Annotated in this window: 53 protein-coding genes and 1 pseudogene (1 of these 54 running past the window's edge); 33 read left to right on the forward strand and 21 right to left on the reverse strand. The window is 61.5% G+C overall.

The features are described from left to right. The first annotated feature begins 163 nt into the window (after window positions 1-163). From GTP27_RS21280 to GTP27_RS21290, 3 genes are all read left to right on the forward strand, one after another. Window positions 164-865 (forward strand): glycoside hydrolase family 19 protein, encoded by a 702-nt coding sequence (locus GTP27_RS21280; protein WP_161041110.1) that lies wholly within the window; start codon window positions 164-166, stop codon window positions 863-865. 152 nt (window positions 866-1,017) lie between these two features. Next, the gene (locus GTP27_RS21285; RefSeq protein WP_161041111.1) at window positions 1,018-2,097 is read left to right on the forward strand and encodes a sensor histidine kinase; all 1,080 of its coding nucleotides are present in this window, start codon (window positions 1,018-1,020) and stop codon (window positions 2,095-2,097) included. Further along, a complete protein-coding gene (locus GTP27_RS21290) occupies window positions 2,094-2,891 on the forward strand; it encodes a LytR/AlgR family response regulator transcription factor (RefSeq protein WP_161041112.1) in 798 nt (265 codons plus the stop codon). The genes GTP27_RS21285 and GTP27_RS21290 overlap by 4 nt, the downstream gene beginning before the upstream one ends. Window positions 2,892-2,921: 30 nt before the next feature. On the opposite strand, the gene GTP27_RS21295 is transcribed toward GTP27_RS21290, so the two are convergent. From GTP27_RS21295 to GTP27_RS21320, 6 genes are all read right to left on the reverse strand, one after another. After that, window positions 2,922-3,947, reverse strand: a complete 1,026-nt coding sequence (locus GTP27_RS21295) for a hypothetical protein (RefSeq protein ID WP_161041113.1) — start codon at window positions 3,945-3,947, stop codon at window positions 2,922-2,924. Further along, on the reverse strand, window positions 3,944-4,681 hold the full coding sequence (locus GTP27_RS21300; RefSeq protein ID WP_161041114.1) for an outer membrane lipoprotein-sorting protein: 738 nt from the start codon (window positions 4,679-4,681) through the stop codon (window positions 3,944-3,946). The genes GTP27_RS21295 and GTP27_RS21300 overlap by 4 nt, the downstream gene beginning before the upstream one ends. Further along, window positions 4,674-5,906: an ABC transporter permease gene (locus tag GTP27_RS21305; protein WP_161041115.1), complete on the reverse strand. Its 1,233-nt coding sequence runs from the start codon at window positions 5,904-5,906 to the stop codon at window positions 4,674-4,676. The genes GTP27_RS21300 and GTP27_RS21305 overlap by 8 nt, the downstream gene beginning before the upstream one ends. Continuing rightward, entirely contained in the window at window positions 5,896-6,594 is a 699-nt protein-coding gene (locus GTP27_RS23900; protein ID WP_371865975.1) for an ABC transporter ATP-binding protein, read from the reverse strand. The genes GTP27_RS21305 and GTP27_RS23900 overlap by 11 nt, the downstream gene beginning before the upstream one ends. Then, window positions 6,591-7,235, reverse strand: coding sequence for a hypothetical protein (locus tag GTP27_RS23905; protein WP_161041116.1), 645 nt, complete (start codon window positions 7,233-7,235; stop codon window positions 6,591-6,593). The genes GTP27_RS23900 and GTP27_RS23905 overlap by 4 nt, the downstream gene beginning before the upstream one ends. Window positions 7,236-7,575: 340 nt before the next feature. Continuing rightward, window positions 7,576-8,343 carry a hypothetical protein gene (locus GTP27_RS21320; RefSeq protein WP_161041117.1) on the reverse strand — a complete coding sequence of 256 codons (768 nt, stop codon included), beginning with the start codon at window positions 8,341-8,343 and terminating at the stop codon, window positions 7,576-7,578. An 85-nt stretch (window positions 8,344-8,428) separates the two neighbouring features. Here GTP27_RS21320 and GTP27_RS21325 point away from each other — a divergent pair, with 85 nt between their 5' ends. From GTP27_RS21325 to GTP27_RS21340, 4 genes are all read left to right on the forward strand, one after another. Continuing rightward, window positions 8,429-9,268 (forward strand): M15 family metallopeptidase, encoded by an 840-nt coding sequence (locus tag GTP27_RS21325; RefSeq protein WP_161041118.1) that lies wholly within the window; start codon window positions 8,429-8,431, stop codon window positions 9,266-9,268. A 108-nt stretch (window positions 9,269-9,376) separates the two neighbouring features. Continuing rightward, on the forward strand, window positions 9,377-13,054 hold the full coding sequence (tssM, locus tag GTP27_RS21330) for a type VI secretion system membrane subunit TssM (protein ID WP_161041119.1): 3,678 nt from the start codon (window positions 9,377-9,379) through the stop codon (window positions 13,052-13,054). Then, complete coding sequence (tagF, locus tag GTP27_RS21335) at window positions 13,051-14,028, forward strand: type VI secretion system-associated protein TagF (RefSeq protein ID WP_161041120.1); 978 nt, start codon at window positions 13,051-13,053, stop codon at window positions 14,026-14,028. Before tssM ends, tagF begins: the two co-directional genes overlap by 4 nt. A gap of 13 nt (window positions 14,029-14,041) precedes the next feature. Further along, window positions 14,042-14,851: an OmpA family protein gene (locus GTP27_RS21340; RefSeq protein ID WP_161041121.1), complete on the forward strand. Its 810-nt coding sequence runs from the start codon at window positions 14,042-14,044 to the stop codon at window positions 14,849-14,851. Between the two features lie 8 nt (window positions 14,852-14,859). Here GTP27_RS21340 and icmH read toward each other — a convergent pair whose 3' ends face one another. Continuing rightward, entirely contained in the window at window positions 14,860-15,642 is a 783-nt protein-coding gene (gene icmH / locus GTP27_RS21345) for a type IVB secretion system protein IcmH/DotU (protein ID WP_161041122.1), read from the reverse strand. A gap of 198 nt (window positions 15,643-15,840) precedes the next feature. Between icmH and GTP27_RS21350 the strand changes: the two genes are divergently transcribed. The 8 genes and pseudogenes from GTP27_RS21350 to GTP27_RS21385 all read left to right on the forward strand — a co-directional run bounded on the left by GTP27_RS21350 (window position 15,841) and on the right by GTP27_RS21385 (window position 24,975). After that, a complete protein-coding gene (locus tag GTP27_RS21350) occupies window positions 15,841-16,443 on the forward strand; it encodes a hypothetical protein (RefSeq protein ID WP_161041123.1) in 603 nt (200 codons plus the stop codon). A gap of 35 nt (window positions 16,444-16,478) precedes the next feature. Beyond that, a complete protein-coding gene (gene tssB / locus GTP27_RS21355; protein ID WP_161041124.1) occupies window positions 16,479-16,979 on the forward strand; it encodes a type VI secretion system contractile sheath small subunit in 501 nt (166 codons plus the stop codon). A gap of 10 nt (window positions 16,980-16,989) precedes the next feature. Continuing rightward, window positions 16,990-18,474, forward strand: a complete 1,485-nt coding sequence (gene tssC / locus GTP27_RS21360; protein WP_202416987.1) for a type VI secretion system contractile sheath large subunit — start codon at window positions 16,990-16,992, stop codon at window positions 18,472-18,474. Window positions 18,475-18,505: 31 nt separating this feature from the next. After that, window positions 18,506-18,997, forward strand: a complete 492-nt coding sequence (locus GTP27_RS21365; RefSeq protein ID WP_161041126.1) for an Hcp family type VI secretion system effector — start codon at window positions 18,506-18,508, stop codon at window positions 18,995-18,997. Window positions 18,998-19,099: 102 nt separating this feature from the next. Then, a pseudogene (gene tssH / locus GTP27_RS21370) lies at window positions 19,100-21,737 on the forward strand (type VI secretion system ATPase TssH). 12 nt (window positions 21,738-21,749) lie between these two features. Beyond that, entirely contained in the window at window positions 21,750-22,613 is an 864-nt protein-coding gene (gene tssA / locus GTP27_RS21375) for a type VI secretion system protein TssA (protein WP_161041127.1), read from the forward strand. Between the two features lie 68 nt (window positions 22,614-22,681). After that, window positions 22,682-24,271 (forward strand): methyl-accepting chemotaxis protein, encoded by a 1,590-nt coding sequence (locus GTP27_RS21380; protein ID WP_161041128.1) that lies wholly within the window; start codon window positions 22,682-22,684, stop codon window positions 24,269-24,271. Window positions 24,272-24,282: 11 nt separating this feature from the next. Then, window positions 24,283-24,975 carry a tRNA-uridine aminocarboxypropyltransferase gene (locus GTP27_RS21385; RefSeq protein WP_161041129.1) on the forward strand — a complete coding sequence of 231 codons (693 nt, stop codon included), beginning with the start codon at window positions 24,283-24,285 and terminating at the stop codon, window positions 24,973-24,975. Here the strand turns inward: GTP27_RS21385 and GTP27_RS21390 are convergent. Genes GTP27_RS21390 through GTP27_RS21400 form a run of 3 tightly spaced genes read right to left on the reverse strand, consistent with a single transcriptional unit; the run spans window position 24,958 to window position 30,304 of the window. Continuing rightward, the gene (locus tag GTP27_RS21390) at window positions 24,958-27,843 is read right to left on the reverse strand and encodes an Hsp70 family protein (RefSeq protein WP_161041130.1); all 2,886 of its coding nucleotides are present in this window, start codon (window positions 27,841-27,843) and stop codon (window positions 24,958-24,960) included. The genes GTP27_RS21385 and GTP27_RS21390 overlap by 18 nt on opposite strands. Beyond that, window positions 27,840-29,699, reverse strand: a complete 1,860-nt coding sequence (locus tag GTP27_RS21395) for an Hsp70 family protein (RefSeq protein WP_161041161.1) — start codon at window positions 29,697-29,699, stop codon at window positions 27,840-27,842. Before GTP27_RS21395 ends, GTP27_RS21390 begins: the two co-directional genes overlap by 4 nt. A gap of 5 nt (window positions 29,700-29,704) precedes the next feature. Further along, window positions 29,705-30,304 carry a DUF2760 domain-containing protein gene (locus GTP27_RS21400; protein WP_161041131.1) on the reverse strand — a complete coding sequence of 200 codons (600 nt, stop codon included), beginning with the start codon at window positions 30,302-30,304 and terminating at the stop codon, window positions 29,705-29,707. Between the two features lie 249 nt (window positions 30,305-30,553). Here GTP27_RS21400 and GTP27_RS21405 point away from each other — a divergent pair, with 249 nt between their 5' ends. Then, a complete protein-coding gene (locus tag GTP27_RS21405) occupies window positions 30,554-31,714 on the forward strand; it encodes a PA0069 family radical SAM protein (RefSeq protein ID WP_161041132.1) in 1,161 nt (386 codons plus the stop codon). Window positions 31,715-31,767: 53 nt separating this feature from the next. Here GTP27_RS21405 and GTP27_RS21410 read toward each other — a convergent pair whose 3' ends face one another. Together GTP27_RS21410 and GTP27_RS21415 are read right to left on the reverse strand one after the other, a co-directional pair. Beyond that, entirely contained in the window at window positions 31,768-32,340 is a 573-nt protein-coding gene (locus GTP27_RS21410; RefSeq protein ID WP_161041133.1) for a gamma-glutamylcyclotransferase, read from the reverse strand. A 7-nt stretch (window positions 32,341-32,347) separates the two neighbouring features. Continuing rightward, on the reverse strand, window positions 32,348-33,262 hold the full coding sequence (locus GTP27_RS21415) for a LysR family transcriptional regulator (protein ID WP_161041134.1): 915 nt from the start codon (window positions 33,260-33,262) through the stop codon (window positions 32,348-32,350). 89 nt (window positions 33,263-33,351) lie between these two features. On the opposite strand from GTP27_RS21415, the gene GTP27_RS21420 reads away from it, so the two are divergent. The 4 genes from GTP27_RS21420 to maiA are packed head-to-tail and all read left to right on the forward strand — an operon-like array spanning window position 33,352 to window position 36,945. Beyond that, on the forward strand, window positions 33,352-33,888 hold the full coding sequence (locus GTP27_RS21420; RefSeq protein ID WP_161041135.1) for a VOC family protein: 537 nt from the start codon (window positions 33,352-33,354) through the stop codon (window positions 33,886-33,888). Further along, on the forward strand, window positions 33,885-34,904 hold the full coding sequence (locus GTP27_RS21425; protein WP_161041136.1) for a fumarylacetoacetate hydrolase family protein: 1,020 nt from the start codon (window positions 33,885-33,887) through the stop codon (window positions 34,902-34,904). The genes GTP27_RS21420 and GTP27_RS21425 overlap by 4 nt, the downstream gene beginning before the upstream one ends. A 50-nt stretch (window positions 34,905-34,954) precedes the next feature. Continuing rightward, on the forward strand, window positions 34,955-36,274 hold the full coding sequence (locus GTP27_RS21430; RefSeq protein WP_161041137.1) for an MFS transporter: 1,320 nt from the start codon (window positions 34,955-34,957) through the stop codon (window positions 36,272-36,274). A 26-nt stretch (window positions 36,275-36,300) separates the two neighbouring features. Next, window positions 36,301-36,945: a maleylacetoacetate isomerase gene (maiA, locus tag GTP27_RS21435; protein ID WP_161041138.1), complete on the forward strand. Its 645-nt coding sequence runs from the start codon at window positions 36,301-36,303 to the stop codon at window positions 36,943-36,945. A 42-nt stretch (window positions 36,946-36,987) separates the two neighbouring features. On the opposite strand, the gene GTP27_RS21440 is transcribed toward maiA, so the two are convergent. From GTP27_RS21440 to GTP27_RS21460, 5 genes are all read right to left on the reverse strand, one after another. Further along, complete coding sequence (locus tag GTP27_RS21440; protein ID WP_229634277.1) at window positions 36,988-37,959, reverse strand: GGDEF domain-containing protein; 972 nt, start codon at window positions 37,957-37,959, stop codon at window positions 36,988-36,990. Between the two features lie 187 nt (window positions 37,960-38,146). Beyond that, window positions 38,147-39,313, reverse strand: coding sequence for an ABC transporter permease (locus GTP27_RS21445; RefSeq protein ID WP_161041140.1), 1,167 nt, complete (start codon window positions 39,311-39,313; stop codon window positions 38,147-38,149). Continuing rightward, window positions 39,310-40,467 (reverse strand): ABC transporter permease, encoded by a 1,158-nt coding sequence (locus GTP27_RS21450; RefSeq protein ID WP_161041141.1) that lies wholly within the window; start codon window positions 40,465-40,467, stop codon window positions 39,310-39,312. The genes GTP27_RS21445 and GTP27_RS21450 overlap by 4 nt, the downstream gene beginning before the upstream one ends. A gap of 4 nt (window positions 40,468-40,471) precedes the next feature. Beyond that, window positions 40,472-41,161: an ABC transporter ATP-binding protein gene (locus GTP27_RS21455; protein WP_161041142.1), complete on the reverse strand. Its 690-nt coding sequence runs from the start codon at window positions 41,159-41,161 to the stop codon at window positions 40,472-40,474. 6 nt (window positions 41,162-41,167) lie between these two features. Continuing rightward, window positions 41,168-42,388: an efflux RND transporter periplasmic adaptor subunit gene (locus tag GTP27_RS21460; protein WP_371865976.1), complete on the reverse strand. Its 1,221-nt coding sequence runs from the start codon at window positions 42,386-42,388 to the stop codon at window positions 41,168-41,170. Between the two features lie 215 nt (window positions 42,389-42,603). Between GTP27_RS21460 and GTP27_RS21465 the strand changes: the two genes are divergently transcribed. The 12 genes from GTP27_RS21465 (at window position 42,604) to GTP27_RS21520 (ending at window position 51,854) form a co-directional block, all read left to right on the forward strand. Further along, window positions 42,604-43,443 (forward strand): uracil-DNA glycosylase family protein, encoded by an 840-nt coding sequence (locus GTP27_RS21465; protein ID WP_161041144.1) that lies wholly within the window; start codon window positions 42,604-42,606, stop codon window positions 43,441-43,443. 67 nt (window positions 43,444-43,510) lie between these two features. After that, entirely contained in the window at window positions 43,511-43,987 is a 477-nt protein-coding gene (iscR, locus tag GTP27_RS21470) for a Fe-S cluster assembly transcriptional regulator IscR (RefSeq protein WP_161041145.1), read from the forward strand. 25 nt (window positions 43,988-44,012) lie between these two features. Beyond that, window positions 44,013-45,269 (forward strand): IscS subfamily cysteine desulfurase, encoded by a 1,257-nt coding sequence (locus tag GTP27_RS21475; RefSeq protein WP_161041146.1) that lies wholly within the window; start codon window positions 44,013-44,015, stop codon window positions 45,267-45,269. A 33-nt stretch (window positions 45,270-45,302) separates the two neighbouring features. Beyond that, window positions 45,303-45,692, forward strand: a complete 390-nt coding sequence (gene iscU, locus GTP27_RS21480; RefSeq protein ID WP_155434940.1) for a Fe-S cluster assembly scaffold IscU — start codon at window positions 45,303-45,305, stop codon at window positions 45,690-45,692. Between the two features lie 70 nt (window positions 45,693-45,762). After that, window positions 45,763-46,086: an iron-sulfur cluster assembly protein IscA gene (iscA, locus tag GTP27_RS21485; protein WP_155434941.1), complete on the forward strand. Its 324-nt coding sequence runs from the start codon at window positions 45,763-45,765 to the stop codon at window positions 46,084-46,086. 6 nt (window positions 46,087-46,092) lie between these two features. Beyond that, window positions 46,093-46,611, forward strand: coding sequence for a Fe-S protein assembly co-chaperone HscB (hscB, locus tag GTP27_RS21490; protein ID WP_161041147.1), 519 nt, complete (start codon window positions 46,093-46,095; stop codon window positions 46,609-46,611). 134 nt (window positions 46,612-46,745) lie between these two features. After that, window positions 46,746-48,626, forward strand: a complete 1,881-nt coding sequence (hscA, locus tag GTP27_RS21495; protein WP_161041148.1) for a Fe-S protein assembly chaperone HscA — start codon at window positions 46,746-46,748, stop codon at window positions 48,624-48,626. A gap of 19 nt (window positions 48,627-48,645) precedes the next feature. Further along, window positions 48,646-48,987: an ISC system 2Fe-2S type ferredoxin gene (gene fdx, locus GTP27_RS21500; RefSeq protein WP_161041149.1), complete on the forward strand. Its 342-nt coding sequence runs from the start codon at window positions 48,646-48,648 to the stop codon at window positions 48,985-48,987. A 1-nt stretch (window position 48,988) separates the two neighbouring features. Continuing rightward, entirely contained in the window at window positions 48,989-49,183 is a 195-nt protein-coding gene (gene iscX, locus GTP27_RS21505) for a Fe-S cluster assembly protein IscX (protein WP_161034827.1), read from the forward strand. Next, a complete protein-coding gene (locus GTP27_RS21510) occupies window positions 49,170-50,075 on the forward strand; it encodes a class I SAM-dependent methyltransferase (protein ID WP_161041150.1) in 906 nt (301 codons plus the stop codon). The genes iscX and GTP27_RS21510 overlap by 14 nt, the downstream gene beginning before the upstream one ends. A gap of 16 nt (window positions 50,076-50,091) precedes the next feature. After that, entirely contained in the window at window positions 50,092-51,114 is a 1,023-nt protein-coding gene (ltaE, locus tag GTP27_RS21515) for a low-specificity L-threonine aldolase (RefSeq protein ID WP_161041151.1), read from the forward strand. Then, window positions 51,111-51,854 (forward strand): rRNA pseudouridine synthase, encoded by a 744-nt coding sequence (locus GTP27_RS21520; RefSeq protein ID WP_161041152.1) that lies wholly within the window; start codon window positions 51,111-51,113, stop codon window positions 51,852-51,854. The genes ltaE and GTP27_RS21520 overlap by 4 nt, the downstream gene beginning before the upstream one ends. 28 nt (window positions 51,855-51,882) lie before the next feature. Here the strand turns inward: GTP27_RS21520 and GTP27_RS21525 are convergent, their stop codons facing one another. Genes GTP27_RS21525 through GTP27_RS21540 form a run of 4 tightly spaced genes read right to left on the reverse strand, consistent with a single transcriptional unit; the run spans window position 51,883 to window position 54,224 of the window. Then, window positions 51,883-52,437, reverse strand: coding sequence for an RDD family protein (locus tag GTP27_RS21525; RefSeq protein ID WP_161041153.1), 555 nt, complete (start codon window positions 52,435-52,437; stop codon window positions 51,883-51,885). Further along, window positions 52,427-53,251 (reverse strand): DUF3106 domain-containing protein, encoded by an 825-nt coding sequence (locus GTP27_RS21530; protein ID WP_161041154.1) that lies wholly within the window; start codon window positions 53,249-53,251, stop codon window positions 52,427-52,429. Before GTP27_RS21530 ends, GTP27_RS21525 begins: the two co-directional genes overlap by 11 nt. 2 nt (window positions 53,252-53,253) lie before the next feature. After that, window positions 53,254-53,658, reverse strand: a complete 405-nt coding sequence (locus tag GTP27_RS21535; RefSeq protein WP_161041155.1) for a DUF3619 family protein — start codon at window positions 53,656-53,658, stop codon at window positions 53,254-53,256. Continuing rightward, window positions 53,655-54,224: an RNA polymerase sigma factor gene (locus tag GTP27_RS21540; protein ID WP_155434951.1), complete on the reverse strand. Its 570-nt coding sequence runs from the start codon at window positions 54,222-54,224 to the stop codon at window positions 53,655-53,657. Before GTP27_RS21540 ends, GTP27_RS21535 begins: the two co-directional genes overlap by 4 nt. Before the next feature lie 503 nt (window positions 54,225-54,727). Between GTP27_RS21540 and GTP27_RS21545 the strand changes: the two genes are divergently transcribed. Then, window positions 54,728-56,399, forward strand: partial view of an acetolactate synthase 3 catalytic subunit gene (locus GTP27_RS21545; protein ID WP_161041156.1) — the 5' portion only. 65 nt of this gene lie beyond the right edge of the window; the window shows 1,672 of its 1,737 coding nt (coding positions 1-1,672); the start codon lies at window positions 54,728-54,730; its stop codon lies beyond the right edge, outside the window.

A 56,399-nucleotide genomic window follows, 5' to 3' on the forward strand; every position in this document is an offset into this window, starting at 1 on the left:
CAGTTCAACGGGAAACGGGTACTGCTTCTTGGTTTTTGGCTTCTTAGTGGTCATTACGTCGGTCATGGAAAATCCCTTTCGGTATTATTTCATGACCCCGGATTCACACTAAAATTCTGACAGGCTCAGTGAAACCTACCTGACTTCACGCGGGAGCAAAGTCGTGCGTAAACTGATGCTGTTCATGGCACTGTTGCCTGTGTTAACCAGTGCATGGGCGCAGGCGGGCTCGCACAAAATAAGTCGCAATACCTTCTATTCCGAATGCTCCAAGTCCTTTCCTAACTATCTGTTTACCGGTGAGGCACGCAATTCCTTCGACGGAATTTTCGACTACTGGGAATCAAAACGATATGAGGATAAGCGCTGGCTTGCCTATATTCTGGCGACCGCATATCGGGAAACCGCCGGAACCATGCTGCCGGTACGGGAAGGACTTTGTTCAAACGATCAATGTTCAATAGATGCGGTAACGGCATTATTTAAGAAGAACAATCGTCCGGACTCTGAAAATTATGCCCAAGATGTGAATGGAAAGTCCTATTTTGGACGCGGCTTTGTGCAAATCACACACAAGCGCAATTATGCGCGGGTCGGTCAGAGGCTAGGGTGGGGTAACGACTTGGTGGATCACCCAGAACTCGCGCTGCAAAGAGAAAAAGCCATTCCTATTCTTGTAGAGGGGGTGGTGCAGGGCCTGTTTTCCAGAGATCCCAAGACGGGCGAGTGGCGTAAATTGTCCACTTATCTCAATGAGCGCGAGTCCGACTGGCTGGGCTCCCGCCGTATCATTAATCCCGGCTCCAAACGGGCACAAATACCGGCGGAGTATGCGAAGAAATTCTACGCATGCCTGAGTAAATAGACAGGTCAATGCGGTTGGAAGGGCCTGGGCATGTATATTTCGGGGCAGAGGGTAGCCGTTTCGCGCCGCCCCCGGCTAGGTTCGTCGCATGCTGGTTGCCAGCAGTGGTGAGGCTCGGTGACAATAGGGCTAGCCCAACTGGAAAGTCCTGCATGCCATCCGAGATACGCCCGCCGTTCCCCTGGCGCCGCTTCGGCGCCGATACTTTGTATATGCTGGGGTTTAATCTGGTCCTGGCGGTAGTGCTGACGTATTTTTTCAGCCATGGCCGCTATTTCTGGCTGACGCTGGTGGCCACCAATTGCATCGGTCTGTGTTCGTTTTTCTACATCGATGGCTTGCGCCTGCTGTTGTGCCGGGGGCATACCGACAAACTCAACTGGCTGGTGTTCCTGCCGGTGGTGCTGACGGGGGTGCCGTTCGGTACGCTGGTCGGTTCACGTCTATCCAACTGGCTGGTCGGGACAGACGCGGTGTCGCTGGACGCTTTTGGCAGCGGCCGATTTAACGGCATGCTGCTCATCACGCTGGTGGCCACCATCATCGCTAGCACCCTGTTCAATAACCGCGACCGCGCCCGTCGCGCCGAAATGGCGGCCGCACTGGAAAAGGCACGGGCCGAGTCCATCCAGCGCCAGGCCCTGCAGGCCGAACTGCAGCTGCTGCGCGCCCAGATCGAACCGCACATGCTGTTCAATACGCTGGCCAACCTGCAGGGCCTGATCGCCATCGATCCGCAGCGTGCCCAGCAGATGCTGGACCAGCTGATCCAGCTCCTGCGCGCCACGCTCAGTTCCTCGCGCACGAAGAGCACCACGCTGGCCGAAGAATTCGCGCTGCTCGATGCCTATCTGGGTCTGATGGCGGTGCGCATGGGGGAACGTCTGCGCTACGCTTTTGAACTGCCGCCCGAACTGCGCGGTGCGCGGGTGCCGCCCATGCTGCTGCAACCGCTGGTGGAAAATGCTATTGCCCACGGCATCGAGCCGAATATCGATGGCGGCACCATTACCATCAGCGCGGCACAAGACGATGCCATGCTGGCGCTGACTGTCAGCGATACGGGGCGCGGCCCGCATGCCGGTGCCGGCAAGCCCGGAACAGGACTAGGCCTGCACAATACACGCGAACGCATCAAGGCGCTGTATGGCGAGCAGGCTAGTGTGACGCTGGCTGCTGCCAGCCATGGCGGCGCTGTCGCCCGCCTCACCTTACCACTTACAACGCCATGACGACTGCACTGATCGCCGAAGACGAACCGATACTCGCCGCTACGCTGGCGCATACGTTGCAAACCCTATGGCCTGAATTGCAGATCCTTGCCACTTGCCCGAATGGCGTGAGTGCGCTGGAGCAGGCGCTGGTACTGCGTCCCGAGGTGCTATTCCTCGACATTAAAATGCCGGGCAAGACAGGGCTGGAGGCTGCCGAGGAACTGGCCGAGCAGTGGAGCGGTCCGCAGCCATTTCCGCAGATCGTGTTCGTTACGGCCTATGACGAATATGCCGTTCAGGCCTTTGACCGTTCTGCGGCGGACTACGTACTGAAGCCGGTAAGCGCGCAGCGGCTTGGCCGTACCGTGCAGCGGCTCAGGGAGCGCATTAACCAGCAGGCGGCACAAGGCACGCAGAGTGGCATGGACGCGCTGATCGCCCAGTTGCGCGCACTGGCACCGGCCATGCCGCCTGCGGCGCCGGTGGAGCGCCTGAACATTATCCGCGCTGCCGTCGGCAACACAGTACGCATGATACCGGTGTCCGATGTGGTGTACATGGAAGCCATGGATAAATACGTCAACGTGGTGACGGCCGATAGCGAAGCACTGATCCGTATGAGTCTGCGCGAACTGCTGCCACAACTCGACGACAAGATATTCTGGCAGGTGCATCGCGGTACCATCGTCAATTCGACTTGTGTGCAGAGTGCCATGCGCGATGAGGCGGGCAAGATTTCGCTTAATCTGAAACACCGTAGTGAAAAAGTGCGCGTCAGCCCTCTGTACGCGCACCTGTTCCGCCAGATGTAAGGCAGGCTGGCGGCCTCGCTGGTCGCGGAACTAAAAGCTGCGCTGCAAGGAGGCAATGGCAAGGCGGTGCGTGAGCAGGCCGGCCATGCCGTTGTACTGGCGCAGGCTGGCGGCCAACAGCCATGGACCGGATTTCCATGATGCCGAAATGGTGCTTACCTTGCTCTGGCTTTGCGGCTGCCACAATATATCTGCCGAGAGATCGAAAGTATCCCAGTTCTGTGCGGCGCGTACAAAGACGTTGCGCTGCTGTTGTGCAGTCGCGCTACGGTCCAGCCATGCTTCGCCGATCACGGAGAACTGGCGCTCCGTGGTCCAGGTAAAGCCTGCCAGCGCTTTGCCGCCGCGTCCGGCCTCTACCCAGCGCTGCTGGCGCCATTCGTCGTGCTTCTGCTGCCACAGCATGGAGGCATGCAGTTCCGTGCCTTCGTCGAGTACATGCGAAAATGACGCTCCAGCTTCCAGTCCGTTGCGCTGCGACAGGCGGAACACGGCATATTCGTCACGCTCGCCACGATGGCGATAGAGCCGCGCGGCCAGCGCCTCGTCATCGCGTGGCTGGGCTGCTTTACCATGGCCCGGATTAGCCAGTACCATGGTCAGCGCATGGTCTTCATCAAACGCTTCCTGTGCCAGCAGGGGGATGCCTTGCAGCGTGATGGGATTGAGTGCGCGCCGGTCTTCCTGCTGCACCACATCGAGCGGGCGAAAGGCATATCCCACATCCCAGCTCATGATTTTTTTACCGGCTGTCAGGAAACCGCCTGCTAGCGGGCTTTCTACCGCCAGCTCGTTCACCTGCAGTGCGCTGCTGCCATCCTGCTCGTGGTGCGCACTCAGGTTGCCGCGCAGGGTCTGTTCCCATGGGCTATCGAGCTGCCAGCGCAGTTCTCCCTGCTGGAAGAAACGGTGGCTGTCGGCGAGGCTGAGCGGATTGTTGCGCGTGGCCTGATGAAATTCGCTCTGCGCCAGCACGCTGGCGGAGATTTCGTTACTGGCCACGGCCTGTCCGCCAACAGCGGACAGGATGGCCAATGCTAGCAAAGAGCGCTTCATAACTTGATATCGTTACGGCTAAGGTACATGGCATTGAACAGCTCATCGCCGAACTGGCGCGGTTTGCTGCTCAGGGTCGTCACCACAGTTTCGCGTGCAGTCTGGACATCGTCGCGCAGGGTGATGCGGGTGACAGTGGGGCGGCCGTCGCGCTGCTCGATGAAGTAGGAAGCCTGCTTGAGCCGGCGCCCCGAACTGGCATACAGGTCAGCGTGCAGTGGTCGGTAGTCCTGCCGTGCCACCTGCAGCACCACGCGCTGGTAGCTCAGTGTCTTGCGGGTGGCTGTCAGCTCCAGTTCCAGACAGGGCTGACCATCGCAAGTGCTCTCTCCCTTGATGCCGCCGTCGTAGTCGCCCGACCAGGTCATGGTAGCGATGTCGCCGGTGGAAGCATCGCCCAGCAGTTTCTGTAACGGCGTGATGCGCATCGGGCGGGCGCTGCCCGGTAACAGCATCCAGAAATCATCGCCCGACATCAGTACTTTCTGGCCCACTTCGCCGGGGGAGCGGAACAGGATCAGGCTTTTGCCACCGGGGCGTATCAGTACCTGATAGCGTTTTTCCTTATCCGGCTCGCCGTTCTTGTAAGTCTGGACCAGCGTTTCGATCTGGGCCGAACTGTCCGTCAGGCGGAAGGCATCGGCTTTTTTCAGTATGGTGGCAACGTCGCTGGCCTGAGCCAGTGTGCACAGGGATATCAGTAGCGCGCCAGCACCAGTAAGGAATTTAGACATGGGATAAAGCCTCCACAACGGATTGCTGCGCCGCCTTGCGGCTGACCAGCAGGGATGCCAGTGCCGACAATGCAGTGACGGCGATACCGGCGACGAGGAATAACTGCGGCGACAGTTCGATCACCAGCGGATAGCCGGAGCTGCGGCCCGGTGGTGGTGGCATCTGCACTTTCAGCACCAGTAGCAGGTAGGCGATCAGCGCGGCCAGCAGCATGCCGCTGACGGCACCTGCTGCACCGAGCGACATACCCTCCAGCGTAAAGACGCGGGTGACTTCGGCCGGCGTGGCACCCATGGCGCGCAGGGTGCCGATTTCGCGGGTACGCTCCATCACTGCCATGGCTAGCGTATTCCCCACTGCGAACAGCACGATCACCAGCACGATGATGCCGAGGAAGCCGAAGATGCGGTTGTACAGATCTTTGACGCTCTGGTAGAACTGCGCCATCTGCAGCCAGTCGCGCACTTCCAGTTTGCCTGCGGTTTCCTGCCTGAGCTGCGCCGTGACGCCAGCGGTATCGTCCATTGCGTTCAGGTAGACGTGCAGCGAGCTGACTTTACTGGTTGCCAGCAGCGTCTGAGCGGTACTGATGTCGACCATGACCAGCCGTTTGTCGAGGTCGGCGATGCCGGTAGAGACTATGCCAGTCACGGTGACATCGACGGCACTCAGTGCGCCGGTGACGGTCGATGACATCAGCGTCAGGCCGCTGCCGGGACGCGCATTCAGCGTGCGCGCCAGTATTTTGCCTAGCACGATGCCCGGGCCTTTGTCGGCAGGCCGGGCATCGAGCATTTCGCCAGTCACAGTTTGCATGAATGGCCCTTTGACGAGAAATTCCTGCTGCGGGTCGACGCCCGTGCCGATGAAGATTTCGCTGCGCTCGCCGTTGCCTATCAGGCCGGAGAACTGCAGCCTAGGCAGCACCCGCTTCACTTCGGGCCGCGCCAGCAGGTTTTGCGCCAGACCGGTGCTGTTCTCGAGGCCGAATTCCAGCGGGCTGTTTTCGGCGCCGTCGAAGTAGTGGGGCGCCGCTACGATGACATGGCCGGTATCGCGCGCCGATGCTTCGGCCAGCGACTGGTAGGTGTAAAGTGCAAAGCCGCCTCCCAGCAGGGCGGCCGCAGTGCCGGTGGCGGCTATGGCCAGCGTTACCAGCGAACGGCGGCGGTTACGCATGGCGTTTTTAAGGGCCAAGCCCAGCCAGGGAAATTCAATGCGCATACGAGCCTCCTGCCAGTACACCGTCGTCCAGATTGAGGGCTCGGTCACAATGGGCCAGCAGCCGTTCGTCGTGGGTGGCGACGAGGAAGGTGGTGCCTTGTTCGTGCGCCAGCTGCTGCATCAGTGCCACGATCTGGGCTGCTGTCACGGCATCGAGATTGGCGCTCGGTTCATCGGCGATCACAAGGCGGGGATTTTTGACGATGGCGCGGGCGATTGCTACACGCTGGCGCTGGCCGCCCGAGAGCTGGTCTGGCCGGTGCTGGCCGAACGCGCCCAGACCAACGGCGTCCAGTGCTGCGGCCACGCGACGCTGCCGTTCGCTGCTACTGATGCCCAGCAGGTAGAGCGGAAAGTCGACATTGTCGTGGGCGCTCATGACGGGCACCAGATTAAAGCTCTGGAACACAAAGCCTATGGTCTGGCGCCGCAAGGCTGTGCGTTCCTGTTCGTTGTGCGCAGCCACGGTGGCGCCGTCGTAGCGCACTTCGCCGGCATCGGCGCTGTCGAGCAGGCCGCATAGATTGAGCAGTGTGCTTTTGCCACTGCCGGAAGGGCCGGTAATGGCGGCGATTTCGCCACGGGCGATGTCCAGGTCGATACCACGCAAGGCGTGGATGGTATCGCTGCCCAGCGTGTAGCTTTTGCGCACGCCACGCAGCGCTAGCAAGGCGGTGGTGTGGTTCACAGGCCCAGCTCCTTCAGGCGCGCTACGGCACTGGCCTGCTGGCTGGTGCCGGGCAGGGCGGCGACCTTCTGCAGCCAGCTGATCTCGTCCTTGCTGCGCTGCTCCTTGCTGGCCAGGCGGGCAGCGGCTGCATACAGATTGGCGCGGAACTGGTCGCTCGCCTGTGCCAGTGCAGGCGAAGCCAGCGCGGCCTCCAGTGCGCGCTTGCCCTGGCTGCGGCGGTTCATGAAGTCGGGCAGCGCCATCAGCGTATTGGCAGCGACCAGCCGTACTTCCAGACTTTCCGGTGTGCCGTTGAAGAGAGCAACATCGTTGGCAGGCGTGAGCAGCGCTACTGCTTTTTCCAGCATGTCGGCGCCTTTTTCCGTGTACTTCATTTTGTCCCAGGGCATACTGGCATCGCGGCCCTTGAGCGCATACGCCGCGCCTTCGTAAGCCATAGGCAGGGGATGGCCGGGGAGGCTGGCCGCCATGGCATGGAAAGCTTCGATGGCGCTGTCGGCAGAGCCGCTCCTGCCTTCGGCTGCCGCCATGAACTGCTGGCGGGCCTGATTGAAGCTGGCCGGTGCGACTTCCTGCGGGGCGGCGCCAGCGCCGGCGCATAACAGGCAGATGAACAGGGCGAGAGCAGTTTGTTTCATGGTTTCCTCCGTTGGGTGATCGATAGCCTGCAGACTATCGAGGCACGTGGCAGAGCACCATGACAGTGCGATGAAACCGGCTTTACGGGCGGCGAAACTAGCTCGCTACGGCGCGAAATAAGGCCTGCAATCGGGCAGGGAGAAGTTGAGCAGACATGCGATGATGCGTTGGGTTGTGTGGTGTTTTTGATATCATTAGGCGAGGCACTATGATACGGCGCGAGCGACTGACAGCACAGATGGACAGCTGGCGGCAAAGCGGCCGCACTGACTCGCTCTGTTCTGTCAGCGTTGCACAGCGGGGCTGCCTGTCTGGTGTCGCGGGTTCCGGGCCATGTGCTCAGGGGGAGCTGGCTGGGTTGAAGGGCTGGCGGCAGGCCTGATCGCTTTCCCAGCGGCCCGCGCAGATCCGGCTGCGGCATAGCATGCCCTCTATCATTCCGAGCTGCTGGCAGCGTTGCAGAAGGTGGCCGGTATTATCGTTTGCCTGCCGTTCGACGATATCCCGGTTGCCTGTGCCTGTAGCGGACAGGTTGGTATTCCCATGTGCCACCAAGGCTGCCAGCAAAGCGGCATCGCGATCCATGCTGGCGTCGGCGGGGGGATTGCGCGGCGCTTTGTCAGGCAGCGTGGCAGGCTGGTTGGCGGGCAGGCTGGTTTTATGTGCGGGTGTTCTTTCATGGCGTGGTGCTGCATAGCTTGCCGTATGCCTTGCAGGCGGCTCGTCGATAACCGCGGTACTGACTATGTGCGCCGCTGCGCTTTCCGGACTGGGCGCAGCTTGTGCGGGGCGCGCAAGCAGGTCCGCTACTTCGGGCTTGCCTGCAGGGCCAGACATCGCTACTGCCATCGCCGGTTCGCTCCGGCGTGGCTGCAGATACCATGCGCTAGTGCAGATAATCGCGATCAGTATGCCCAGGCCGATGATCCACTGTTCGATGTTCCAGTGAGCTTGCGCCATGCGTGCAGGCCCCGTCTGCGCGCCGTGTTCCAGCTGCTGCAGTATGCGCCAGTTGTAGTTGCCCGCTTCCTGCACACTACTTTTCAGGTAGGGACGGAGACTGGCTTCCTGCGGCCTATTTTCAATAATATTGATCTGCTCTTTCATGCGTTTTCCTTCAAGGATTAGTCTGTGCTGCTGACGTTCAGCAGTGTCCGGCGACTTCGGCCTGTTAGCTTTGATGGAGCGCACCATGTTGCTTTTCTTTGTGCTGATGGCTTTTCTTGCTGCCTGTTTTAGCTGTTCGGTGCTGCTGTTTGCCCCTGTGCGTGAGGCCGTGCATGCGTGCCTGCGGACGATATGGCGAGGTGTTCGCCAGCCGTACTGGAATGGCGGACAGTCTCTGTCGGTGAGCATCAGCCGGATGCTGGCGGGTACCGGTAGCCACCTGCGCGGGATGCATGCGTTTATTTGCCGGCGCTGGCTGCTGGCGCTGGCCGTGCTGGTGCTGCTGACAGTACCGGTGCTATTGGCGTTTCAGCTATCAGGTAAAGCCATGCTCGATGGCTTTCAAGGCAGCGGGCGCGATAGCAACGAACAGGTGCTGGCGCTACTGCAAGGCGAACAGCTGACTGCACCGGTTGCTTTACCACCGCTGACCTTTACGACCGCAGAAGTGGTGCAACTACGTCCCATGCTCGATAGTGCCAATCGCAACTGGCAATTGCTGGAACCGGGTTTCTCCCAGCGTCTGCTGCGGGTGTTTCGCGTGATGCGCGAACAGTACGGCTACGAGATGGCGATACTGGAAGGCTATCGCAGTCCGGAACGGCAGAACCAGCTGGCTCAGGCGGGCAGTAACGTCACCAATGCCCGTGCATTCCAGAGTTACCACCAGTTCGGCCTCGCCGCCGACTGCGCATTTCTGCGCGATGGCAAACTGCAGATATCGGAAAAAGACCCGTGGACGCTGCGCGGCTACCGGCTCTATGGCGAAGTGGCCGAAGCGGCCGGACTGCGCTGGGGAGGCCGCTGGGCCATGATGGATTTCGGTCACGTGGAGTTGCAGCAGGCTGGGCTGTTGCGTAAATAGTGCCGCTGGTCATACATTGTTTTGACGCAAGAAAAGCCACCATGTGTAGTGGCAACATTGGCCGGTCCGCCTGCTGCTACGGCGCCATTTCTTATGCTGGCCAACCTCATGATGCGACGTCTCTGGTATTTTCTGACCGAACCCCGCCAACTCGCGCTAGCAGGACTGGCTGCGGCTATGGCCGTCTGCTTCGTCGGCGCCCAGTTGCTGGAACTGGCGCTGCTCTGGGCCGTGCTGGCGGTGCTGCTGCTGGTGCTGGGGGCGCTGCTGGTGTGGCTGTGGCGGCGTCGCCATGCGGCACGCGAGACCGCCCAGCTGGCATCGGCCATAGGCGACGCCGCTAGCGGCCAGGAGTCTTTGCAGCAAGAGCGTAGCGGGGAAGAGCTACGTCAGCTACGCGAGGCGTTGCTGAAAGCGATCGCCACGTTGCGCAGTTCGCGTCTGGGCGCCGTCTCGGGCCAGCGGGCACTGTACGAGCTGCCCTGGTATATGGTGATCGGCAATCCGGCGGCAGGGAAGAGTACAGCGATTGCCAACTCCGGCCTGCAGTTTCCCGTTGCGGAGGGCAAGGTGCTGCAGGGCGTGGGCGGCACGCGCCAGTGCGACTGGTTCTTCACCACCGAAGGCATACTGCTCGATACGGCGGGACGCTATTCGGTGCAGGACGAACATCGGCCGGAGTGGTATGGCTTCCTTGATCTGCTGCGCAAACACCGCCAGCGGGCGCCTATCAATGGCATCCTGATCGCAGTCAGCATTGCCGAACTGCGCGCTGCGGATCCTGCTGCAGGCATACAGCTGGCGCGCAGCCTGCGCAAACGTGTACAGGACCTGATCGAGCGACTGCAGGTGTTTGCCCCCGTGTATGTGGTGTTCACCAAGGCCGACCTGATTGCCGGCTTTGGCGATTTTTTTGCCAGCACGGAGCGCAGTGAGCGCGAGCGTGTGTGGGGCGCTACCATGCCATACAAGCGCAAGAGCGCCAGCCAGCAGATCATGGCGTTTTTCGATCAGAGTTTTGACGAGCTGTGTGCCGGCCTGAAAGACCTGAGTATCGCGAATATGAGCCAGCAACGGCGCGAGCGCATGGCCCCAGGGATATTCACTTTTCCGCAGGAGTTTGCCACCATCAGGGCGCCACTGCGGGCCTTTCTGGCGACGCTGTTCGAAGAGAATCCTTACCAGTTCAAGCCTGTTTTTCGCGGTTACTACTTCACCAGCGCGCTGCAGGAAGGCCAGAGCGACAGTGCTCAGGCACAGCGGCTGGCGCAGCGCTATGCGCTAGGCCGGGCTGACGTGCCGCGCACACAGGAAGCGGGACAATCAGGCTACTTTCTGCTACAGCTGTTCCGGCAGGTGATCTTTGCGGACAAGGATCTGGTCTCGCATTACGCCAGCCGCCGGCGGGTGCGGCTAAGTTATGCAGTATTCTTTGTCGCGGTGCTGCTACTGGGAACGGCCTTAGGCGGCTGGAGCTGGTCGTATCTGTCCAACCGCCAGCTGGTGAACAATGTGCAGGCCGATCTGGATAAAGTACTCAGGCTGCAGGACAAACGTATCGATTTGCAGGCCCGTCTGGAAGCGCTGGAGATACTGCAGGATAGGCTGGAACAGCTGGAACGCTACCGCAACGATAGGCCATGGAGTCTGCGTTTCGGGCTGTATCAGGGCGAATTGCTGGAGCAGAAATTACGGGCCGAATATTTTGCCGGAGTCCGGCAGATCATGCTGGCGCCGGTGGTCGCGAATCTGGAGGCGCTGCTGGCGGAAATGAATGCCCATGCAGATCAGCTGCAACTGGCGCCTGCGCCTACAGCCGGAACTACGGGGCGGCAGTTCCAGGATGCCTCGCCGCTCAACGTGGACGATAGCTACAATGCGCTGAAAAGCTATCTGATGCTGGCCGATCCGTCACATGCCGAAGCGGGCCACCTGAACGATCAGCTTACACGCTACTGGCGTGGCTGGCTGGAGAGCAATCGCGGCAATATGACGCGCGAGCAGCTCGTGCGTAGCGCGGAACGCCTGATGACCTTCTATCTGGGACAGATTGCTGATCCGGCATGGCCGCGCATTGAAACCCGGCTGGCGCTGGTGGATCAGGCACGCGAGAATTTGCGGCGGGTGGTGCGTGGTCTGCCAGCGCGCGAGCGCGTGTATGGCGAAATCCGTGCGCGCGCCAACACGCGCTTTCCGGCGCTGACGGTGGCACGCATGGTGGGCGAGCAGGATCAGGCGCTGATTACGGGCAGCAGTGTGGTGAATGGCGCCTATACGCGTGAAGCATGGGAGAAGTTTGTGCAGCCAGCGCTACGGGAGGCCGCCACGCATGATCTGCAGAGCGCCGACTGGGTGCTGAAATCGGCTGCGCGTGATGACCTGACGCTGGAAGGCAGTCCGGAGCAGATACAGAAAGGGCTGCTGCAGCTGTATCAGGCCGATTACGTGCGCGAGTGGCAGAAGTTTGTACAGGGTGTGAATATCGCCCCTCTGCATGGTTTCGACGCTGCGGTGGTAGCGGTAAACCGGCTGGGCGATCCGGTCGCCTCGCCCCTGCTGAAACTGTTCTCGTCTATCGCGCAGCAGACTAGCTGGGATAACGCCGGCACAGCGCGAGCCGAAGTGGCGCAGGCCAGATCGGGATTGCTGGAGTGGTTTAACAGCGTGGTACTGCGCCGGACGTCGCCTCCAGCCAGCATTAACGTGCCGCTGCCTGCCGCTGGCGCTGCGGGAACGATAGGCCGCGAATTCTCCGTTTTCTCGCATCTGGTCGCCGGCGGTGATAAGGACGCTACGCTGATGCGGACCTATCTGGAGGCTCTGGCACGCGTGCGTGGCCGGCTTAATCAGCTGAAGAATCAGGGCGACCCCGGTCCGGGTGCACGCCAGCTGATGCAGCAGACGCTGGAAGGCACGGGGTCGGAACTGGCGGATGCCCTGCGGCTGGTGGATGAGCAGATGCTGACCGGCGCGAGCGACGCGCACAAGCAACTGCTACGTCCGCTGCTGGTACGCCCGCTGATGCAGACCTTTGCCGTTCTGGTGGCGCCAGTGGAGGCAGAACTCAACAAAACATGGGTGGCGCAGGTCTACGGACCTTTCCGGCAGTCGCTGGCGCACAAGTATCCGTTCTCGCCGGCCGCGCGCGAAGAGGCGAGCGCAGAGGATATAGGCCGCATCTTCGGGCCCGAAGGCGCAATCGCGCGTTACAGCAGCAGCGTCATGGGGGCATTGGTGATCCGGCGTGGCGATCTGCTGGCGGCGAGAACGTGGGCGGAGATGGGCATACAGCTGTCTCCTGCGATGGCGGCGCGGCTGGCCGGCTGGATGGCTCCTGCCGGAACCGCGGCCGCGACGGCACGCAGCACCGCTGCGCAAACGCTGTTCCAGTTGCAGCCCATGCCTGCCCAGGGTGCCATGGAATACACCATCGACATCGACGGGCAGCAGCTACGCTACCGCAATACGCCGCCGCAGTGGGCCAGCATGGTACATCCGGCGGGACAGGGCGGCTCCGGTGCAAGGATCACTGCGGTGGCGCTGGATGGCCGCAGCATCGAGGTCTTTAACGAAAGCGGACCGGCTGGCCTGAAGCGCATGATAGAGGCTGCCAGCAAGCAGAAGCGCGAGGGCGGTGTATTCGAACTGCACTGGCAGGCGGGTGGCTTGAATATTCCCGTGGCGCTGAAGATCATCAGTAGTCCCGAGAGTGCCGTTGCCGAATCGGGCGAATCCGGTCTGCGCGGTCTGCAGCTGCCTGAAAGTATAGTGGGGGCGCAGCCGTGAGCGGCGTCGAACCGCGCGTGCAGCATGCCCGCATCGCCTACTTCGGCAAGCTGCCTGCGTGTGCCGATTTTATCAAGGCAGCCGAACACGCATCCATGCTGAATCTGCTCGATACATGGCTGGCCGAAGTGATGAGTGCGCTGAGTGCCGAGCCTCGCTGGAAGCTGCACTATGATGCCTTGCTGCCGCTGGATTTTGCGTTCGTCGGCACGCGTAGCAAGCATGCCATCGCGGGCCAGTTACGCGCCAGCGGCGATAGTTCGCGGCGGCGTTTCCCATTTCTGTGTGCGAGCCTGATCGAGGTGGCGGAGGCGCCCAGCTTCCTGCCGTTAAGCCCCCTGGTGCTGGCACCGCTTTGGCAGCGGCTGGGCTTACTGGCAGGTAGCGCCTGCAGTGCCGTGGACCCGGTCTTATCCTTGCAAACGCTGACCACCAGCAGTGTGGAAGTCGACAGCCGGACGGACCAGCAGGAGCAGTGCTTTGCCGCTTTTGTCGAGCAGCACAGCCTCGCAGCGCTGGAAGCCATGCTAGCCAGCCGGCAGATCAGGCAGCTCATACTGGCTCTGGGGCTATTGCTGCAGCCAGTGCGCCGCAGCGGGGCAGAACGCCTCGATAAGAGCCTGGTTTTGCCGCTGCCTATGGCAACGGATCACCGGGCATCTGTAGCAGCGTTCTGGCTGGCGCTGGTGGTGCCGTTCCTGCTGGCGGCAGATTTCGAACTGTGCGTTTTTATGGGGCAGCAGCGTGGCCAGTGCGTTCTGGTGCTGGGGTTTGGGGGCGCAGCGCCGGAGACCCTGCAAGCCATCATCGATCCCCTGTATGCAGTGGAGCAGCAGATCACTTTCGAGTACACAGGCTGGGTAGATGAACTGATATCTGGCGATGCGGATGTGCAGAAGCTGTCAGCCTATCTCGATCAGGGACAGTTATCGCTACGCTCCGTGATCGCACTATTTCAAGAGACGTTTCGCTGAAAGGAGTTCCCTCATGCCGACCTGCCGCAGTCTGTTTCCGCCGGTAGCCTTGCTGATTGCCGCACTAGCGCCGCAAGCTCCAGCTCAAGTGCCAACGCCAGTGCCAGTGCCAGTGCCTTCATCTGCCGGTGCAGCAAAGGTCGTCGTTCAGGGAGCCGTGCCGGACGAAGCTAGCAAGGCTGCCCTGCTGGCACGTCTGCGCGAACTGTATGGTGCGGAGCGGGTCGTGGATCAGCTGGCCGTCGCCAGCGTAGCCATGCCTGCTAACTGGCATGGCTACGTACAGAAGCTGATACAGCCCAACCTGAAGCTGGTCAGCAAGGGCGAACTGCGTATCGAGGGGAATAATGTCAGCCTGCGCGGCGAAGTGGCGAACGAAGCCCAGCGGCAGCAGCTGGCCAGCGATATGGCGGCGAGCCTGAATCCTACCTACACGTTCAGCAATGGACTGCGCGTGCATGCTGCCGAGCAGTCGCTGCTCGATGCAACGCTGGCGCGCCGCATTATCGAGTTCGAGAGCGGTAAGGCTGCACTGGCCGATTCAGGCAAACACATACTGGATGAGATGGCGCTGGCGCTACTCAAAGTGAATGGCAAGATGGTGGAAGTCATAGGCCATACCGACAATGTCGGTGTGCGCGAACGGAATCTGGCTTTGAGTCTGGCGCGGGCCGAGGCAGTGCGCGCGTATCTGGGGGAGAAGGGCATACCGCAGGCGCAGATACAGGTGGCTGGTCAGGGACCGGACCGGCCAGTTGCCGACAATGGCAGCGCCGACGGGCGGGCGCGTAACCGCCGTATCGAGTTCCGCGTTATGCCTTAGCGCTACGGTTATGGCAGGCTGATACTGACCCAGGCCGGGCGTGGCGGCAGTTTGACCAGATCATGGTAGCCGGCCAGCGTCTCCTGCGTATTGTGCCGTAGTGAGGCGGCTAGCCAGCCAAAGCTGCCCACAGCCACTAGCGCAAAAATGGCGCAGGCAGACCAGATAGGCGTGTGGCTGCGTAGCTTGTTGACGATCTGGTCGGGCCGCTGTGCCTGTGGCGCAAAGCCTTTGCTCTTGCCCTGCAAGCTGGCGATTTCTTCGCCCAGACGTGCAGTCAGATAGGCCAGCTTGTCCTGACCGTCGAGCGCGTAGCGCCCCTTGAAGCCGATGAGTAGGCACATCTGGAACACCTGCAGGGCTGCCAGCCGCGCCACGCCGCCGGAGCGTAGCACTTCCAGCCTATCGAAGAAGTGTTCGCCAGCAAGCTGGTCGCCAAAAATGGCCAGTTGCAGGGGGCGGCGCTCCCAGCCCGCGCGCAGAGCAAAGTCCGAGCCGAGGATGATTTCATCGAGCGCTGCGCAGTAAGCGTATTTGGCAGCCTCGATGTCTTCGCTCTGTGCACGGAGTTTGCGTGCATCGCGGTCGAAATCCGCAAGCAGGGCCGTAATGCTATTGAAGAACTGGGTATCTTCAGGTGGCGTGCTGCCGTTCTTCAGCATGTACAGCAGGTAGAACCCGTCGGCCAGCAGATCGACCAGTGTCTGGCTATGCCCGTAGCCGGGCTGCTGCTGGCGGCGCTGGCCGCCCATCAGCGTAGGAATGGCGCGCCTCTCTACTTGTAGGTTCATGCTGCTATCTCCCTGATGATATTGGTATGCCTGCTGGTCTGCGCCGCAAGCCGTATTAGAGGCTATCGATGCAACGGCATGCTTGTGGTCGCGCAAACTTCTTTCGTAGATGCATTTACTTGCGTATGCGCAATGGTCTGCTGGAGCGTTCATGAATAATGGCTTCCTCCCAGTCTGATGACGCGAAAGGAGCGAATCATGTCTATCTTGCGTAATGGGCGGCCTATGCTGGCGCTGGCAGTGCTGCTGTCGGCGTGTGCGACAGATGGCGCATTGGTCCGCAGTGACAGGCTGCAGCCCGTCAATCTGGAACGCAGCCTGGCGGAAGCCGATACGGCGCTGGTGGCGGGCCGCAACGAGCAGGCGCAGGAGCTTCTGAAAAATGCCGCTGCCGCCTATCCGGCGGATAAAGCACCGTGGCTACGTCTGGCGCAATTCAAATTCGATCGGGCCAGTTACGGCGAGGCCATCATGGCTGCGCTGGAAGCCCTGCAGCGTGACCCGGCCGATAAGCTGGGCAACAGCATCGTGGCGGTGAGCGGCTTGCGCCTGTCGACCAAAGCACTGGCTGATCTGAGCCAGCAGAACAATCTGAACGGCTCCTTGCGATCGGAAGCGTCCGATCTGGCACGGCTGCTGCGCGCCAGTCTGGGCGAGGAGGTGCTGGTGCCTAACGCCGCTACTCCGCCGCGCAAATCCCTAGCCGGCGGGGCTCCCGTACGCAAAGCCACGGCCACACCGCCGGGGGCCAAAACGGCGACCCAGAGCAGCAGTAATGATCCTTTCAGCGGCTTGAAGTAAGCGACCGATAGCAGTGCATTTGACAGGAGGCTGGCATGGCAAATCGCGACAGTGTGCAGAAGCGTCTGACCAAGGTGCGTCCGCCGAGGGTGCAGATGACCTATGACGTGGAGATAGGCGACGCAATCGAAAACAAGGAGCTGCCCTTTGTACTGGGCGTGGTAGGCGATTTTGGCGGCAACTCGGTACAGGAGGCTAGACGGCTCAAGGATCGCCAGTTTGTCGCCATCGACAGCGACAACTTTGACGAGGTGCTGGGCGCCATCGAACCGGTAGCGGAGTTCGCCGTGCCTAACGAGCTGGCGGGCGACGACAGCAGCTTTAACGTGGCGCTGCATTTCAAGGCCATGGCGGACTTCCGTCCCGAGTCGGTGGTGCGTCAGGTCGAGCCGCTGAACCGCTTGCTGGATGCGCGCAACAAGCTGGCGGACTTGCGCAACAAGCTGGCCGGAAACGACAAGCTGGAAGATTTGCTGAACGAAGTCCTGCGCAACACCGACCAGCTAGGTGCGCTGGTTCAACCACGGGGGAAGTGAGATGACGACTATGCCAGCACAGCTAGCAGTAGACGATTTCGCCGAGACGCCGGAAGCAACCAGCCTGCTTGACCGGATAGTTGAACAGAGCAAGGTCGCGCAGTCCGGCGCCGAACATGAACGCGCCAAGGACATCATTGCGGAACTGGTGCAGCAGGTGCTCGACGGTACGGTGATGGTGTCGAATAATCTCTCCGCAATGCTCGATGTGCGGCTGGCCGAGATCGACCGGCTGATCTCCGCACAGGTCAGCGCCATCATGCACGCTCCGGCCTTCAAGAAGCTGGAGCAAAGCTGGACGGGGCTGCAGTATCTGGTGAAGAACGCGAGTTCGGGGCAGGGCGTCAAGGTACGCATGCTCAATGCCAGCAAACGCGAACTGGTGAAGGACTTTCGCAGTGCGCTGGAATTCGACCAGAGCGCCATGTTCAGCAAAGTCTACGAAGAGGAATTCGGTACCTTTGGCGGCGCCCCGTATGGCGCCCTGATAGGCGACTTCGAAATCAGCCGGCAGCCCGAGGACATGTATTTCATCGAGCAGATGTCGCATGTGGCGGCGGCCGCCCATGCGCCGTTTATCAGCGCCGCATCGCCGGAACTTTTCGGGCTGGAGAGCTACGGCGATCTGGCGCGTCCGCGTGATCTGGCCAAGGTGTTTGATACGGTGGAATATGCCAAGTGGAAGGCCTTCCGCGAATCCGAAGATGCGCGCTATGTTGGCTTGACCCTGCCGCGGTTTCTCGGCCGTCTGCCGTATAACCCGCTCGATGGCACGACGGTGGAGGGCTTTAATTTTGTCGAGGAGGTCGATGGCAGCGATCACCAGAAATACCTGTGGTGTAACGCCGCCTATGCTTTCGGCGCGCGGCTGACCCAGGCGTTCGACGAATTCGGCTGGTGCGCGGCGATCCGCGGCGTGGAAGGGGGCGGGCTGGTGGACGATCTGCCTACCCACACCTTCAAGACGGATCAGGGCGATGTGGCCCTGAAGTGCCCAACTGAAGTGGCGATTACCGACCGGCGCGAAAAGGAGCTGAGCGATCTGGGATTTATCTCGCTGGTGCATTGCAAGAATACCGCCTATGCCGCTTTCTTTGGTGCCCAGTCGGCGCAGAAGGCCAGGCGCTACAGCTCCGATGCTGCCAATGCCAATGCGGTGCTGTCCGCGCAGCTGCAATACATCTTTGCCGTTTCACGCATCGCGCATTACATGAAGGCCATGATGCGCGACAAAATCGGCAGCTTTGCTGCCGCGTCGAACGTGGAAGATTATCTCAACCGCTGGCTGATGAAGTATGTGCTGCTTGATGACGGTGCTACCCAGGAGCAGAAGGCCCAGTTCCCCCTGCGCGAAGCCTCGGTGCAAGTGCACGAAGTGGCCGGACGGCCCGGTGTGTACCGCGCCGTCTCCTTCCTGCGGCCGCATTTCCAGCTGGATGAATTATCCGTATCCCTCCGTCTGGTCGCGGAGCTGCCGCAATCGACCAGTAAGTGATCATTCCCCCAACCTGAGAACGGAGCGTGCCATGGCAATTGATGTCTATCTGAGCATTGACGGGATTAAAGGTGAATCCAGCGACGACCGCCACAAGGACTGGATCGAGTGCCGCTCGGTCAGCTTTGGTGTGGAGCAGCCTAAATCGGCGACGGCATCCACTGGTGGTGGCCACACGGCGGAACGTTGCGAACATCGCGATATCGTTATTTCCAAGCTGGCCGATCTGGCCACGCCGGTGCTGCTACAGACCTGCGCAGCCGGACGCACCATACCGAAAGCGAAGCTTGAGTTCATGCGCGCGGACGGGCAGGGCGAGCGCGTCAAGTATTTCGAGATCGAGATAGAGAATGTGCTGATCGGCGCCGTTTCGCCGGCGGTGGATGAAGGCGACATTCTGGCGGAAGAAGTGGCTCTCAAATTCTCCAAGATAAAGTGGAAATACACCCAGCAGAAGATAGGCGGTGGTGCAGGCGGCAACGCTTCCGGCGGTTGGGATCTATCGGCCAATCGTATCGTCTAGGGCCAGCTGCGCCCATGTGCGCAGCGCAGCTGGCCGGTTGCGCTGCGTTGTTCATCTGCGGGCACGGTAGCGGCCTGCTGTCCATCATGCGGAGAACCAGGCATGGAATTCAATCTGAAGACGTTGGTAGCCAAGCTTAATCCGGCAACGCGCAATGCGTTCAGCCGAGCGGCTGGCATCTGCGTGAGCATGGGGCAGTTCGAAGTCGAGGTAGAACACCTGCTGCTAGCCTTGCTGGAGCAGCCTGCATGCGATGTATGCCTGATCCTGCAACGCTGCGACGTTAGTGCGGCCATGCTGGCGGACGACCTGCAGCGCACCATCAGCCAGCTCAAAGCGGGCAGCACGCGTACGCCGGTGTTCTCGGCGCAGCTGCTGCGGCTGCTGGAACACGGCTGGCTGATCGCTTCGCTGGCCGTGCCCCAGACGGCGCAGATCCGTAGCGGCCACCTGCTGGTGGCGCTGCTGACCGATAGTGTTCTGGCCCAGCTGGCGCAGCGTGCGTCCGGCCAGTTTGCACGGCTGCCCATCAATGAGATCAAGCACCAGATGGAGCGCTACACTAAAGGAACGGATGAAGCTGGGGCGACCGATCGTGTGCTGGCGCAGCCCACAGACGATGGCACAGCACAGATCTCCTTGCCGTCTTCTACGCCAGCGCTCGATCAATACACGGTGTGCCTGACACGGCAGGCCGGTGACGGCAAGCTGGACCCTGTGATCGGGCGCGAACAGGAAATTCGCCAGCTGATCGATATTCTGATGCGGCGACGCCAGAACAATCCTATCCTGACTGGCGATGCAGGGGTGGGCAAGACTGCAGTGTTGGAAGGGCTGGCTTTACGCATTGCGGCAGGCGACGTGCCGGAGGTGTTGCGCAAGGTGGCTATTCATACGCTCGATCTTGGTCTGTTGCAGGCCGGCGCCAGGCGTCAAAGGGGAATTCGAAAGCCGCTTGCAGCAGGTGATGGATGACGTCAAGCGCAGCCCGCACGGCATCATCCTGTTCATCGATGAAGCCCATGCCATGATAGGCGCCGGTGGCACGGCAGGGCAGAACGATGCTGCCAATCTGCTCAAACCTGCGCTGGCACGGGGGGAGTTGCGCACGATTGCAGCAACCACCTGGAGCGAGTACAAGAAATACTTCGAAAAGGACGCCGCACTAGCAAGGCGTTTTCAGGTCGTCAAAGTCGAGGAGCCCGACGAGGTGGTCGCTGCTGCCATGCTGCGTGCCATGACCCCGCTGATGGAGCAGCACTTCGGCGTGCGCGTGCGCGACGAGGCGGTGACGGAGGCGGTACGGCTATCGCATCGCTACATCATCGGCCGGCAGTTGCCCGATAAAGCCGTTAGTGTGCTCGATACGGCCTGTGCGCGGGTGGCGCTGGCCCACAGCGTGGCGCCCGCGCAGCTGGAGGATAGTCGTGCACACATCGCCAGACTTGAGGCTGAAGTGACAGCTTTGCGTGATGGCGAAGAAGCTTGCTCCGGCACGGACCGGATTGCGGTTCTGGAGCAGCAGCTTCAGGCTTTGCGCGCGGAGGCCGCTGCCGTCGAGCAGCGCTGGCAGCAGGAGCAGATGCTGGTGGCGGCGCTGCTGCGCGCGCGCGCCGGTCATGCTGAAGAAGGTGGCATGCCTGCCGATGCGGCTAGCTCTGGCAGTGCCGAAGCAGTCCGGCTACGCAATGAACTGAAACAGCTGCAGGGTGATGCACCGCTGGTGCCGCTGGAGGTGGATGTTGCCGCAGTGGCGGCCATCATCTCCGGCTGGACCGGGATACCGCTGGGACGTATGGTGCAGGATGATCTGCGCATCGTGCTGCACCTGCAGGAAGCCCTCGAGCGGCGCATACTTGGCCAGTCCGCTGCGATGGCAGCGGTGGCCCAGCGTGTACGCACCGCGCGCGCGCGGCTGGATGACCCGGTCAAGCCGCAGGGCGTGTTTCTGTTCGCCGGCCCATCCGGTGTGGGCAAGACCGAGACCGCTCTGGCGCTGGCCGATCTGCTGTATGGTGGCGAGCGCAAGCTCATCACCATCAATATGAGCGAATATCAGGAGGGGCATAGCGTGGCGGGCCTGAAAGGTGCCCCGCCGGGCTATGTAGGCTATGGACAGGGCGGTGTACTGACCGAAGCGGTGCGGCGCAATCCTTACAGCGTGGTGCTGCTCGACGAAATCGAAAAAGCCCATCCTGATGTGATCGAACTGTTCTATCAGGTGTTTGACCGAGGTGTGATGGAGGATGCCGAAGGGCGCGAGATCGACTTCCGCAACTGCCTGATCATCGCCACGTCCAATCTGGGGTCGGCGGCCATCATGCAGGCCTGCCTGAATCAGACGCCACCACCAGTGGCGGAACTGGAGCAGCTATTGCTGCCGCATCTGATACGTCACTTCAAGCCTGCGTTCATAGGCCGCCTGAAAGTAGTACCATTCTATCCCGTGAGTGACGGCATTCTCGCCCAGATTATCGCCATAAAACTGGGACAGATCGCGCAGCGTCTGCGCGATCAGCATGGTGCGGAATTGAGCTACGAGCCTGCCGTGATCGCAGCGGTGCTGCAGCGCTGTAGCGAGGTCGATGCCGGTGCCCGCAATGTGGACCATATCCTCAACGGTACGCTGCTGCCGGAGATCGCCGGCGCCGTACTGCAGCGCATGAGCGAGGCGGTGGCTATCGAGCACATCAAGGTCGGCATCAGCCGCCAGGGTCAGTTTAAATACTCCTTCAAATAAGGCAGTCCCGTCATGCTGAATATTCCCCAGCTATTGCAGCCGGTGAGTCCGGAACAGCCATGCGGCAGCGATCTGACCTATAGTGCCGACATGGATCAGATAGCCCATGCCCGCCAGCAGGATGATCCGGCGCTGGATCAGGGAGTGTGGGTGACCGCGCTGAAGCAGGCAGACTGGCCGCTGGTCGTGAGCCGTTGTGCCGTGCTGATCGAAACGCGCAGCAAGGATTTGCGGCTTGCAGTCTGGCTGGCCGAGGCGCTGGCGCTGACTCAGGGGCCGCGCGGGCTGGGCGACGGCCTGGCCGTACTGGCGGGGCTGTGCGAGCAGTACTGGGATGGCCTGTTCCCGCTCGGGGAGGAGGGCGATTACGATCAGCGCATCGGTAATTTGCGCTGGCTGGTGAACCGCACGCCGGCCATGCTGCAGCAGTGGCAGCAAGCCCACGGTACGGTGCTGCATGCCGATGCCGAATATTGCACCGCCATGCTGCAGCAACTGAATCAGGTGTGCGATGCCCGTCTGGGTATGGACGGCCCCAGTTTTGCGGCAGCGCGCGACGCCTTGCTGGCCTTAGCGCTACATGGCCAGGAACGCGCTGCCCGACCTATCGCCGCGGCAGTTCAGGATGGTGTGGCAGTTGAAAAGCCAGCAGGTGTTGCCGGGTCGATACAATCTCGTCAACAGGCGCTGAGCGAATTGCGCCGCGTGGCGGCCTATTTCCGCGCCACGGAACCGCATAGTCCGGTGGCTTATCTGGCCGATAAGGCTGCTAACTGGGGCGAAATGCCTTTGCATAGCTGGCTGCGCGAAGTAATCACGGATGGCGGCCAGTTATCGCAGCTCGAAACCATGCTGGGCGTACTCGCCACAGGCTAGCGAAATGATTCGGAGTTGCCAAGAAATAATGCTAGGATTAAAACACAGATTATTTCGTTGAGGCACTCATGAATAATTTCAAGATCGGGACCCGTCTGGGCATAGGCTTCGCGCTGGTGCTATTTCTGCTGGTGGCGATGACGGTGGTGGGGCTGGTGCGTCTCAGTAACGCCAGCGCCATGACCGAAGACATGATCAATGTACGCATCCGCGACGAGCGCATGATTGCAGACTGGGGCAAGATCATCGAAGTCAATGCGGCCCGTACCATGGGCGCAGTCATGGCCGCCGACCCGGCCGACCAGAAAACGCTGGAAGCACTGATGGCTGATTCCTCCTCGGCAGCTACACGGATACAGGACGAAATCGGCAAAAACATCGATGATCCTGATCTGAAATCCCTGTTCGAGCAATTGCTGGTGGCCCGCAAGACCTATACCGATATCCGCAAATCCGTGTTTGCCGCCAAGGCCGGTGGCGATCTGGAAGGCGCCAGAAAACTGCACGCAACCGAAATGACCCGCAGCCGCACTGTATATCTGCAGGCGCTGAAAAAATTTGCCGACCGCCAGAGCGAGGAGCTGGACGAGGCAGCGGCTGAAATCAAGAGCCAGTACACTAGCGGACGCATGATGCTCATTACGCTAGGCGTCGCCGCTATCGTACTGGGGGTGACGGCTGCGTGGTGGATTTCCCGTTCGATTACAGAGCCGATCAATTACGCCGTCAAGGTGGCGGAGACAGTGTCCTCGGGCGATCTGACCAGCGATATTCAGGTGCAGAGCGAGGACGAGGCAGGCAAGTTAATGCACGCGCTGAAAACCATGAACGGCAATCTGGTCAACATCGTCGGGCAGGTGCGTAACGGCACCGAGCTGATTGCCAGCGCGTCCAGTGAAATCGCTACCGGCAATCTCGATCTGTCGTCACGTACCGAGCAGCAAGCCAGTTCGCTGGAGGAGACCGCATCGTCGATGGAACAGCTGACATCGACCGTACGCTTCAATGCCGAGCATGCCCGTGAAGCCAACCAGCTGGCCAACGCGGCTTCCGAAATCGCCAGCCGCGGCGGTGCCGTGGTGGGCGAAGTGGTGCATACTATGGGCGCGATTAACGAATCCTCGCGCAAGATTGTCGACATTATTTCGGTGATCGACGGGATCGCATTCCAGACCAATATTCTGGCCCTCAATGCAGCGGTGGAAGCGGCGCGTGCCGGCGAACAGGGGCGCGGTTTCGCCGTCGTGGCCTCGGAAGTGCGCACGCTGGCGCAGCGCTCGGCAGCAGCGGCCAAGGACATCAAGATACTCATCGACGACTCGGTGCAGAATGTGGCGCGCGGTTCCGATCTGGTCGATAAAGCCGGTGAGACCATGCACGAGATCGTGGAGAGCATAGGCAAGGTCACTATCATCATGAGCCAGATCAGCAATGCCAGCGAAGAGCAAAGTCTGGGAATTGCGCAGGTTAATGATGCCATCACCCAGATGGATCAGGTGACGCAGCAGAATGCCGCACTGGTGGAAGAGGCCGCAGCGGCGGCCGAATCGCTGCAGGAACAGACCGACAAGCTCAATGAGCTGGTGGCGGTATTTAAACTCGATGCTGCCCAGGTGCGGCTGGACTCGCAACGCACACCGGCTTTGCGCTTGCAGTAAGATAGCGGGTTATGAATACCCGAAGTGGCGATGCGGCGCGCCCCATCGCCGCGCCCGTACCTGTTAGTCCTGCTTCTGGCCTGCCGGCGCGTAGTGTGTGCATCACCTGTTTGCGTCCGCAGCGCAGCTGTATCTGCCAGTGGATACGTCCGCATACACCACAGGTCGAAGTGCTGATACTGCAGCACCCGCTGGAAGTCCAGCAGGCCAAGGGCAGCGCGCGCCTGCTGCATCTGAGTCTGGCGGCCAGCCAGCTGGTGGTCGGTGAAAAGTTCGAGCCAGCGCAGCTGGCGGCGCTACTGGCTGGCCCGCGCCATAACATTCTGCTGTATCCCGACACGCCGGCGCAGCAGGCGCTGGGCATGGCGCCGGCGCAGCCGCTGGATGCGGCGTGGCTGCTGCAGCCGCAGGCGCTGCGTCTGATCGTACTCGATGGTACCTGGCGCAAGAGCCGCAAGATGCTATATCTGAATCCGCCGCTGCAAAGTCTGCCGCGTCTGCCGCTTAAAGCGACCCCGCCTTCGCATTACCTGATCCGCAAAGCCCATCTGCCCGACCAGCTTTCCACGCTGGAGGCAACCGTGTATGCGCTGGCACAGCTGGAGCAGGCGCCGCAGCGCTACGACGCGCTGATTGCCGCCTTCGATGGCTTTGTAGCGCAGCAGGCGGCGTTTGTGCCGCCCCGTTCAGGCGATCAGTTTTAGTCCGGGCGGCAGGGCGTCACCGAGCAGGCGTTTTTCGTCGGCCTGATCGAGCTGCACCACTGCGCGCACCATGGCGCTCCAGCTGGCAGGAGCGCCGATGCCGCTCAGCCGGCGCAGAATGTCGGCACGCAGCGTGTCGTCGATGTCGCGCGTGCGGTCGCCCGTCATGCGCGCCAGATGGGCGGCGGCATAAGCTGCAGCCTCCTGCTTTTTCCAGTCCAGCTGCTGTATCTGCGCCAGCCATTCGGTGACGATGCCGGTGTCCACCACGTCGTGGGCGCTGCCGTGGAAAGGCTGGCGCGCGCCCACTCGGCTCAGGCCCCACAGGAAGCGCGCCATCACGGCTTCTGTTCTGGCGGCCTCCTGGGTGGCGCTGCGGCTGCCGCTGGCGGCACGCTTGGCGGCGCTGCGGCCCAGCGCCTGCAGCCGGCCCATCATCCATGCGCCGATTTCGGCCTTGTAGTTGCCCGGTATGCGTTCCAGTGTAGCGCCAAGGCGCAGCATGTCTTCTTCGCTGCCGTTGACCAGCGTGACGGGACGGCGGCCACGTTCCGTTTCATCGGCCTGTACGTTGAAGGCGAAATCATCGAGCACGCGCAGCTGCATGGTCACATCGAGGCCACCGGCCACGCGGCGCCACAGGGTCCACCATTCGGCACAGGCCTGCGCATCCTTGTGGTGCTGGATGCCGGTTTCGTACATGGCCCACAGCTGTTCTATGCGCCACGCGTCGAGCGGCGCGCCAAAGCCCGGACGCAGGCAGTAGCCGCTCAGGTTGAGCCAGACCCGTTCGTGATCAGCCGAGCGGCGGCGCCCCTTGGCCCGTTCCAGCAAGGCGTCGAACAGGCGGCGCAGCAGGGCGGTAGGCCAGCTTTCGCGGCTGCCCAGCAGCTGTTCCAGCTGGCTGCGCAACTGGCGCACTTCCCTGAGTTCTACCTGCTGGGCCTTAGTGCCGAAAATCCGCTCTAGCTTGTCGATGGCGGCGGCAAAGCCCGCTGGCATGGGCGCTTCGGCGGGTGCCGCGCTGTCGTCCGCATCGACGCTGGCACCGTCGTCGCGCAGCTGGAACTCCAGCAACCAGCGCTGGCCGCTTTCCTGCGCCACGCAGTGCATTTCCAGCGTGCCCACTTCACTCAGGGTAGTGGCCAGCTGGACGGCGATTTCCTTGCGCGTGTCGGCCTGCGCATCGCGCAGCACTGTGGCTAGCGGGGGCAGTTCCACATAATCGTCGGGGTCTAGCTGTATCAGTTCGCCCGCCTGCGGAATGTGCTCCGCACCGCTGCTGGCGGCGAGGTGGAAGCGCACCGGGCGGCCAAGACGCAGTGCAAAACTGCGCTCGTCTAACAGCACTTCGCTATTCTCGGCACTGCCTTGCGGCAGCAGGCAGACGGCGCGGCGCGGCTGGCCGGTCCCGCTGCCATCATCGAGCAGCAAGTAGTAGCTACGCGCCGAACCTCCACCGATGACGGGTGCCTGTCCCGCCTGACCAAGTGCGTAGGCCACGCCGCCACGGGCCACGGCCACGTCGGGATTGTCGTTGTGGAGTAGCGTGAGCGGCTGGCCACGCCATGCCGCCAGTACCTCGGCCAGCCTGCGGGCGAGGGCGGGCGCACGGAAGACACCGCCGTTCAGCAGCAAGGTGTCCGGCACGGGAATGCTGTTGTCGTCTGCTGCCAGACCTAGCGCAGCGCGTGCTGCCGCGGCATGCTGGCGCAGGAAGGTGGCCAGATGGCGGGTGATGGCAGCATCGCTGGCGTAGGGCAGGCCGAATTCGGTGAGCGCTCCGCGGCCGCGCCGTGCCACTTCGCGTTCTGCGTTGAGGGGGAAGAAGCCATCCACCACCAGCGCCTGCACTTCTGCGCGGGAGAGTTGCGCCGAGCGGCTGCCGCCTATCAGTCTGGAGCCACTGCCCAGCAGGGTGACCGTGGTGTGGTCGGGGGCGTCGTCGGACAGCAGCAGTTCCTTGGCTGCCCGGCAGCGTTCTGCCAGCTGCGCCAGTTTGCTGGCGGACAGGCGTACGGCAGGTGTGTCGCTGCCTTGATGGAGACGCTGCTCGACCAGATGGGCCAGCGCCAGATCCATATTGTCGCCGCCGAGGATCAGGTGCTTGCCTACGCCGATACGCTCGATGACAGGCTGTCCGTCCTGCAGTGCCACTTTCATCAGGCTAAAGTCAGTGGTGCCGCCGCCCACATCGGCCACCAGTACCAGACGGGTGCAGGCCAGATCGCTGGCAAGGCAGGCCCGCTGGCGGTACAGCCAGTCGTAGAAGGCGGCCTGTGGTTCTTCCAGCAGGCGTAGTTGCGGCAGGCCAGCCATTTTTGCCGCCTGCAGCGTGAGTGCGCGCGCTGCCTCGTCGAACGAGGCAGGAATGGTCAGGACGATTTGCTGCTGCTCCAGCGGCAGATCCGGATGGCGCGTATTCCATGCGCTGCGCAGGTGCGCCAGATAAGAGGCGCTGGCAGCGACAGGCGAGACTTTGGCAACGTCGGCCTCGGCACCCCACGGCAGAATAGCAGCACTGCGGTCGACTTGCGGGTGCGATAGCCAGCTCTTGGCACTGGCTACCACACGGCCCGGAACCTGTGCGCCTAGCTGGCGCGCCAGTTGGCCGACGACGACCTGTTCAAGGCCAGCTACATCCTGCGCCGGCCACGGCAGCTGCAAGGCGCTGGCGGCCAGTTCACCCTGGGCCGGATGGTAGCGCAGCGAAGGCAGCAGAGTAGCGCTGCCGATCTCGCCTGCTGCAGTCAGCTGTTCGATCTCGAACAGGCGGATCGCGCTGCTGCCTGCCAGCGCATACGCCAGCACCGTGTTGGTGGTGCCCAGATCGATGCTGACGATGGCTGGCTGATGGGCTGACTTCATGCTGCGCCGGATGCTCCCGAACGGACATCGAATTCCACCTTCCAGCGCTGGCCATCGCTGGCCACGGCCAGCAGCTCCAGCGTGCCCGATTCGGTGGCCATGGCATGCAGGCGTACCTGCACCACTTCGCCAGCCTGACGGCCTTCGGGCGACAGATCGGCCTGAATCTCGTTTAGCTCCAGCAGCTGGTCAGGGCCCCAGAAGTCCAGCAGATCGCCGATCTGGTCCTGCCGGCGCACGGAGGAGCCGAAGAAGCGGAATTGCACCGGCTCGCCCACCACCAGACCGAATTCCTGCTGCGGCAGTTCCACCTCGCTGCCTTCTTCCATGCCGAACGGCGCCACGCACAGCGCCTGTATTGGCGGTTCCATGCCGGGGATGGCCGGCATCGACGATTCGATGGCAACGTAGTAGGAGCGCGCCGTGCCGCCACGGATGCGCACCCCGGCACCGCGCCGCACATAGCTGTAGTAGGCGGCGCCGCGTGCTACTGCCAGATCGAGGTCGGCGCCGGCCAGCATGCGGGCCGGTTCGGCGCCTTCCATGTAGAGCCAGTCGTTGATGGTGGCCATGACGCGCTGGGCCAGCAGTTCGGACTTGAACACGCCACCGTTAAACAGCACGGCGGTAGGATGCAGGAAGCTGGCGTCGGCAGGCTGTTTGCCCGCATAGCCTTGCAGCTCGCTGGTTGCGCCCAGCTGGCGCGCGAGGAAGGCGGCCAGATGGCGGGTGATGCCGGCATCCTGCGCATAGGGCAGACCAAGCTGGGTCAGGCCGGCGCGCGTACGCACGGCCGGACGGGCCGATGCTTCTACCTGCGGGAAGAAGCCGTCGAGGATGAAGGTGGTGACTTCGGCGCGGGTCAGCTCGGTGCGGATAGAACCGCCGATCAGCTTGGAGCCACGGCTAGGCACGACGATAGGGTAGCTTTCCACGCTGGCATCGGCCAGCAGCTTTTCCTTGGCGCTGCGGCAGCCATAGGTCAGGGCGCGCATCTGCCAGGCATCGAGCTGGGTGCCGCTGGCGGCCAGCTTGCGCGCCACCAGATGGGCCAGCGCCAGATCCATATTGTCGCCACCGAGCAGTATGTGGTCGCCCACGGCGATGCGGTGCGGTTCCAGCACGCCATCGCGTTCCAGCACGGCGATCAGCGAAAAGTCGCTGGTGCCGCCGCCCACGTCCACCACGAGGATGATGTCGCCCGGTTTGACTTCCTTGCGCCAGCGGCCTTCGCTGCCCTGTATCCAGCTGTACAGCGCGGCCTGCGGTTCTTCCAGCAGGGTGAGGTTGGTGTAGCCGGCGGCGCGGGCTGCATCGGCCGTCAGCTCGCGTGCGCCCGGATCGAACGATGCAGGTATCGTCACGGTGACAGCCTGTTCGCCAAATGGCGCTTCCGGGTGGGCCTGTTCCCAGGCCTGACGCAGGTGCGACAGGTAGCGGGTGGAAGCTTCCAGCGGCGAGACGCGCTGCACTTCTTCCGGCGCGTCGGCCGGCAGGATGGCGGCACGGCGGTCCACGCCCGCGTGGCACAGCCAGCTCTTGGCGCTGGAAACCAGACGGATAGGCGTGGTGGCGCCACGGCTGCGCGCCATTTCACCGGCCACGCTATTTTGTTCATGGGCCGGTGCGGCCCACGGCAGCGTGGTGTCGCCGGCAGCCAGTTCATCGGCGTGCGGCAGATACAGGAAGGAGGGCAGCAGCGGCAGTTCTTCCACCGTACCCGGTGCCGTCACCTGCGGGATAGCCAGCACGGATTGCCGGGTCTTTTCGCCTTCGCTGGCCTGCAGGTCAACGTAGGACAGCGCGCTATGCGTGGTGCCGAGGTCGATGCCGATGGCGTAGCGGGCCTTGTTCATCTCGCTCATAACTCCACCTCGGCCGGTGCCAGGATGCTGGCGTCATGGGCTTCGGCCAGCTTGGGCAGACGCACGCTGGTGGCGCGCCAGCCGCGGTGGCTGAGGGCGCCGCGGAACGGTGCGCTGCCAACCACGTTGCCGGTCAGGCGTACGGTGGCGGCGTCGAAGCCGGCTTCCAGCACGATGCGGCTGCCTTCGGATTCGCTACGTACCGGCTCTATGCTGAAGTGCTCGCGCAGGACTTTGTTACAGCCTTCATGTACCACGCGGGCAGCGGCGCCGATGTCGGCGTCGGAGTAGGCGGCCAGATTTTCCTGCGTGAAGTCGATCAGGCGGGCTTCGCGCTGCAACAGTGTCAGCAGCTGCAGGGCGGCGTCTGGCGTGGTTTCGCGCAACACGATAGGGGCTGGGGCAGGCACAGGCGCTGGTGCAGGTGCTGGGGCGGAAACAGGGGCCGTTACTGGTACAGAAACGGGTACAGAAACGGGGGCGCGGTCGATATCGCGCAGGCGGGCCGCGTAGTCAGCATCGGACAGGGCACGGAAAAAGGCGCCGATAGCGATGGAAATCCGGCTGGCGAAGGACGGCTGGGCTTGAGTGTTCATGATTGGGCTCACATAGGTAATCTTGCGTGGGGGCGCGCGGTGCGCTGGGATCAACCTTACCCCCGGAGGCCAGCATGATACCAGCTTGGCTCTGGCCTCCCAAGAAGGCGGGCGCGCACGCTTGATTTTTCACTTGATGTAGCCGGTCCATACGCCTAAAATACTGTATAAATTCACAGTATTTAATTGAAGTCTGCTTGCCGTTTTCTGTTTTCCGTTTAACGCTTACATCACTGCATAAGCTACGCCATGTCCCACGATGAAAATAACCAGTCGCAGGTGATGCTGCCTCCGCCTACGCTCAAGGGGCGGAAGGGGCGGGGCGCCGTAACGAATCTGCAAGGCCGCTTCGAGCGGCAGTTGCGCGAATCGTATGATGATGGCTGGGAGCAGGAAGACGATGGTGTAGCTGCGCCAGCATGGAAAACGCAGGTGACGGATGAGTACTGCAAATCTATCCTGAGCCGCAATGTGTCGCCGGACCTGCCGTTCAGTGTTTCGCTGAATCCTTACCGTGGCTGCGAACATGGCTGTATCTATTGTTATGCCCGGCCTACCCACAGTTATCTTGGTCTATCACCCGGCATGGATTTCGAGAGCAAGATATTCGCCAAGGTGAATGCGCCGGAGATGCTGCGGCGTGAACTGGCCAAACCCGGCTATGAACCGCAGTCGATAGCGCTGGGCGTGAATACGGATGCTTACCAACCATGCGAGCGGGAGCGCAAACTGACGCGGCGGGTGCTGGAAGTGCTGCAGGAATGCCAGCATCCGGTTGGACTGATTACCAAATCGGCCCTGATCGAGCGCGATATCGATATTCTGGCGCCCATGGCGGCCAGACAGCAGGCGGCCGTGGCCATTACGCTCACCACGCTAGACCCCGCGCTGGCCCGTACGCTGGAACCACGTGCTGCGGCACCAGCCCGGCGCTTGCGCACTATCCGCACGCTGACCGAGGCGGGCATACCGGTCGCGGTCAGTATAGCGCCCATCATCCCGTTTGTGACGGAGCCGGAAATCGAGCAGCTACTGGAGGCGGTGCGCGCGGCAGGGGCACTGAGTGCGCACTACACGGTGCTGCGTCTGCCGTGGGAAGTAGCGCCCTTGTTCCAGCAGTGGCTGCAAGCGCATTTCCCTGATCGAGCCCAGCGAGTGATGAACCGTGTGCGCGATCTGCGCGGCGGCAAGGATTACGACAGCAACTTTTGCGCGCGCATGCGGGGCGAGGGCGTATGGGCAGACATGATACGGCAGCGTTTCAAGATCGCCAGCGCAAGGCTGGGGCTGGGCGGGCACAGTAGCCGGTTTCACGCCATGGACACTAGCCAGTTCACGCGGCCTCTGGTGGTGCAGCCTTTAGGTGCGCGAGCGCGGTCTGCGGATACGGGGCAACTCGATCTGTTCTAGGTCTAGCGGGGTAGGCGTGGCAGCGCAAACGGGGCTGGCGTTTGCGCCATGGCTCATCCAGCTTTACTAAAGTCGGCCAGATGCTGTTCTATGGCGAACACATGAGGATCGCTCTGGCCCATGTCGCGCAGGGCGTGGGCCAGCAGGTTCAGATAGTCGGCATTGGGGCCGCTGGGGCCGGCCGAGCCTGCAATGTGGCGGGCGATTTCCTGTTCGCTGGCGGCGCCGAGGTAGGCAGCGTTATCGGGCATGGCGATATACACCAGCCCTTGTGCGCTGTGGCCATCGGCAAAGGTGATGGCCGTGGCAAGGCGCAGATAGCCGTTTTTTTCGCGGTGGTCGAGGTGGGCAAAGACTTCCGGCGTAATCAGATAGGCCATACCGTGGCAGATGGCGCCCGCATGTTCTATCAGCGTCACCACACGTCCCGGTGCCTCCGGCGTGCCACGGTGGTCATGCGAGCCTTGCCAGAAACGCCGCGTCCAGCCGCTAATGCTGGCGGGGCGCCGTTCCAGATAGGGGAAGTCGGCCTTGTAGATGAGGGAGCCGTAGCCGAACAGCCAGACACTGTGGTGACCGTCGAAGTCGTCCATCTGCTGGTTGATGGCGATAGTGTTTGCAGTCATGTCGATTTCAGCCTTGCGGCACATTCCATTCATGGGCGGCGGCGAACTCCTGCAGGAAGCTGACAAAACTCTCGGCAGCAGGCGACAGCGCCCGGGCGTTACGGGTGTAGACGAAGAAGCGGCGCGTCAGCGCAGGCGATTCCAGCGTGCGCATGCGCAGGCCATACAGCTGCACCATCTTTTCTGCATACGGCAGGCAGACGGTAATGCCCAGCCGCGCGTGCACCATGGCTAGCGCCGTCGTCATGAACGTCACTTCATTGTAGGGCGTGATGGACTGTTCGCGGAAGGAAGCGTGCATGTCGCGCAACAGCCGCTCCGTAAACTGACCCTGTAGCGAGATCATCGGGTAGTCGATCACGTCGGTCCAGGTGATGCGTTCCAGCAGGTCGAGCGGGTGGTCGGGCGGGAATACCACGACAAACGGCATTTCGAATAGCTGCTGGGCTTCGATTTCCGTGGCCGCGTCGCGCTCGGGGCCGATGCCGAAGTCGGTTTCGCCGCTGAATACCCGCGCCGCCACCTGTTCCACCGGACTGTCGGCCAGCAGCACCTGTACGTCAGGGTAGCGCGCGCGGTAGGCAGCGATCACTTCCGGTAGTAGAGTACAGGACAGCATCTGCGGCGCAGCGATCCGCACCGAGCCCTGTTTGAGCGCGCGCCGCTTGGCAATGTCGCCCATGGCACGGTCCAGATCCTGCAGGATTTTGTCGAACAGGGGCGTCAGTTCCCGGCCCAGTTCCGACAGCTGTGCTTTGCGGGTAGTGCGTTCGACCACCCGCACGCCCAGCAGCTGTTCCAGTTCCTTGATCTGGCCGCTGAGCGCCGACTGGGTCACGTTCAGGTGCTCGGCGGCCAGCGTGAAGCTGCCCGTCTTGGCAACGGCGACGAGGGCGCGCATCTGGCGTAAATTGGGATTCATCGGAAAATCTGATAAATAAGGTGAAAAATACTGTTTGTATGATATCTGAAATTGGCTTTTAATGGCGCATGTCCTAGTTGGAGGCAATCATGAAAATCAAGCAAGTACACCACGTCGCCTATCGCTGCATCGACGCCAAACAGACTGTCGAGTGGTATGGCAAACACCTCAATATGAATTTCGTTCTGGCCATCGCCGAGAACGAAGTTCCGTCCACCAAGGCACCGGACCCGTATATGCACGTGTTCCTCGATGCCGGCAATGGCAATATTCTGGCCTTCTTCGAGCTGCCCACCCAGCCGCCCATGGACCGCGACCGCAATACCCCGAACTGGGTGCAGCATCTGGCGCTGGAAGTGGAATCGATGGACGAGCTGCTGGCTGCCAAAGAGCGTCTGGTGGCTGCCGGTATCGATGTGATCGGCCCGGTCAATCACACCATCTTCAAGTCGATCTACTTCTTCGACCCTAACGGCCACCGGCTGGAACTGGCGGCCAATACGGGCACGCCGGAAATGATGGAACGCCTCGACGCCGTCAAATGGGAAATGCTGGAAGAATGGGCTCAGACCCGTAAAGCACCGAAACACGCCGCGTGGATGCACGCACCGGAGGCCAAGGAATGAAACTCGCAACACTGAAAGACGGCAGCCGCGATGGCCGCCTGGTCGTGGTGAGCCGCGATCTGTCGCGCTACCAGCACGTACCGAAAATCGCCGCCACCATGCAGCACGCGCTCGATAACTGGGATCTGGTGGCGCCGCGGCTGGAGCAGGTGTATGCCGCGCTGAACGCCGGTGAGTTGCTGGACACCCAGCCATTCGACCAGAGCTTCTGCCACTCGCCGCTGCCACGCGCCTACCAGTGGGCTGATGGTTCGGCCTACATCAATCACGTCGAACTGGTACGCAAGGCCCGCAATGCGGAAGTGCCGGCGTCGTTCTACACCGACCCGCTGATGTATCAGGGCGGCTCGGACAGTTTCGTCGGTCCGCGCGATCCCGTGTATGCGCTGTCGGAAGAGTGGGGCATCGATCTGGAAGCCGAAGTGGCCGTCATTACGGGCGATGTGCGCATGGGCGCCAGCGTTGCCGATTGCGCGCAATCGATCCGTCTGGTGATGCTGGTGAACGATGTCTCGCTGCGTAACCTGATCCCTAACGAACTGGCCAAGGGCTTCGGCTTTTTCCAGTCCAAGCCGGCCAGCGCGTTCTCGCCCGTTGCCGTAACGCCCGATGAACTGGGCGCCCACTGGGCCGACAGCAAAGTGCATCTGCCGCTGCTGGTGGAGCTCAACCACCAGCCGTTCGGTAAGCCCAATGCAGGCGAAGACATGACCTTCAATTTCGCCCAGCTGGTAGCGCACGCCGCCACCACGCGCGAGCTGGTGGCTGGTACCATCATCGGTTCCGGCACTGTCTCGAACAAGCAGGGCAGTCTGCACGGCTCCAGCATCGCCAACGGCGGCGTGGGCTACTGCTGTCTGGCCGAAGTGCGCATGTACGAGACCATCGAAACGGGCAAGCCGCAAACCAGCTATCTGCATTTCGGCGATACCGTGCGCATCGAAATGCACGACGGCGAGGGCTGCAGCATATTCGGTGCGATCGAACAGACCATTACCCATTATTCGGAACGCTGATCGTCCGGAAAGCTAACCAGCGTACCTCACGTAGAAAGGCAGCGCAGCAGATGCAGCATGCACCCGTTGATATTGCAGCACTGGTCGAACGGAATCCCATCAGCCGGTTCCAGCTAGGCGTGTTTCTGCTGTGCGGCCTGTGCATTCTGATGGATGGCTTTGACGTGCAGGCCATGGGTTATGTGGCGCCCGCCATCATTCAGGAGTGGCATGTCAGCAGAGCCAGTCTGGGGCCGGTGTTCGGCGCCGGCCTGTTCGGCATGCTGGCCGGCTCGCTGCTATTTAGCGTACTGGCCGATAAGCTGGGCCGCCGTCCTGTACTGATAGGCGCAACGCTGTTCTTCTCCGTGTGCATGCTGCTCACGCCTTCCTGCAGCACGCTGGAGCAGTTGCAGTGGCTGCGCTTTATCACCGGCATCGGGCTAGGCGCCATCATGCCGAACGTGATGGCACTGGCGGGCGAATACAGTCCGCGCCGCCGCCGTGTCACGCTGATGATGCTGGTTTCATGCGGCTTTACGGTAGGCGCCGTGGTAGGCGGGCTGGTTGCCGCGGCAGTCATGCCGCTGTATGGCTGGCATGCCGTGTTCTACATCGGCGGCGCGCTGCCTTTGCTGATCGGCCTGCTGATGCTGTGGATGCTGCCGGAATCCATGCAGTTCGTCATCCTGAGCGGCAAGCGCATCGAGCGTGTAGCGCAGTGGCTGCGCCGCATCGATCCCGCTTTTACGCCGCAGCACGGGCAGGGCTATCAGGTGCAGGAGCAGGGCGGGCAGCGTGGTTCTGTCGCCGCCCTGTTCAAAGCCGGGCGGGCCCGCACCACGCTGCTGCTCTGGCTGGTGAACTTCCTCAATCTGCTCAATCTCTATTTCCTGTCCAACTGGCTGCCGACTATCCTCAAAGACGCCGGCCTGTCCACCAGCACAGCGGTGCTGGCAGGTACCATCCTGCCGGTGGGGGGCACCATCGGTACGCTGGCCATGGGGCAGCTCATCGACCGCTCCGGCTTCCGCCGCGTGCTGATCCCCAGCTTCCTGGTCGCCGCGGTAGCCATCGCGCTGATCGGCCAGTCGCAGCAGCTGCTGGCGCTGCTGTGCGCGGCCATTCTCGTGGCCGGGTTCTGCGTTGTGGGCGGCCAGCCGGCCGTGAATGCACTGGCAGCGAACTACTATCCCACCACCCTGCGTTCCACCGGCATAGGCTGGAGTCTGGGCGTCGGGCGTATCGGCTCGATTATCGGGCCGCTGCTCGGCGGCGAACTGCTGCGTATGAACTGGCCCAACAGCACCATCTTCCTGATCGCGGCCGTGCCTGCGCTGCTCTCGGCTCTGATGCTATGGCTGATGGCGACGCCCGCAGGGCAGGACTGAAACAACTGATATCACCCGGGTTAATCATGAAGCTCTATACCTATTTCCGCAGTTCCGCTGCTTATCGCGTGCGTATTGCCCTGAACCTGAAGGGGCTGGCTTATGACGCCGTGCCCGTGCATCTGCTGCGCGATGGCGGCGAACAGCTGCAGCCGGCTTACCGTGCGGTCAATCCTGCCGGCCTGCTGCCTGCGCTCGATGATGGCGCCGCGGCCATCGGCCAGTCGCTGGCCATCATCGAATATCTGGACGAGAGCCGTCCCGACGCGCCACTGCTGCCAGCCGATGCCGCTGGCCGTGCGCGCGTGCGGGCGCTGGCGCTGACCATCGCGGCCGATACTCACCCGCTGGGCAATCTGCGGGTGCTCAAATATCTGACCGGCGTGCTGAACGTGACGGAAGAACAGAAGCAGGCATGGCTGCATCACTGGATGGGCACAGGGCTGGCTGCCTTCGAGCAGTTGCTGGCGACGGATGCCCGCACTGGCCGCTACTGCCACGGCGATACACCGACACTGGCCGATTGCTGTCTGGTGCCGCAGGTATTCAACGCCCAGCGCTTCCAGCTGGATCTGAGTGCGTATCCGACCATCATGCGCATTTATGCCGCCTGTACCGAACTGCCGGCATTCCAGCAGGCTCACCCGGCGCAGCAGGCGGACGCCGAGTAAAACCCCAGACTGCCACGCGCAGCCTTTTTCCGTGCTGCCTGCCTAGCCGCTGCACACCACGCGGTTGCGGCCCGATTCCTTGGCCTGATACAGCGCCTTGTCGGCGCGCGACACCAGCGTAGATGGGGTTTCCAGCGTATTCTCCGGCGCTGTCATGGCCACGCCTATGCTGATGGTGAAGCGGATGCTCTCACCCTTGTCGCCCCTGACTTCCAGATTGGCGATTTCCTGCCGCAGCCGCTCGGCAGCACTGCTCGCCACCGCGATCGAGGTTTCCGGCATCAGCAGCACAAACTCTTCGCCGCCGAAGCGCGAGGCCATGTCGATATTGCGCACTCCCCCGGCCAGTGTGCGGGCGACCGCAATGATGACGCGATCGCCCGCCTCATGACCATACTGGTCGTTGACGTTCTTGAAGTGATCGATATCGGCCATCAGCAGCGAGAGCGGGTGGCCGAAGCGGCGGCCACGATCGAGTTCACGGTTGATCTGCTCGGTCATGCGGCGGCGGTTGCCTATGCCGGTCAGCGGATCGGTGGTGGCCAGCAGTTCCAGCTTGGCATTCGCCTGCATCAGTTCCTGCGTGCGCTGCAGTACCCGTGCTTCCAGCTGGTTGCGCTCGTCGTGCAGGGCATCGAGCGTGGCGCGGCGCGAACGCAGGGCAAAGATCAGCGCCGAGATCAGTAGCCCTTGCAGTATGATCAGGGAGCCACCTAGCAGTATCTGCCACCAGTAACGCTCGAAGATGGACGACGACGCATCAGGCCAGCTACCGGTAGCCGGCGTGTGCTGCAGATTGGTACGCGGCTGCGCCGGCTGCTGCGGCAGCAGGCCGCTGGCGTTGTCGGGCAGGCGCAGGCTGTCGGCATTGCGCCTGTGACGCCGTTGCGGCTCTGCTTTCTGGTCTAGCTGCTGGCGCAGTTCGCGCAGATATTCGGCAACCGGTATATGTCTCGGTAGCAGTTCGCCTGCCCGGGTTGGTAGCGGCAGACTGCACGCGGCCAGCATTGCCATTACGCTCAGTAGACTGGCGCAGAATGCAACTGGTGAGTGGCGCGAGGGTGGCATGCTGACCTGCTAGGGTGGCTATCGCTGTAGTATGGACCGAGTCTAGCATGCTTTGTTTTTGCGTGCTTTGTGTGATGTGGTAAAGCTGCCGCAAATCGCGCGGTAAAGCCACAGATGCTGCGGGCGGCAGTCTTCAGGCTGCGCGCAAGGCATCCACGATAGGCATGCGGGCGGCACGCAGGGCGGGCAGGAAGCCGCCTATGCCGCCCATAGCCAGCGAAAACAGCAATGTTTTCACGATAATGGCGGGCGTCAGGCGGAAGCCGAAGGCCAGTTCTGAAAACGATTGGAAGTTAGTGGTGGAGAAGGAGATGAACTGCATCATCGATGCGCAAGCCAGCCCCAGCGCGCCGCCCACCACCGCCAGCAGCATGGACTCGCTGAGGAAGGCGGCCAGTATGCTGCGACGCTGGAAGCCCAGTGCGCGCAAGGTGCCGATCTCCCCTACGCGGTTGGCTACCGATGCATACATGGTGATGGTGGCGCCTATCATGGCGCCGATGGAGAAGATGATGGACAGGATCAGGCCCAGTACGCTGATAAAAGTCGACAGGGCTTTCGACTGGTCGGAGTAGAAGGTCTGTTCGCGCTTGGCGTCTATGGTCAGGCGCGGGTCGTTCTCGATATCCTGTTTGAACTGTTCGAACCGGCGGCTGTCGGCCAGCCGCAGCACCATGGCGGAATAGGCATTGCGGCGGAAGGCCGGCATCAGCTGGTCGGCATCGCCCCAGATTTCCGAATCAAAGCCGCTATTGCCTGCGTCATACAGGCCCACCACCGTCCACTCGCGCTGGCCGAAGCGGATTTTTTCGCCTATGCCGGCGCCACTGAAGCGGCGCGCAATGCTGGCGCCTGCAATGATTTCGGACGCGCCGGGGCGGAACATGCGTCCCGCTGTCAGCTTTACCTGCGGGCGCAGCGTCAGCGCGTGAGGCGCAATGCCGCGGATGATGACGTTGGAAGGCTTGCCCGAATCGCGCTTGATGAGCGAAATCAGTACCACGGTTTCCTTGGAAAGCCATGGCTGTCCGGCAGCATCGCGCGCAATGGCAGGGTGGCTGGCGGCGATGTTGGCCTGCACGCGGTCGATGCCGCTCTGGACTTCCGTCTCGGCGCCGCGCCGCACCAGCACCACGTTATCGTATTCTCCCGTGGTGACCATGGTGTTGCGCAGGCCTTCGTCCAGCATCAGCACAGTGGCAAACACGAACACCACCAGCGCCAGTCCGGCGCCCGTCAGCGCCGTGGTCAGGCGACGCGCCCACAGATTGCGTGCAACGTAAGACAGTGGAATCTTCATCCTATGCTCCGCAGACCGTCGACGATGTTGATGCGTATGGCGCGTATGGTGGGAGCAATCGCGGCGACGGCGCCTATTGCCAGCGCAGCTGCCACCTGCAGCAGCACGGTGAGCTGCGACACCTGAAATACGGGGAACATGGTGCCCATGACTTTGCCGAGGAAGGCTGCGAACGGGAACAGGATGGCGATGCCGATCGCTGCGCCCACCAGTGCCAGCAGCATGGATTCGCCAAAGATCATCAGAGCGAGAAAGCCGGGACCGAAGCCGAGCGCCTTGAGGGTGGCGTATTCGCCCAGACGTTCGCGCGCGCTCATGGCCATGGTGTTGGCCATTACCGCAGCGATGATGATAATCACCACAAAAGACACCACGCGGATGGCCATCACGATAGCCTCCGACATGGAGACGAAGCTGAGCTGGAAGGCTTTCTCCGTTTCCGTCAGCGTCTCGGCCAGCGAGTTGGCAAACTCCTTATCCACGGCGGCGGAAATGCTGGCGGCATTTTCCGGCTGGTTGATCTGCACCACGTACACGCCGATCTGGTTGGCGCGGCGCGGCATGATCTTCTTGATGGTTTCGTTGACGTAGTCCCAGTGGAAGAACAGGGTAGCCGTGTTGGTGCTGCTCTGGCGGCCATCGTAGATGCCGCGTACTACCAGCTCCCAGTTGCCGGGGTAGATGGTGCCTTTGAGGGGGATGGTATCGCCCACCTTGAAACCATACTGGTCGGCCAGCTTGCGGCCGACGATGCAGCCTTTGCGGTCGTGCAGGAAGGCGGCACGCTGCTCGGCAGGCAGCAAGTAGTCGGGATAGATATTCAGATAGCTTTCGCCCGACACGGCAAACTGGGCGAAGAAATTCTTGGGGTCCTTGTACACACCCTGAAACCAGTTGGCATAACCCACGCCCGTCACGCCCGGCACGGCGCGGATGCGCGCCTGATACGACAGCGGCAGCGGGAATACCAGCGAGGTTTTGTTGCGCGTGATGAGGGTAGTATTCGATGCGCCTTCCGAACCGGCATACCACGCGTCTACCACGGTCTGCAGCAGGCCGAAGGAAAAGATCGCCACCACCAGACCGAGCACGGTCAGGCCCGTGCGCAGCTTGTGGCGCATGGCGTTCTTGCAGATTAGCCGCAGCGAATACATGGTGTCAGGCTGCCTGTCCGGCGATCAGTTCGCCCTTTTCCAGATGGATCAGCGTGCGCGCCTGCGCTGCCGCGGTGGCATCGTGCGTGACCATGATGATGGTCTTGCCCAGTTGCTGGTTAAGTTGCTGCAGCAGGCCCAGAATTTCGCTGGCCGAGGCGCGGTCCAGATCGCCCGTCGGTTCGTCGGCCACGATCAGGGTAGGGTCGGTGACGATGGCGCGGGCAATCGCCACGCGCTGTTGCTGGCCGCCCGACAGTTCATTGGGCGTGTGGTCCATGCGGTCGGCCAGATTGACCATGGACAGCGTCAGTTCCACCCGCTCGCGCCGTTCGCGCCGCGATAGTGGCGTCAGCAGCAGCGGCAGCTCCACGTTTTCATAGGCTGTCATGACCGGCATCAGGTTGTAGAACTGGAAAATAAAGCCCACATTCTGGGCGCGCCAGCGCGCCAGATCCGATTCGCCCATGCCGGCGATATCGAGCCCGGCTATGCGCAGGACGCCGCTATCGGGCTTGTCGATGCCGGCGATCAGATTGAGCAGGGTGCTTTTGCCCGAGCCGGATGGCCCCATCAGGGCGGCAAATTCGCCAGCCGGAATATTCAGGCTGATATCGCGCAGCACTTCCACCACCTGATCGCCACGGCGGTAGGATTTGGCCAGATGTTCTATCAGTACCAGTGGTTCGCTCATGGCCGCTTATTTCTTGTTCAGGCTGACGGCTGCGCCGTCCTGCAGTTTGGCGTCCGGCGTCAGCACCACTTTGTCGCCCGCCTTCACGCCTTGCACTTCCACCAGTTCACCGAGCTTGCGTCCCAGCGTAACGGCGACCAGTCTGACTTTTTCCCCTTCCAGCAGGAACACCACCGGCTTGCCGTCGCGCGTGGTAATCGCGCTGGCCTGCACGGTGGTAACAGGCTGGCGGTCTTGCGGCGGCACGGCTTTGGACAGGAAGGCCACCTTGGCGCTCATATCGGGCAGCACGCGCGGATCGTGGTCGCTAAAGCGCACTTTCACCAGCAGGGTGGCTTTGCTGCGGTCGATAGTCGGCACCATGCGCGAGACGGTGCCGGCCAGATGCAGTTCGGGGAAGGCGTCCAGCGTTATGTCGGCGGGCTGGTCGACGCGGATCTTGCTCAGATTGGATTCGGAGACGTCGGCCTCTACTTCCAGCGTGCTCATGTCGGCGATGGTGACGACGGCGCCTTTGCTGTCCGCTGCCGAGGAATACGGGGTGATGTTGTCGCCTTCGTTGGCGTTCTTGGTCAGCACCACGCCATCGAATGGCGCGCGGATCAGCGTCTGGTCCAAGGCCACCTGCGCCACCTGCGCGTTGGCCTTGGCAGCGGCGATGGCGGCCTGATAGCCGGCGATATTGGCTCTGGCCTTGTTCAGGCGGGCCTGCGCAGCATCAAAGGCCGCGGCGGTAATGAACTTCTGTGCCAGTAGTTCGCCCGTGCGCTGGAAGCTGGCCTGCGCATCGGCCAGTTCGGCCTGGCCCTGATCCAGATTGGCCTGTGCCACCTTGATATTGGCCTGTGCCTGGCCCAGCGTGGCGGAAACGTCGCGGTTCTCCAGTCGCGCCACGATCTCGTCTTTCTTGATCGGGCTGCCTTCCAGTACGCCCAGCCATTCCAGCCGGCCGGTGGCTTTGGACGAGAGCGAAGCTTTGCGCTGGGCTACGACATAGCCGGTAGCATTGAGCAGGGTGTAGCTCTGCGATGGGTAGCTGAGCGCCACCGTCACCGTCTCGACCGGCGCCTTGCCGCTGAAGCGTCCCAGTGCCACGCTGGCGCCTAGCCCCAGTGCAGCGAGCAGCAGCACGATGCGCAGCCAGCGCCGCTTGCTGCGGCCGGTGCCAGCGATCTGGCCGCTGGCGCTGCGTTCGATTTTGAGACGGGAGATATCGGGTGTACTCACATTATCCTCACATGGACGGACGGCAGAATCAGACAGGATGCGCTCTGCATAGTGCAAGAAAAACCACATCGCCGCAAGCCTGATCCGGCAAACAGTAGTACTAACGTCGTATCGGCAACCACAGTGGCAAGGCGGTAAAATGACGTCCCCGCATATCCGGACCTTTAAGCGTCCCGCGCGGGCGATAAGCCAGCCAGATCAACCAGCCACCCGCGATGACCATACCTAGCCATTTTCTCCTAGCCTTAACCCGTGCCCATGCGTCGTGGCGTCCTCTGCTGGTGCAGGGGCTGGAAGCCATCATGGCGGCCACGCCCGATTATCTGCCACAACTGGCACAGGACGCTTATCTGCCCACCGGGCAGCGGCTGTTCGCGGCCTTTGCCCTGCCGCTCGATCAGGTGCGCTATGTGCTGGTAGGCGAGGGGCCGTATCCGCGCGCCGCCAGCGCTACCGGCGTCAGTTTCATGGACGGTGCTGTGGGCAGCCTGTGGTCGGACGAACTGGGCGGCGGACTGTCCAAGCCCGTCAACAAAGCCACCTCGCTGCGCAACTTTATGAAGATGCTGCTGGTCGCAGACGGTCAGCTTGATCTGGATGATACGGGCGGCGCTGCCATGGCGGCGATCGCGCTGCGCGCCCACGAAGGCAAGGGCAGCCATATCCGCACGCTGGCCGAGTTGCAGGACAAACTGACGGAGCAGGGCTTTCTGCTGCTGAACGCAGCGCTGGTGTTCCGCCCTCACGTTGCTCCGGTGAAAGATGCTAAAGCCTGGCTGCCATTTTTCGAGACGGTGATGGCGGGGCTGGCAGAACAGGCTAAGACGTTGCCGACCTTGATTCTGTGGGGAAAGATTGCGGAAGTGCTGAGTAAATTGCCATTAATGCAAAAATTCCCGCAGATACGGGCCGAGCATCCTTATAACCTGAGTTTTATCGGCAATGCCGACATGCACGCGCTGTTCGGTCCCATGAAGTTGCTGCAGGGGCGGGCGGGCCAGCCGCAGCCGGAGGCCGGCGGGCAGACTTCCTTAAAGTTTGGTATACTTGACTAATTCGATCAACTAATCCGCTTATTCAGGGACGCTGTGGGGTCGATATTTTAACCCAACCGAGGTAGTGATGCGTCTGACCACCAAAGGCCGTTTTGCTGTGACTGCAATGATCGATCTGGCGTTGCGCCAGGGAAAAGGTCCCGTCACGCTATCCGGCATCAGCCAGCGTCAGGCCATATCCCTGTCCTATCTTGAACAATTGTTCGGCAAGCTGCGCCGCCACGAGATCGTCGAATCCATCCGCGGCCCCGGCGGCGGCTACAGTCTGGCGCGCCGCGCCGACAAGGTGACGGTGGCCGACATCATCATCGCCGTGGACGAACCGCTGGACGCCACCCAGTGCGGCGGCAAGGAAAACTGCCATGGCGCCGACATCGCCAGCGGCGCCCGCTGCATGACCCACGAACTGTGGGCCACCCTGAATGAAAAAATGGTTGATTACCTCGATTCCGTGTCCTTGCAGGATCTGGTCGATCAGCAGAAGTTGAAGAACGCTGAACAGAACGTCGTGGTGCTGCATCGCAACCACGCCGCGCACGGTTGAGCGCCCCCTAACCCGGAGTTACCAGATGAACGCCCCTGAAAAAAATATCGCGCCTGTACAGTTCCAGACGGCCCCGCATTTCCCTATCTATATGGACTATTCGGCTACCACGCCGATCGATCCACGTGTGGCCGATCAGATGATTCCCTATCTGCGCGAACAGTTCGGCAATCCTGCCTCGCGCAGCCATATGTACGGCTGGACGGCAGAAAAAGCCGTGGAAGAGGCACGCGGCCACGTGGCGGCACTGGTGAATGCCGACGCCCGCGAAATCATCTGGACCTCGGGCGCCACCGAATCGAACAATCTGGCGATCAAGGGCGCGGCGCAGTTCTACAAAACCAAGGGCAAGCACATCATCACCGTGAAAACCGAGCACAAATCGGTGCTGGACACGGTGCGTGAACTGGAGCGCATCGGCTTCGAAGCGACCTATCTGGAACCGCAGGACAACGGCCTGATCACCATCGAACAGTTGACCGCCGCCATCCGTCCGGACACTATTCTGGTATCGGTCATGCTGGTGAATAACGAGATCGGCGTGATTCAGCCTATCGATGAAATCGGCGCGCTGTGCCGCTCCAAAGGCATCATCTTCCACTGCGACGCTGCGCAGGCTACCGGCAAGGTGGCGATCGACCTGCAGAAGACCAAGGTGGACCTGATGACCTTCACCGCCCACAAAACCTACGGCCCGAAAGGCATAGGCGCGCTGTACGTATGCCGCAAGCCGCGCGTGCGCATCGAAGCGCAGATGCACGGCGGTGGCCACGAGCGCGGCCTGCGTTCGGGCACCCTGCCCACCCACCAGATCGTGGGCATGGGCGAAGCCTTCCGTCTGGCCAAGGTCGAGATGGATGAAGAGATCGTGCGTATCAAGGCATTGCGCGACCGTCTGGCCAAGGGCTTGCAGGAAATCGAGGAAACCTATATCAATGGCGACATGGATCACCGCGTGCCGCATAACCTGAATGTCAGCTTCAACTATGTGGAAGGCGAGTCGCTGATCATGGCCGTGAAAGATCTGGCTGTGTCGTCCGGCTCGGCCTGTACTTCGGCCAGTCTGGAGCCTTCCTACGTGCTGCGCGCACTGGGCCGCAGCGACGAACTGGCACACAGCTCGATCCGTTTTACCATCGGCCGCTTTACCACCGAAGCCGATATCGACTTCGCCGTCGAACTGATGAAATCCAAAGTGGGCAAGCTGCGCGAACTGTCGCCACTGTGGGATATGTTCAAAGAGGGGATCGACATCAATTCGATCCAGTGGGCAGCGCACTAAATTTTACGAAATAGAGAACACAGGAGCACTATCATGGCTTACTCGGAAAAAGTACTCGATCACTACGAAAACCCGCGCAACGTGGGCGCCTTCGAAAAAGGCGATGACAGCGTTGGCACCGGCATGGTGGGCGCGCCAGCGTGCGGCGACGTGATGAAGCTGCAGATCAAAGTGGGCGCCGACGGCAAGATCGAAGACGCCAAGTTCAAGACCTATGGCTGCGGTTCGGCCATCGCTTCCAGCTCGCTGGTAACGGAATGGGTCAAGGGCAAGACGCTGGATCAGGCGCTGGCCATCAAGAACACGGAAATCGCCGAAGAACTGGCGCTGCCGCCAGTGAAAATCCACTGCTCGATTCTGGCCGAAGACGCCATCAAGGCAGCGGTTCTGGATTACCAGAACAAACACCCGGCTAGCGCCTAAGTTTGCTGAGCTCCGGCTCGTAACACAATCACGCCGCCGCCACCGTTGTGGCGCGGCGCGGGAGAATCAAATGGCTATCACCCTGACCGAAAAAGCAGCGAAACACATCAACCGTTACATCGAACGCCGCGGCAAAGGCATAGGCCTGCGCTTTGGCGTGCGCACTACGGGCTGCTCCGGACTGGCCTACAAACTGGAATATGTGGACGAAGTGGCCGATGAGGACAATGTGTTCGAATCGCACGGCGTGAAAGTGTTCGTCGATCCGAAAAGCCTGCCTTACATCGATGGCACGGAACTCGATTTTGCCCGCGAAGGGCTGAACGAGGGCTTCAAGTTCAACAACCCGAACCAGAAAGACGCTTGCGGCTGCGGCGAAAGCTTCCGCATCTGACCAGTCATGCAAAACCACTTCGAGCTGTTCAATCTGCCCCTGCAATTTGCTGTCGATGCGGCGGCGCTCGATAGCGCCTACCGCGACGTGCAGAACCGCGTCCATCCCGATAAATACGTCAGCGCTACCGATGCCGAGAAGCGCGTCGCCATGCAGTGGGCCACCCGTGCCAACGAGGCCTACCAGACGCTGAAGCATCCCCAGAAGCGCGCGCAATATATGTGCGAGCTGGCTGGCGTGGACTTGCAGACGGAATCGAATACGGCCATGCCCATGGCTTTCCTGATGCAGCAGATGGAATGGCGTGAAGAGCTCGGTGATGCCCGGGCAGCCCAAGACGTGGAAGCGCTGGAAGGGCTGGATCAGCAGCTGCGGCGCGAGCGCAAGGCGCAGCTGGCTGCCATCGAACAGCAGATCAGCAGCAACGATTATGCGCAGGCAGCACAGGGTGTGCGCGCGCTGATGTTCATCGAAAAGCTGAAACAAGAGATAGACAGTGCCTTGAGCCTGCTGGAAGACGCCTGAACGGGCGGGGCGGCAGGAGCATGCATTACCTGCCACAGCAAGGCCAGCACAGACACTGGCAGTACAGACAGACAGACTCAGGCCGGGCACGTCCCGGCCCCATTATTTAATCAGAGCCGCACGGCATACACTACATGGCCCTTCTGCAAATTTCCGAACCCGGCATGTCCACTGCACCACACCAGCACCGGCTGGCGGTGGGGATAGATCTGGGTACCACCAACTCGCTGGTTGCGACTGTCCGCAGCAGCATACCCGAAGTGCTGAGCGACGAGGATGGCCGTCCGCTGCTGCCATCCGTGGTGCGTTATCTGCCCAACGGCCATGCCAACATCGGTTACAAGGCGCAGGCTGCGCAGACCACCGATCCCAAGAACACCATCGTTTCCGTCAAGCGCTTCATGGGGCGGGGTCTGGCCGATATCGCCTATGCCGAGAACCTGCCCTACGATTTCCTCGATACGCCCGGCATGGTGCAGCTGAAAACCATCGCTGGCGTGAAGAGCCCGGTGGAAGTGTCGGCGCAGATACTGGCCACGCTGCGCCAGCGCGCCGAAGATACGCTCGGTGACGATCTGGTGGGCGCCGTGATTACCGTGCCGGCCTATTTCGACGACGCCCAGCGTCAGGCCACGAAAGATGCGGCGCAACTGGCCGGCCTGAACGTGCTGCGCCTGCTCAGCGAGCCGACGGCAGCGGCGATCGCCTACGGCCTCGATAACGGTTCGGAAGGCCTGTACGCCGTGTACGATCTGGGTGGCGGCACGTTCGATATCTCCATCCTCAAGCTGAGCAAGGGCGTGTTCGAAGTGCTGTCTACGGGCGGCGATTCGGCGCTGGGCGGCGACGATTTCGACCATCGTCTGTTCTGCTACATCCATCAGGAAGAAAAGCTGGCGCCGCTGTCGGAAGAAGATACGGCCGTGCTGATGGTGAAGGCGCGCGAAGCCAAGGAACTGCTGTCGACCAAGGAGGAAGTGTCGGTGGATGCGGTGCTGAGTTCGGGCGAAGAAGTGCATCTGAAGATTACGGCGGAGACTTTCCACGAAATCACCAAGCATCTGATCACCAAGACCATGAACGCCATCAAGAAAGCGCTGCGCGACGCCAGTGTCGATGCGGATGATGTGGATGGCGTGGTGATGGTGGGCGGCGCTACCCGCATGCCCCATGTGCAGCGCGCCGTGAGCGACTTCTTCCACACCATCCCCCATGCGAATATCGACCCTGATAAGGTGGTGGCGCTGGGTGCGGCGATACAGGCCAATCTGCTGGCCGGTAACCGCGCGGCTGGTGACGACTGGCTGCTGCTGGACGTGACGCCGCTGTCGCTCGGTATCGAGACCATGGGCGGTCTGGTCGAGAAGATCATTCCCCGTAACTCCACCATTCCTTGCGCCCGCGCGCAGGAGTTCACCACCTTCAAAGATGGTCAGACGGCGCTGGCTGTGCACGTGCTGCAGGGCGAGCGCGAGCTGGTGACGGATTGCCGTTCGCTGGCCCGCTTCGAGCTGCGCGGCATTCCGCCGATGGCGGCCGGTGCGGCCCGTATCCGCATTACCTATCAGGTCGATGCCGATGGCCTGCTGTCGGTTTCGGCACGCGAGCTGCGCTCGGGCGTGGAAGCGTCGATCAGCGTCAAGCCATCCTACGGTCTGGGCGATGATGATGTGGCGCGTATGCTGCAGGACTCGTATCAGGCGGCCGACGTCGATATGAAGGCCCGCGCTCTGCGCGAAGAGCAGGTGGAAGCCGAACGTATTATTCTGGCGACCGAGTCGGCGCTGGCCGAAGATGGTGCGCTGCTCACTAGCGAAGAGCGTGCTGCGCTGGATGCGCTGATCGCCAGCGTGCGCGGCGTAGTCGCCCAGTCGCAGGCCGGTGCCGTTGATCACACTGCCGTCAAGGCTGCGGTGGAATCGCTGGCGCAAGGTACGGAAGAATTTGCATCGCGCCGCATGGATCGCAGCGTGCGCAGCGCACTGGCCGGCAAGAAGCTGGATCAGGTCGTTTAAACATTTACAGAGGTTACAAGTGCCACAAATCGTATTCCTGCCCCACGCCAAACTGTGCCCGGACGGCGCCGTCATCGAAGCTGACGCTGGCAAAACGTTGTGCGACATCATGCTGGAGCATGATATCCACATCGAGCACGCCTGCGAGAAATCCTGCGCCTGCACCACCTGCCACGTGCTGGTGCGCGAAGGTTTCGATTCGCTCAGCGAAGCAAGCGAGAACGAAGAGGACCAGCTGGACAAGGCATGGGGGCTGGAAGCCGTGTCGCGCCTGTCCTGCCAGGCCGTCGTGGCGAATGAAGATCTGGTGATCGAAATTCCGAAGTACACCATCAACCACGCTAGCGAAGGCGGTCACTGACATGAAGTGGACGGACATCAGCGCGATTGCGGAAGCGCTCTACGACAAGTTTCCCGAGATCGATCCGCTGACGATACGCTTTACCGATTTGCATAACTGGATCGTTGAACTGGAAGAGTTCGACGACGACCACACGCGTGGTGGCGAGAAGGTGCTGGAAGCAATACAACAGGCGTGGATCGATGAAGCCAAATAAGCATGCGAGTAAGATCGGCGCAACCGTAACGGGCGCCGACAATATGCCGGAAATCCGCGAGGGTCAGACTGTCGCGCTGTTGCAGGAACTGCATATTCTGACGCGCGACGGCAAGATGAATCAGGATAGCCGCCGCAAGCTCAAACAGGTGTATCACCTGTACCAGTTCATCGAGCCGTTGCTGAAAGAACTGCTGGAAACCAAGGGCAGCATTGCGCTGGTCGACCACGGTGCCGGCAAGTCCTATCTGGGCTTCATCATCTACGACCTGTTCTTCAAGGCGCTTAATGTTGGCTCGGATGGCTCGCACATCTACGGCATCGAAACGCGCGAAGAACTGGTCCAGCGTTCGCAGCAACTGGCGCAGCAATTCAACTTCCCCGGCATGTCTTTCCTGCCGTTGTCGGTAGCCGAGTCCACCGAGTCAAAGCTGCTGCCCGAGCAGATCGACATCGTCACGGCGCTGCACGCCTGTAATACGGCCACCGATGACGCCATCGATTTCGCGCTGAAGAAAAAGGCGCGCTACATGGTACTGGTGCCGTGCTGTCAGGCCGAAGTGGCCTCCGTGCTGAAGAAGAACAAGGGCAAGGCGCTGGCCAGGTCGGCGCTGACGGAAATCTGGCGTCACCCTATCCATACGCGCGAATTCGGCAGCCAGATCACCAACGTGCTGCGCTGCTTGCAGCTGGAAGCACATGGCTATCAGGTCAATGTCACGGAGCTGGTGGGCTGGGAGCACTCGATGAAGAATGAGCTGATCATCGCCACCTACAAAGACCTGCCGCGCCAGCGGCCTTCGCAGCGTCTGCAGGAAGTGCTGGAGACGCTGGGGCTGGAGGAAATGGGCCAGCGTTTCTATACGCAGCAAGTGGCCGCGCAAACGACATAAGAGGGCAGTGCAGAACATGAGCGGGCTGAATGAACAATGGCTGGATTTACGCAGCGACACCGTCACCCGCCCCAGCGCGGCGATGCGCGCTGCCATGCACGCGGCCGAAGTAGGCGATGATGTGTATGGCGATGACACTAGCGTCAACCAGCTGCAGGATTACACGGCCGATCTGTTCGGCTATGAAGCGGCACTGTTTGCGCCCTCCGGCACGCAGAGCAATCTGCTGGCCCTGCTGGCGCACTGCGGCCGGGGCGACGAATATCTGGTAGGGCAGGAGGCCCATACCTACCGCTACGAAGGCGGCGGTGCGGCAGTGCTGGGCAGCATACAGCCGCAGCCTATCAGCAATCAGTCTGACGGCAGTCTGGCGCTGGCCGACATTGCGGCGCAGATCAAACCGGACGATATCCACTTTGCCCGCACCCGTTTGCTGGCGCTGGAAAACACCATAGGCGGCAAGGTGCTGGGGTTAGCCTATCTGCAGCAGGCAACCACGCTGGCACATGAGCGCGGCCTTGCGACCCACCTTGATGGCGCACGCATCTGCAATGCTGCCGTCAAGCTGGGTGTGAGCCCGCGCGAAGCAGTGGCCGGTTTCGATTCCGTTTCAGTGTGCCTGTCCAAAGGTCTGGGTGCGCCAGTCGGTTCGGTGCTGTGCGGTAGCAGGGCGCTAATCACCGAAGCCAGGCGCTGGCGCAAGATGCTGGGCGGCGGCATGCGTCAGGCCGGCATACTGGCAGCAGGCGGCTTGTACGCCTTGCAGCACCAGTATGCGCGACTGGCCGAGGACCACGATAACGCAGCCTACTTTGCCGGTGAACTGGCCAAGGTGAGGGGCATTACCGTGTCTACGCCGCAGACCAATATTTTCTACGTCGATATTCCCGCCGATGCCTGCCGCGGGCTGAACGACGTGTTGCAACTGACCCGTATCCGAGTGTCGATGGCGCCGCGTCTGCGCATCGTCACCCACATGGATACCTCGCGCGACGATATCGAACGCGCCATTACTGTTTTTGGAGATTTCTTCGGATGACTGAATCCACCCCTGATCAAAGTGTCCGCCTCGCCAAGCGCGTGGCCGAGATGCGTCCCTGCTCGCGCCGCGAAGCCGAACTGTATATCGAGGGCGGTTACGTCAGCGTGGATGGCGTGGCAGCGGAAGAGGCGGGCGCACGTGTCACGCCCGGGCAGGAGATTACGATTGCTGCCGATGCCACGCTGCTGGAAGCCGTGCCGGTGACCCTGCTATTGCACAAGCCAGTGGGCGTGAATGGCGGCATAGGCAAGGATGGTCTGCCCGCGCTACACCAGATCAAGCTGGATAATCTGACGCGCACGGCGCCGTCGCAGCGCTTCCTCAAGCGCCATCTGGCCCATCTGTCGCTGACGCTGCCGCTGGAGACCCAGGCCAGCGGTCTGCTGGTGCTGACGCAGGATTTCCGCGTCAACCGCAAGCTGACGGATGAAGCGGCGCGCATGGAGCAGGAGATCATCGTGGAAGTCAGCGGCGAAATCGCCGAGAACGGTCTGGCGCTACTCAATCATGGGCTACCGTTCAATGGCAAGCCGCTGCCGTCGATGAAGGTGAGCTGGCAGAACGAGCGCCGTTTGCGCTTTGCCGTAAAAGGCCCCAAGCCGGGCCAGATCGAACACATGTGCAAGATGGTGGGCCTGAGCGTGGTGGCGATGAAGCGCATCCGTATCGGCCGTATTGCCATGTCCAGCCTGCCGCAAGGCGAGTGGCGCTATCTGCAGCCACACGAGCGCTTCTGATCAGCGGGAGCCCGCAGGCCAGTGTCGCTCAGGTGGCGCTGGCCTGTTTCTTTTTCTTTTCCAATGGCGGCAGTTGCACCAGACGGGTGCCGGTCAGTTTATCGTGCAGGAACTGGCGGTCCGCATCGAGGAAGGCCGTCATGGCCCACACCAGCACACCGATGCCGATGGCGCCCAGCGCCTGCCACTTTTGCAGATGCAGCACGGCGCTGACAATCAGCGCAGGCAGTATCCACATCCAGCTCAGCAGATAGCGCACGGCGGCAGTCTGCAGCGACAAATGGGCATGGCCCGGACGAACCACTTTGAGGCGCCACGTGCGCATGGCCAGCGTCTGGCCTTCGCGGCTCCACTGGTGGATGAAGTAGGCGCCTAGAACGAGGAAGAGCAGGGCCTGACGGGTATGTTCGAGCGCGCGCGTATGACGGGCCTGCACGATGAATTCGAATATCAGGAAAGGCAGAAACAGCACGGCAAACGCCAGCAGGGTTTCGTACACCATCGAGATCAGGCGGCGACCCACGCTGGGGTTGGACACTACGGGTTCGGTAACTGGCAGGGTGGTAGCGGGTTTATTTGACATTGCTGCTGGTAGGCTGTGCTGCGGCCGGTGCGGGCGCCGGCGTGACGTTGGAGGCATTCGGAATCGGCGCGCTATCGCCAGCGGTGCCAGCAGCGCTGCCACTGGCGGCGCCACTGGCATTTGCACCGGCGGTGCTGCCTGCCGCACCGCTTGCAGGCGGCACGACATTGCTGGCCGGCAGCAGCGGAGCAGGTGCGGGTGGCGGCAGTGCCGGCGCACTGGCCGAGCCGTTTTCCGTCACCACCAGTGGCTTGATGGGCGCCACGGTTTTCATCTTGCTCTGGGCTGCCGTCGGCAGGTTGGCCACCTGCGGTTTTAGCGCGGCCTTGGCGGCCAGTTCTTTCTTTTCATCGTCCGACAGCTGCTGGTAGGACTCCCACTGGGTGTTCTTCTGCGACGGATCGATTTTTTTGGCGCGGGCGAAGTTCTGACGTACCTGACGGCGTTCATCCGGCGTCAGCTTGACCCACTCGCGCATGCGTTCCTGCACGCGGGCCTGCTCATCCGCATTCATCGAGGCGTAGCGCTTGATGATGCCTAGCCATTTTTGCCGGCGCAGCGGCTCCATCTGGTCCCATTCGGCGGCCAGCGGAGCGAGCGTCTGCTGCTGTTGGGGCGTGAGGTCCTTCCAGCGGGTTTTGTCAGCGGCGCTGCCTTTGCCGGCCACGCCCAGTGCGCTGCCTGCCTTGGCCAGCGGCTGGGCGATGGCAGGCGGGGCGTCGGGCTGGTTGCCGAACCATAGCAGGCCGGCAGCGGAGCCGAGTATCAGCACCAGTGCAACAGAGCCCCACTTTGCCTGACGACTTAAAGCCATACTTATTGCTCGCTTTGATTCAGGTAAGCGTTAAAGCCGTGGTCCAGATAGGCGGACAGCGGCAATTCGTCGGACAGCACGGCGGCGTCCAGCTCGGCGATTTCGGCGATATGTTCCTGCTGTTCGTACTGGTAGATGCCGATCAGGCCCGCTACCAGCACCAGCAGCGGCAGGGCGACGCCCATGCGGTTGAACCACGAGAACGACCAGTTGCCGCCCTGAACACCGGCCAGTTCGCTGCGCACGACGGGCGCGGTGCGGCGTGCCGCACCATCGGGCTTCTTGCGCGCTAGCGCCATCTGGCGTGCCTGGGCCAGCCGGTCGGTGGTGGTAGGCGGCAGATCTTCCAGTCGTTGATTGAGTGCATGACGCACTTTGTAAGCGAAATTGAGCTCTTCGGTGTTCATAGTGTAATCCCCTTGGCTTTCAGCGTTTCGGCGAGCGCATGCGTTGCTCGGGAGCAATGCGTCTTCACGCTGCCTTCCGAACAACCCATGGCGAGGGCCGTTTCGGCCACGTCCATATCCTGCCAATAACGCATGAGGAAGGCTTCGCGTTGACGCGCAGGCAGTTTTTGCACTTCTGCATCAATTATCGCCAGCACCTGATCGCGCTCCAGCTGGTCGGCGCTGGACTCGGCCGCGGCGCTGCCCTGTTCGGCGGCATAGGTCTCAAGTAGATCAAAATCTTCGTGTTCGTCGCCGCTGGGCCCCATGCCCGAGAACAGGCTGACCCAGGTGTTGCGAACTTTTTCCCTGCGGAAATAATCAAGGATGGTGGTCTGGAGTATGCGCTGGAACAGCATGGGCAGCTCGGCGGCCGGTTTGTCGCCATACTTTTCGGCAAGCTTGATCATCGCGTCCTGCACGATATCAAGGGCCGACTCGTCCTTGCGAACGGCATACACGGCTTGTTTGTAAGCCCGACGCTCGACGCTTTCGAGGAAGTCGGATAATTCTTTGTCTGTGGCCATGCGGAGTTGGATTTGCTCGCCGGAAAGCCGGCGCTGGGCCGCTCAGGCGGCTCTGGAACTGAGCGCATGCTAGCAAAAAATAGGCCTTTCTGCAGACTTTTCGCCGCACCCCCGCAAGAAAATGCTGCGATGCCGCGATTTTTTCTAACTTTCCCTTGCTCAAAACTTCGTGGCGGTGTACCGTATGGGACGCTTTGAACACCCCGAAGCTAAAGGTCAGATCGCCGCTGGCACACAACGCCGCAATCGATCCGACGCGCTTTCATATGTAGGCAGTTTGTTCTAACCCGCGCCACAAGCGCGAGAGGTATGTACAACCGCTACAGACAGATCTAGCCAACGAGTTTGCGTTGAGCACCGCTTTGCACGTCACTACGGTTGACGGAAGAGGCTGGTGTAAGCGCATCATAGACAGGGGTGCAGGTCCAAGCTGTAGAGGTGGGCATACTTCGCTAGGAAAGAACATCCGATCAATCTCCAATGGACCTTGAAAGGAATGTTTCATGAATACCGAAGCAACGCAGGGAGCAAATCTGCTCACTGGCGCGGAAATTCTCGTCCGCTGCTTGGCCGACGAAGGCGTTGAACACGTCTTTGGCTACCCAGGTGGTGCGGTACTGTACATTTACGACGCCATCTTCAAACAAGACAAATTCCAACACGTACTGGTGCGTCACGAGCAGGCTGCAGTCCATGCTGCCGATGCGTATTCGCGCAGTTCCAATAAAGTTGGTGTAGCGCTGGTAACGTCCGGTCCGGGCGTGACGAATGCCGTTACAGGTCTTTCTACCGCTTACATGGATTCCATCCCCATGGTGGTGATTTCGGGCCAGGTGCCTAGCCACGCCATCGGTCAGGATGCCTTCCAGGAATGCGACACGGTCGGTATTACCCGCCCCGTGGTCAAGCACAATTTCCTCGTCAAAGACGTCAAGGATTTGGCGGAAACCGTCAAGAAAGCCTTCTTCATCGCCCGTACCGGCCGTCCCGGCCCTGTGCTGGTCGATATTCCGAAGGATATCTCGATGCATAAAACGACGTATTCCTACCCCAAAGAGGTAGAGATGCGTTCGTACAAACCGGTCGACAAAGGTCACGCCGGTCAGATCCGCAAAGCGGTGCAGCTGCTGCTGCAGGCCGAACGCCCGATGATCTACACGGGTGGTGGCGTGATCCTGGCGCATGCGTCGCCGGAACTGAACAAGCTGGTCGATAAACTCGGCTTCCCCGTCACCAACACCCTGATGGGTTTGGGCGCCTACCGCGCCAGCGACGACAAATTCGTCGGTATGCCGGGCATGCACGGGACCTATGAAGCGAATATGGCGATGCAGCATTGCGACGTCCTGATCGCCATCGGCGCCCGTTTCGACGACCGCGTGATCGGTAACCCGAAACACTTTGCTAGCAACCCGCGTAAGATCATCCACGTTGATATCGACCCATCGTCGATCTCCAAGCGCGTGAAAGTGGACATTCCTATCGTCGGCAACGTGAAAGACGTGCTGATCGAGTTCCTGTCCCAGCTCGACGCGGCCGACGCCAAGCCGAATGCGCCTGCGCTGAAAAACTGGTGGAAGCAGATCAACGAGTGGCGCGGTCGCGAGTGCCTGAAATTCGCCCCGTCCGATCTGGTGATCAAGCCGCAATCGGTGGTGCAGAAACTGTGGGAAGTGACCAAGGGCGATGCCTTCATCACTTCCGACGTGGGCCAGCACCAGATGTGGGCTGCGCAGTACTACCCGTTCGACAAGCCTAAGCGCTGGGTCAATTCCGGCGGTCTGGGTACCATGGGCGTGGGTCTGCCATACGCTATGGGCGTGCAGATGGCCAATCCGGATGCTACCGTGGCCTGTATCACGGGCGAAGGTTCTATCCAGATGTGTATCCAGGAACTGGCGACCTGCAAACAGTATCACCTGACGCCGAAGATCATCATGCTGAACAACCGCTTCCTCGGCATGGTACGTCAGTGGCAACAGATCGATTACGGTTCGCGCTATTCGGAATCGTATATGGATTCGCTGCCTAACTTCGAGAAGCTGGCCGAGGCCTATGGCCACGTCGGCATGCGCATCGAAAAACCCGGTGATGTGGACGGCGCACTGCGCGACGCCTTCGCCATGAAAGACAAGCTGGTCTTCATGAACTTCATCACGGATCAATCGGAAAACG

It is taken from the genome of Duganella qianjiadongensis, from assembly GCF_009857915.1.
GTDB lineage: Bacteria > Pseudomonadota > Gammaproteobacteria > Burkholderiales > Burkholderiaceae_D > Rugamonas > Rugamonas qianjiadongensis.

Bases quoted from the DNA above. Each gene is read 5' to 3' on its own strand.
- GTP27_RS21285 (WP_161041111.1), top strand. From the start codon at position 1,018: ATGCCATCCGAGATACGCCCGCCGTTCCCCTGGCGCCGCTTCGGCGCC.
- GTP27_RS21290 (WP_161041112.1), top strand. From the start codon at position 2,094: ATGACGACTGCACTGATCGCCGAAGACGAACCGATACTCGCCGCTACG.
- GTP27_RS21295 (WP_161041113.1), bottom strand. From the start codon at position 3,947: ATGAAGCGCTCTTTGCTAGCATTGGCCATCCTGTCCGCTGTTGGCGGA.
- GTP27_RS21300 (WP_161041114.1), bottom strand. From the start codon at position 4,681: ATGTCTAAATTCCTTACTGGTGCTGGCGCGCTACTGATATCCCTGTGC.
- GTP27_RS21305 (WP_161041115.1), bottom strand. From the start codon at position 5,906: ATGCGCATTGAATTTCCCTGGCTGGGCTTGGCCCTTAAAAACGCCATG.
- GTP27_RS23905 (WP_161041116.1), bottom strand. From the start codon at position 7,235: ATGAAACAAACTGCTCTCGCCCTGTTCATCTGCCTGTTATGCGCCGGC.
- GTP27_RS21320 (WP_161041117.1), bottom strand. From the start codon at position 8,343: ATGAAAGAGCAGATCAATATTATTGAAAATAGGCCGCAGGAAGCCAGT.
- GTP27_RS21325 (WP_161041118.1), top strand. From the start codon at position 8,429: ATGTTGCTTTTCTTTGTGCTGATGGCTTTTCTTGCTGCCTGTTTTAGC.
- tssM (WP_161041119.1), top strand. From the start codon at position 9,377: ATGATGCGACGTCTCTGGTATTTTCTGACCGAACCCCGCCAACTCGCG.
- GTP27_RS21340 (WP_161041121.1), top strand. From the start codon at position 14,042: ATGCCGACCTGCCGCAGTCTGTTTCCGCCGGTAGCCTTGCTGATTGCC.
- icmH (WP_161041122.1), bottom strand. From the start codon at position 15,642: ATGAACCTACAAGTAGAGAGGCGCGCCATTCCTACGCTGATGGGCGGC.
- GTP27_RS21350 (WP_161041123.1), top strand. From the start codon at position 15,841: ATGTCTATCTTGCGTAATGGGCGGCCTATGCTGGCGCTGGCAGTGCTG.
- tssB (WP_161041124.1), top strand. From the start codon at position 16,479: ATGGCAAATCGCGACAGTGTGCAGAAGCGTCTGACCAAGGTGCGTCCG.
- tssC (WP_202416987.1), top strand. From the start codon at position 16,990: ATGCCAGCACAGCTAGCAGTAGACGATTTCGCCGAGACGCCGGAAGCA.
- GTP27_RS21365 (WP_161041126.1), top strand. From the start codon at position 18,506: ATGGCAATTGATGTCTATCTGAGCATTGACGGGATTAAAGGTGAATCC.
- tssA (WP_161041127.1), top strand. From the start codon at position 21,750: ATGCTGAATATTCCCCAGCTATTGCAGCCGGTGAGTCCGGAACAGCCA.
- GTP27_RS21380 (WP_161041128.1), top strand. From the start codon at position 22,682: ATGAATAATTTCAAGATCGGGACCCGTCTGGGCATAGGCTTCGCGCTG.
- GTP27_RS21385 (WP_161041129.1), top strand. From the start codon at position 24,283: ATGAATACCCGAAGTGGCGATGCGGCGCGCCCCATCGCCGCGCCCGTA.
- GTP27_RS21390 (WP_161041130.1), bottom strand. From the start codon at position 27,843: ATGAAGTCAGCCCATCAGCCAGCCATCGTCAGCATCGATCTGGGCACC.
- GTP27_RS21395 (WP_161041161.1), bottom strand. From the start codon at position 29,699: ATGAACAAGGCCCGCTACGCCATCGGCATCGACCTCGGCACCACGCAT.
- GTP27_RS21400 (WP_161041131.1), bottom strand. From the start codon at position 30,304: ATGAACACTCAAGCCCAGCCGTCCTTCGCCAGCCGGATTTCCATCGCT.
- GTP27_RS21405 (WP_161041132.1), top strand. From the start codon at position 30,554: ATGTCCCACGATGAAAATAACCAGTCGCAGGTGATGCTGCCTCCGCCT.
- GTP27_RS21410 (WP_161041133.1), bottom strand. From the start codon at position 32,340: ATGACTGCAAACACTATCGCCATCAACCAGCAGATGGACGACTTCGAC.
- GTP27_RS21415 (WP_161041134.1), bottom strand. From the start codon at position 33,262: ATGAATCCCAATTTACGCCAGATGCGCGCCCTCGTCGCCGTTGCCAAG.
- GTP27_RS21420 (WP_161041135.1), top strand. From the start codon at position 33,352: ATGAAAATCAAGCAAGTACACCACGTCGCCTATCGCTGCATCGACGCC.
- GTP27_RS21425 (WP_161041136.1), top strand. From the start codon at position 33,885: ATGAAACTCGCAACACTGAAAGACGGCAGCCGCGATGGCCGCCTGGTC.
- GTP27_RS21430 (WP_161041137.1), top strand. From the start codon at position 34,955: ATGCAGCATGCACCCGTTGATATTGCAGCACTGGTCGAACGGAATCCC.
- maiA (WP_161041138.1), top strand. From the start codon at position 36,301: ATGAAGCTCTATACCTATTTCCGCAGTTCCGCTGCTTATCGCGTGCGT.
- GTP27_RS21440 (WP_229634277.1), bottom strand. From the start codon at position 37,959: ATGGCAATGCTGGCCGCGTGCAGTCTGCCGCTACCAACCCGGGCAGGC.
- GTP27_RS21445 (WP_161041140.1), bottom strand. From the start codon at position 39,313: ATGAAGATTCCACTGTCTTACGTTGCACGCAATCTGTGGGCGCGTCGC.
- GTP27_RS21450 (WP_161041141.1), bottom strand. From the start codon at position 40,467: ATGTATTCGCTGCGGCTAATCTGCAAGAACGCCATGCGCCACAAGCTG.
- GTP27_RS21455 (WP_161041142.1), bottom strand. From the start codon at position 41,161: ATGAGCGAACCACTGGTACTGATAGAACATCTGGCCAAATCCTACCGC.
- GTP27_RS21465 (WP_161041144.1), top strand. From the start codon at position 42,604: ATGACCATACCTAGCCATTTTCTCCTAGCCTTAACCCGTGCCCATGCG.
- iscR (WP_161041145.1), top strand. From the start codon at position 43,511: ATGCGTCTGACCACCAAAGGCCGTTTTGCTGTGACTGCAATGATCGAT.
- GTP27_RS21475 (WP_161041146.1), top strand. From the start codon at position 44,013: ATGAACGCCCCTGAAAAAAATATCGCGCCTGTACAGTTCCAGACGGCC.
- iscU (WP_155434940.1), top strand. From the start codon at position 45,303: ATGGCTTACTCGGAAAAAGTACTCGATCACTACGAAAACCCGCGCAAC.
- iscA (WP_155434941.1), top strand. From the start codon at position 45,763: ATGGCTATCACCCTGACCGAAAAAGCAGCGAAACACATCAACCGTTAC.
- hscB (WP_161041147.1), top strand. From the start codon at position 46,093: ATGCAAAACCACTTCGAGCTGTTCAATCTGCCCCTGCAATTTGCTGTC.
- hscA (WP_161041148.1), top strand. From the start codon at position 46,746: ATGGCCCTTCTGCAAATTTCCGAACCCGGCATGTCCACTGCACCACAC.
- iscX (WP_161034827.1), top strand. From the start codon at position 48,989: ATGAAGTGGACGGACATCAGCGCGATTGCGGAAGCGCTCTACGACAAG.
- GTP27_RS21510 (WP_161041150.1), top strand. From the start codon at position 49,170: ATGAAGCCAAATAAGCATGCGAGTAAGATCGGCGCAACCGTAACGGGC.
- ltaE (WP_161041151.1), top strand. From the start codon at position 50,092: ATGAGCGGGCTGAATGAACAATGGCTGGATTTACGCAGCGACACCGTC.
- GTP27_RS21520 (WP_161041152.1), top strand. From the start codon at position 51,111: ATGACTGAATCCACCCCTGATCAAAGTGTCCGCCTCGCCAAGCGCGTG.
- GTP27_RS21525 (WP_161041153.1), bottom strand. From the start codon at position 52,437: ATGTCAAATAAACCCGCTACCACCCTGCCAGTTACCGAACCCGTAGTG.
- GTP27_RS21530 (WP_161041154.1), bottom strand. From the start codon at position 53,251: ATGGCTTTAAGTCGTCAGGCAAAGTGGGGCTCTGTTGCACTGGTGCTG.
- GTP27_RS21535 (WP_161041155.1), bottom strand. From the start codon at position 53,658: ATGAACACCGAAGAGCTCAATTTCGCTTACAAAGTGCGTCATGCACTC.
- GTP27_RS21540 (WP_155434951.1), bottom strand. From the start codon at position 54,224: ATGGCCACAGACAAAGAATTATCCGACTTCCTCGAAAGCGTCGAGCGT.